This window comes from Chitinophaga sp. MM2321 (assembly GCF_964033635.1).
Taxonomy (GTDB): Bacteria; Bacteroidota; Bacteroidia; order Chitinophagales; family Chitinophagaceae; genus Chitinophaga.
Genome location: NZ_OZ035533.1, coordinates 2,306,852 through 2,364,522, shown reverse-complemented (window position 1 = coordinate 2,364,522; position 57,671 = coordinate 2,306,852). Strand labels below are relative to the sequence as shown.

At 44.8% G+C, this 57,671-nt stretch carries 41 protein-coding genes (2 of these 41 running past the window's edge); 17 read left to right on the top strand and 24 right to left on the bottom strand.

All coding sequences use genetic code 11. The annotated features are described in order from the left end of the window. Window positions 1–511: the start of a phosphoglycerate dehydrogenase gene (gene serA / locus ABQ275_RS09120; protein ID WP_349317980.1), read on the bottom strand. 725 nt of this gene lie to the left of the window's left edge; only the first 511 of its 1,236 coding nucleotides appear in the window; it begins with the start codon at window positions 509–511; its stop codon lies beyond the left edge, outside the window. 312 nt (window positions 512–823) lie between these two features. On the opposite strand from serA, the gene ABQ275_RS09115 reads away from it, so the two are divergent. After that, window positions 824–2,035 carry a serine hydrolase domain-containing protein gene (locus tag ABQ275_RS09115; RefSeq protein WP_349317979.1) on the top strand — a complete coding sequence of 404 codons (1,212 nt, stop codon included), beginning with the start codon at window positions 824–826 and terminating at the stop codon, window positions 2,033–2,035. 123 nt (window positions 2,036–2,158) lie between these two features. Here ABQ275_RS09115 and ABQ275_RS09110 read toward each other — a convergent pair whose 3' ends face one another. Continuing rightward, the gene (locus ABQ275_RS09110; protein ID WP_349317978.1) at window positions 2,159–3,136 is read right to left on the bottom strand and encodes a cation diffusion facilitator family transporter; all 978 of its coding nucleotides are present in this window, start codon (window positions 3,134–3,136) and stop codon (window positions 2,159–2,161) included. Window positions 3,137–3,294: 158 nt separating this feature from the next. On the opposite strand from ABQ275_RS09110, the gene ABQ275_RS09105 reads away from it, so the two are divergent. Further along, window positions 3,295–3,810, top strand: a complete 516-nt coding sequence (locus tag ABQ275_RS09105; RefSeq protein ID WP_349317977.1) for a hypothetical protein — start codon at window positions 3,295–3,297, stop codon at window positions 3,808–3,810. Window positions 3,811–3,910: 100 nt separating this feature from the next. Here the strand turns inward: ABQ275_RS09105 and infC are convergent, their stop codons facing one another. Both infC and thrS read right to left on the bottom strand, forming a co-directional pair. Next, complete coding sequence (infC, locus tag ABQ275_RS09100) at window positions 3,911–4,609, bottom strand: translation initiation factor IF-3 (RefSeq protein ID WP_349317976.1); 699 nt, start codon at window positions 4,607–4,609, stop codon at window positions 3,911–3,913. A gap of 145 nt (window positions 4,610–4,754) precedes the next feature. Next, entirely contained in the window at window positions 4,755–6,719 is a 1,965-nt protein-coding gene (gene thrS / locus ABQ275_RS09095) for a threonine--tRNA ligase (RefSeq protein ID WP_349317975.1), read from the bottom strand. Window positions 6,720–7,078: 359 nt separating this feature from the next. Here thrS and ABQ275_RS09090 point away from each other — a divergent pair, with 359 nt between their 5' ends. Next, window positions 7,079–7,408: a hypothetical protein gene (locus ABQ275_RS09090; protein WP_349317974.1), complete on the top strand. Its 330-nt coding sequence runs from the start codon at window positions 7,079–7,081 to the stop codon at window positions 7,406–7,408. A gap of 71 nt (window positions 7,409–7,479) precedes the next feature. Here the strand turns inward: ABQ275_RS09090 and ABQ275_RS09085 are convergent, their stop codons facing one another. Both ABQ275_RS09085 and ABQ275_RS09080 read right to left on the bottom strand, forming a co-directional pair. Further along, a complete protein-coding gene (locus ABQ275_RS09085; RefSeq protein WP_349317973.1) occupies window positions 7,480–9,846 on the bottom strand; it encodes a TonB-dependent receptor domain-containing protein in 2,367 nt (788 codons plus the stop codon). Between the two features lie 66 nt (window positions 9,847–9,912). After that, on the bottom strand, window positions 9,913–10,500 hold the full coding sequence (locus ABQ275_RS09080; RefSeq protein ID WP_349317972.1) for a DUF3347 domain-containing protein: 588 nt from the start codon (window positions 10,498–10,500) through the stop codon (window positions 9,913–9,915). A 271-nt stretch (window positions 10,501–10,771) separates the two neighbouring features. Between ABQ275_RS09080 and ABQ275_RS09075 the strand changes: the two genes are divergently transcribed. From ABQ275_RS09075 to ABQ275_RS09045, 7 genes are all read left to right on the top strand, one after another. Continuing rightward, the gene (locus ABQ275_RS09075) at window positions 10,772–12,727 is read left to right on the top strand and encodes an ABC-F family ATP-binding cassette domain-containing protein (protein WP_349317971.1); all 1,956 of its coding nucleotides are present in this window, start codon (window positions 10,772–10,774) and stop codon (window positions 12,725–12,727) included. Between the two features lie 79 nt (window positions 12,728–12,806). Continuing rightward, complete coding sequence (locus ABQ275_RS09070) at window positions 12,807–13,493, top strand: response regulator transcription factor (protein ID WP_349317970.1); 687 nt, start codon at window positions 12,807–12,809, stop codon at window positions 13,491–13,493. Between the two features lie 37 nt (window positions 13,494–13,530). After that, window positions 13,531–14,901, top strand: coding sequence for a HAMP domain-containing sensor histidine kinase (locus tag ABQ275_RS09065; RefSeq protein ID WP_349317969.1), 1,371 nt, complete (start codon window positions 13,531–13,533; stop codon window positions 14,899–14,901). A gap of 94 nt (window positions 14,902–14,995) precedes the next feature. After that, the gene (locus ABQ275_RS09060) at window positions 14,996–16,273 is read left to right on the top strand and encodes a TolC family protein (protein WP_349317968.1); all 1,278 of its coding nucleotides are present in this window, start codon (window positions 14,996–14,998) and stop codon (window positions 16,271–16,273) included. Window positions 16,274–16,277: 4 nt separating this feature from the next. Beyond that, window positions 16,278–17,369, top strand: coding sequence for an efflux RND transporter periplasmic adaptor subunit (locus tag ABQ275_RS09055; RefSeq protein WP_349317967.1), 1,092 nt, complete (start codon window positions 16,278–16,280; stop codon window positions 17,367–17,369). Window positions 17,370–17,377: 8 nt separating this feature from the next. Beyond that, window positions 17,378–18,691, top strand: coding sequence for a carbohydrate porin (locus tag ABQ275_RS09050; protein ID WP_349317966.1), 1,314 nt, complete (start codon window positions 17,378–17,380; stop codon window positions 18,689–18,691). Window positions 18,692–18,703: 12 nt separating this feature from the next. Further along, on the top strand, window positions 18,704–21,802 hold the full coding sequence (locus ABQ275_RS09045; RefSeq protein ID WP_349317965.1) for a CusA/CzcA family heavy metal efflux RND transporter: 3,099 nt from the start codon (window positions 18,704–18,706) through the stop codon (window positions 21,800–21,802). 161 nt (window positions 21,803–21,963) lie between these two features. On the opposite strand, the gene ABQ275_RS09040 is transcribed toward ABQ275_RS09045, so the two are convergent. From ABQ275_RS09040 to ABQ275_RS09015, 6 genes are all read right to left on the bottom strand, one after another. After that, window positions 21,964–22,983, bottom strand: coding sequence for a rhodanese-related sulfurtransferase (locus ABQ275_RS09040; RefSeq protein WP_349317964.1), 1,020 nt, complete (start codon window positions 22,981–22,983; stop codon window positions 21,964–21,966). 199 nt (window positions 22,984–23,182) lie between these two features. Next, the gene (locus ABQ275_RS09035) at window positions 23,183–23,389 is read right to left on the bottom strand and encodes a hypothetical protein (RefSeq protein WP_349317963.1); all 207 of its coding nucleotides are present in this window, start codon (window positions 23,387–23,389) and stop codon (window positions 23,183–23,185) included. Between the two features lie 487 nt (window positions 23,390–23,876). Next, window positions 23,877–26,396, bottom strand: coding sequence for a DUF5686 and carboxypeptidase regulatory-like domain-containing protein (locus ABQ275_RS09030; RefSeq protein WP_349317962.1), 2,520 nt, complete (start codon window positions 26,394–26,396; stop codon window positions 23,877–23,879). Between the two features lie 81 nt (window positions 26,397–26,477). Beyond that, window positions 26,478–26,825: a hypothetical protein gene (locus ABQ275_RS09025; protein ID WP_349317961.1), complete on the bottom strand. Its 348-nt coding sequence runs from the start codon at window positions 26,823–26,825 to the stop codon at window positions 26,478–26,480. 102 nt (window positions 26,826–26,927) lie between these two features. Then, window positions 26,928–28,112: an O-succinylhomoserine sulfhydrylase gene (locus tag ABQ275_RS09020; RefSeq protein ID WP_349317960.1), complete on the bottom strand. Its 1,185-nt coding sequence runs from the start codon at window positions 28,110–28,112 to the stop codon at window positions 26,928–26,930. Between the two features lie 21 nt (window positions 28,113–28,133). Next, window positions 28,134–28,553: an OsmC family protein gene (locus tag ABQ275_RS09015; protein ID WP_349317959.1), complete on the bottom strand. Its 420-nt coding sequence runs from the start codon at window positions 28,551–28,553 to the stop codon at window positions 28,134–28,136. A 174-nt stretch (window positions 28,554–28,727) separates the two neighbouring features. On the opposite strand from ABQ275_RS09015, the gene metX reads away from it, so the two are divergent. After that, window positions 28,728–29,744, top strand: coding sequence for a homoserine O-acetyltransferase (gene metX, locus ABQ275_RS09010; RefSeq protein ID WP_349317958.1), 1,017 nt, complete (start codon window positions 28,728–28,730; stop codon window positions 29,742–29,744). A 117-nt stretch (window positions 29,745–29,861) separates the two neighbouring features. Beyond that, entirely contained in the window at window positions 29,862–32,747 is a 2,886-nt protein-coding gene (locus ABQ275_RS09005) for a TonB-dependent receptor (RefSeq protein WP_349317957.1), read from the top strand. A gap of 209 nt (window positions 32,748–32,956) precedes the next feature. On the opposite strand, the gene ychF is transcribed toward ABQ275_RS09005, so the two are convergent. Then, complete coding sequence (ychF, locus tag ABQ275_RS09000) at window positions 32,957–34,060, bottom strand: redox-regulated ATPase YchF (protein ID WP_349317956.1); 1,104 nt, start codon at window positions 34,058–34,060, stop codon at window positions 32,957–32,959. 67 nt (window positions 34,061–34,127) lie between these two features. Here ychF and ABQ275_RS08995 point away from each other — a divergent pair, with 67 nt between their 5' ends. Both ABQ275_RS08995 and ABQ275_RS08990 read left to right on the top strand, forming a co-directional pair. After that, entirely contained in the window at window positions 34,128–35,360 is a 1,233-nt protein-coding gene (locus tag ABQ275_RS08995) for a nucleoside recognition domain-containing protein (protein WP_349317955.1), read from the top strand. Window positions 35,361–35,399: 39 nt separating this feature from the next. Next, window positions 35,400–36,647: a putative sulfate exporter family transporter gene (locus ABQ275_RS08990; protein WP_349317954.1), complete on the top strand. Its 1,248-nt coding sequence runs from the start codon at window positions 35,400–35,402 to the stop codon at window positions 36,645–36,647. A gap of 91 nt (window positions 36,648–36,738) precedes the next feature. Here ABQ275_RS08990 and ABQ275_RS08985 read toward each other — a convergent pair whose 3' ends face one another. From ABQ275_RS08985 to ABQ275_RS08965, 5 genes are all read right to left on the bottom strand, one after another. Beyond that, complete coding sequence (locus ABQ275_RS08985) at window positions 36,739–38,184, bottom strand: SusD/RagB family nutrient-binding outer membrane lipoprotein (RefSeq protein WP_349317953.1); 1,446 nt, start codon at window positions 38,182–38,184, stop codon at window positions 36,739–36,741. A gap of 11 nt (window positions 38,185–38,195) precedes the next feature. Continuing rightward, the gene (locus ABQ275_RS08980; RefSeq protein ID WP_349317952.1) at window positions 38,196–41,336 is read right to left on the bottom strand and encodes a SusC/RagA family TonB-linked outer membrane protein; all 3,141 of its coding nucleotides are present in this window, start codon (window positions 41,334–41,336) and stop codon (window positions 38,196–38,198) included. Between the two features lie 172 nt (window positions 41,337–41,508). Beyond that, window positions 41,509–42,006, bottom strand: coding sequence for a PH domain-containing protein (locus ABQ275_RS08975; RefSeq protein ID WP_349317951.1), 498 nt, complete (start codon window positions 42,004–42,006; stop codon window positions 41,509–41,511). A 44-nt stretch (window positions 42,007–42,050) separates the two neighbouring features. Next, window positions 42,051–42,350: a thiamine-binding protein gene (locus ABQ275_RS08970; protein WP_349317950.1), complete on the bottom strand. Its 300-nt coding sequence runs from the start codon at window positions 42,348–42,350 to the stop codon at window positions 42,051–42,053. Between the two features lie 201 nt (window positions 42,351–42,551). Then, window positions 42,552–44,084, bottom strand: coding sequence for a bifunctional GNAT family N-acetyltransferase/carbon-nitrogen hydrolase family protein (locus ABQ275_RS08965; RefSeq protein WP_349317949.1), 1,533 nt, complete (start codon window positions 44,082–44,084; stop codon window positions 42,552–42,554). 158 nt (window positions 44,085–44,242) lie between these two features. On the opposite strand from ABQ275_RS08965, the gene ABQ275_RS08960 reads away from it, so the two are divergent. Beyond that, on the top strand, window positions 44,243–45,481 hold the full coding sequence (locus ABQ275_RS08960) for a glycosyltransferase (RefSeq protein ID WP_349317948.1): 1,239 nt from the start codon (window positions 44,243–44,245) through the stop codon (window positions 45,479–45,481). Here ABQ275_RS08960 and ABQ275_RS08955 read toward each other — a convergent pair. Beyond that, complete coding sequence (locus ABQ275_RS08955; RefSeq protein WP_349317947.1) at window positions 45,478–49,956, bottom strand: PKD domain-containing protein; 4,479 nt, start codon at window positions 49,954–49,956, stop codon at window positions 45,478–45,480. The genes ABQ275_RS08960 and ABQ275_RS08955 overlap by 4 nt on opposite strands. A gap of 378 nt (window positions 49,957–50,334) precedes the next feature. On the opposite strand from ABQ275_RS08955, the gene ABQ275_RS08950 reads away from it, so the two are divergent. Then, window positions 50,335–51,672, top strand: coding sequence for an oligosaccharide flippase family protein (locus ABQ275_RS08950; protein ID WP_349317946.1), 1,338 nt, complete (start codon window positions 50,335–50,337; stop codon window positions 51,670–51,672). 10 nt (window positions 51,673–51,682) lie between these two features. Continuing rightward, on the top strand, window positions 51,683–52,528 hold the full coding sequence (locus ABQ275_RS08945) for a beta-1,6-N-acetylglucosaminyltransferase (protein WP_349317945.1): 846 nt from the start codon (window positions 51,683–51,685) through the stop codon (window positions 52,526–52,528). Between the two features lie 41 nt (window positions 52,529–52,569). Here ABQ275_RS08945 and ABQ275_RS08940 read toward each other — a convergent pair whose 3' ends face one another. The 5 genes in view from ABQ275_RS08940 to ABQ275_RS08920 are tightly spaced (at most 21 nt apart) and all read right to left on the bottom strand, a layout consistent with a single transcriptional unit that may run on beyond the window. Then, entirely contained in the window at window positions 52,570–53,340 is a 771-nt protein-coding gene (locus ABQ275_RS08940; protein WP_349317944.1) for a class I SAM-dependent methyltransferase, read from the bottom strand. A gap of 16 nt (window positions 53,341–53,356) precedes the next feature. Next, window positions 53,357–54,484, bottom strand: coding sequence for a glycosyltransferase family 4 protein (locus ABQ275_RS08935; RefSeq protein WP_349317943.1), 1,128 nt, complete (start codon window positions 54,482–54,484; stop codon window positions 53,357–53,359). 21 nt (window positions 54,485–54,505) lie between these two features. Continuing rightward, on the bottom strand, window positions 54,506–56,404 hold the full coding sequence (gene asnB / locus ABQ275_RS08930; RefSeq protein WP_349317942.1) for an asparagine synthase (glutamine-hydrolyzing): 1,899 nt from the start codon (window positions 56,402–56,404) through the stop codon (window positions 54,506–54,508). Further along, entirely contained in the window at window positions 56,392–57,318 is a 927-nt protein-coding gene (locus tag ABQ275_RS08925) for a glycosyltransferase family 2 protein (protein WP_349317941.1), read from the bottom strand. Before ABQ275_RS08925 ends, asnB begins: the two co-directional genes overlap by 13 nt. Continuing rightward, window positions 57,302–57,671 carry the final stretch of a glycosyltransferase family 2 protein gene (locus ABQ275_RS08920; RefSeq protein ID WP_349317940.1) on the bottom strand. 842 nt of this gene lie beyond the right edge of the window, so only the last 370 of its 1,212 coding nucleotides appear in the window; the start codon falls outside the window, past its right edge; it ends in the stop codon at window positions 57,302–57,304. The genes ABQ275_RS08925 and ABQ275_RS08920 overlap by 17 nt, the downstream gene beginning before the upstream one ends.

The window sequence follows — 57,671 nt, the reverse complement described above, 5'->3', positions numbered from 1 at the left end:
GCACACTTACCTGGCTACCGATATTACCATAACCGATAATACCCAGCGTTTTACCTCTCAATTCATAACTGCCGGTGGATTCTTTCATCCATGTACCGTTGTGCGCGGCTATGTTCTTATCAATAATACGGCGGATGAGGATGATAGACAACCCGATTACCAGTTCCGCTACCGAGCGGGTGTTGGAATAGGGAGCGTTGAAAACGGCCACCCCATGCTGCGTAGCAGCTTTCAGGTCGACCTGATTGGTGCCTATACAAAAACAACCAATACCCTGGAGCTTCTTCGCGGCGTCCAGTACTTTTCGCGTGACATGTGTTTTAGATCGGATACCCAACAGATGTACATCCTTGATTTCATTTATCAGCTCCGCTTCGCTCAATGCACCGGTTAATTTACGTACATGATAACCCGCCGAGGTAAATTCTGCGACGGCAGCGTCACTGATGTTTTCCAACAATAAAATGCTGATCTTGTCTTTCGGATAACTTGTCGTCTTTAGCTGCTCCATAATATTATAAAGTATTATATATCTATATCAATCAATTGGCTTAATAATTGCAGTTACGCGGGGAAAACAAGGCACAAACCTACTCCATGTTGAGGAATAATCAAATACTGTTGTAATCAAATTCGATTTCATCAAAAAAACATGCTTCTCAACACCTTTTTTTAAAGTTTTTTTATCATTCGGGCTTAAAAATGCATTAAAAGCTTCCCGGACTATTAATTTTATTTGGAAGGAAAGCGCATTGATTATAAATTGAGCGATTTGTATCTTTTGAAAGAAAACAAGCATTAAGTCAGTAGTGAAACACCTCTAATGAAGCGATTGAAAGCAGTAAGTATCATCTTAACTATAACAGGAATTGCCATTATCTCCAGCTGTCAGAGTAATGCTGCACGCAAGGAAGCCAGCAAAAAAAAGGTCACATCAGATAGTACCTTATATACGCTCGGGTTATCAGATGCACAAAAAAACGCCCTGTTAAAATCACCGCGCACCCAACAACTGCAACGTGAGCTGGATGCATTCTATAATAGCAAATTAATACGTAGTGGCTTCAATGGCGCTATACTGGTAGCAAAAAAAGGCGTGATCATCTTCGAGCAATATCATGGCTATGAAAATTCGAAGACCAAAACACCATTAATAGACAGCTCCTCTTTTCAATTGGCATCTATCTCCAAAACCTTTACAGGCTCCGCTGTGATGTGGTTAGTGCAAAAAGAACAACTCAGTCTGGAAGATTCCATACAAAAATTCTTTCCTGAATTTCCCTATAAAGGAATTAATGTACGCATGTTGCTGAGCCACCGTAGCGGCTTACCCAACTACCTGTATTTTTGCGACAGCTTATGGAAAGACCAGTCAAACTTTATCACCAACGATGAAGTTATTAAGTTGATGGTAGCACATAAGCCACCCATCCAGCACCTCCCCGACACGCACTTTCAATATTGCAATACCAATTATTTATTACTGGCATCGATCATAGAAAAGGTAAGCGGACAAAAGTATGCTGACTTCATGCAGCAAACATTTTTCAAGCCGTTGCAAATGGTGAATACGTTTGTGTATGACCCGGCATCTACCGTCAGGCCGCACCAGACACAGAGCCACAAGTACAATGGCCAGGCCGAACCCGATACCTATTTTGATGGTGTAATGGGCGACAAAGGCATTTACAGCTCCGCACGTGATATGCTCAAATGGGACCAGGCCCTGTATTCCGGTCAGCTGCTGAATGAAGAAACACTGAAAGCTGCTTTCACGCCTTACAGCCACGAAAAGCCCGGTATCCGCAACTATGGCCTGGGATGGCGCCTCATGGTGTATTCGGACAGCACTAAAAATATCATTTACCACAACGGATGGTGGCATGGCAATAATACCGTGTTCTATCGCTTTATACAGGATTCTACCACCCTCATTATTTTAGGAAACAAATATAACCGTGGCATTTACCAGGCCGTGAAACCCGTGCGTGAAATACTCGGACATGGTGATGGTGAAGAAGCAGGGGAAGAATAATGAATATTTTGGGATTTATTGATTTACGTATTTAGGTATTTAAAAATGCAGCGAAGATATATGCGAAAATCTCCGCTGCATTTTTAAATACCTAAATACGTAAATCAATAAATTCGTAAATTTTTATCCATGTTTTCTGTTTGGTAATACGTTGTCTCTTGTCCAGGTGATCTCTCCCGTAAAAGGGTGACTGCGCACCTGGCATTCCTCTTTTAAACAATAGTGGCAACAGGAAGGAATGCAGGGATCCATATGAATAAAAAATTCTACTTCACTTCCCTCAAACCCTTTATTTACAAGCACCTCCACCCTTTTCATTTCATCGTGCGCTTCATTTAACAACAGGTAATATGGCAGGGTGATATGGCAATCGATATGATAATTATTTCCATACTGCTGTACCCGCATATTATGTATATCTATCCAGTTAGGACAACGATGGGCAGATAAAATAGTGATCACCTTATCCACTATTTTCATGTCGGTTTCGTCCATCAAACCGGAAATAGAACGGCGCATCAACTGGTAGCCTTTTGTCAGAATCAGGATACCCATCAGCACAGAAACAGCCGGATCGAGCCAGTTCCAGCCCGTGAAGTGGATCACGCCCAACGCTATCATCAGTCCCAGGCTACTGTATACATCCGTCATGATATGCTGCCCGTTACCGCTGATAGTAATGGAGCCCAGCTGTTTACCCGAGCGCAGCAGATATGATCCCAGCAGTAGATTGGCGATAGTAGTAGCGCCCAGCAACCACAAACCTTTTTCCATACCAAGCAGTTCACGCGGACTGATAAAATACTGTACCGCTTTAAACATGATCAGCATGCCTGCAAAAAAGATCATAGCACCTTCAAATCCAATAGAGAAAAATTCTACCTTCCCATGTCCGTAAGGGTGGTTGGCGTCTTTGGGTCTGCCAGCCAGGTAGATGCTGTAGCAAGCAAAACCACCGGCCACTACATTGATAATGGATTCCATAGCATCAGACAGGATAGCTACTGAATGGGTCATGTAGTAGGCCACAAACTTGACTATGGTTAGTATAAAACTAACAATGAGCGACAACAGGATGACGCGTAATTCTTTTTTCAGCAATAGTAAAGATTGAATGAATGGTAAAGCACAAAGGTAAAGGATTATTGTTTGAAGCGGCTACTTTTGCCATACCCATAGCATCACACTAACGTTAATAAATAAACGAAAATGAACGGCCATAGCCCGGTTTGCAAACCTTCCCTTAAATTGCCCGCTGTATGGATATAAGAAGTGAAATACTGGCAGAACACAGCCGCGCACAATCCCTTCGTATTGCCGCCTGGATAGGCAATCGCAAGGATCGGTTTGACCAGTTGATAAAACTATTCTTACAGGACGAATACCGGGTAGTACAACGAAGCGCCTGGATCATCAGTTTTGTAGCTGCCAGTCATCCGGCACTGATGACACCGCACTTATCTGCCATGGTAGCCAGGATAGAGGTACCGGATCTGCCCACTGCCGTAAAACGGAATGTACTAAGGATCCTACAGCATATAAGCATCCCGCCGGACCTGCATGGCCCGGTAATGAACACCTGTTTCAGCTTCCTGGAAGATCCGCAGGAAATGATAGCGGTAAAGGCTTTTTCCATGACCATACTGGCTAACCTGGCCAAAGAATATCCTGAGATAAAAAATGAGATCAGACTGTTGATAACAGATCTGCTGGAACATACGCCCTCAGCGGGAATCAGGTCAAGAGCAAAGAAAGTACTGACAGCTATCAAATAGATAGCTGCGGACCCATCGCCGGGATAATCAAATAGAAAATGCAGCACGACAAGTTATAACACTTGTCTGTGCTGCATTTTTAATGAGATATAGCAACCAATCAGGCCTGATCTTCCGGTTTGCTTTCAGCAGCAACACGCGGTTCTCTTGGTTCCCTGGGTTCTTTTGGTTCCCGGGGTTCCTTAGGTTCTCTTGGTTCTTTAGGTTCTTTCTCTTTCTTTTTCGCAGCTTTAGGCGCAAAGATGGCGATCATACGCTTACCTTCCATGGTAGGCATACTTTCCAGACCACCTACTTCTGCTAACCTTTCTGCAAACTTCAACAGGATTAATTCACCACGCTCCTTGAACATGATAGCACGACCTTTAAACTGTACATAGGTTTTCACCTTGTTACCGTCTTTCAGGAAGTTTTCAGCATGTTTGGCTTTGAAGTCGAAGTCATGATCGTCGGTATTCGGCGTAAAGCGGATTTCTTTCACCTCGCTTTTATGCGCCTTTGCCTTCATTTCCTTTTCCTTCTTCTTCTTTTCGTAGAGGAATTTGTTGTAGTCGATGATACGGCAAACGGGTGGTACTGCATTTGGAGAAATTTCAACGAGGTCTAAACCTTGTTCTTCAGCCATGCGCAGCGCATCCTCAGTTTTGTAGACACCTACCTCAATGTTTTCACCTACAAGTCTAACCTCAGGAACGCGTATCATCCTGTTGGTGCGATGTTCTTGTTGTTGTTCCCTGCGGAAATTCGGGTTTCTGCCCCGATTATTACCGCCAAAATTTGGTCTGGGTCTTTGTTGCATTAAAAAAAATAAAATTTATTGATTAATTGTCCATAGTCCATGGTCCACATTCCTCTCATGGACCAAAAACAATTTATACAAATGTAAGTGGAAAATCTTAAGCAATTAACATACCTGAATTAAGTAATGTTCATTGTTTTATATACTACTTTTCCACATTTAAGTTGATTTCTTCAATTGGCTTCCGGTTGGTCACTTCTTCATTTACCATTGTGGTAAACTGTTCCAATGACATAGTACCCAGGTCACCTTTGGCCTGACGACGTACAGCCACGAGATTATCGGCGGCCTCCTTTTCACCCAGTACCAGCATGTACGGAACTTTTGCCAGCTCGGTGTCACGGATCTTCTTGCCTATTTTCTCACTCCTGTCATCGATCTCTGCGCGAATTTCAGCTTTTTTCAGCAATTCTGCCACTTTTTCTGCATATTCCTGGCTCTTGTCACTTATTGGCAGAATTTTCACCTGCGTAGGTGCCAGCCAAAGCGGGAACTTACCGGCGCAATGCTCTATCAGCACGGCTATAAATCTTTCCAGTGAACCGAAGGGTGCACGGTGGATCATAACCGGACGATGCTTCATATTATCGGCGCCAATATATTCCAGCTCAAAACGCTCCGGCAGATTGTAATCCACCTGGATAGTTCCCAGCTGCCATTTACGGCCTAATGCATCCTTCACCATAAAGTCGAGCTTAGGACCATAGAAAGCTGCTTCGCCATATTCTATCACGGTACTCAAACCTTTCTCTGCTGCGGATTCAATGATAGCCCGCTCTGCCAGTTCCCAGTTCTCATCAGTACCGATATACTTGGAACGGTCTTCTTTATCACGCAGGGAAATCTGTGCGGTGAAATCATTAAAGCTCAGGCTATGGAATACATACATCACCAGGTCTATTACCTTCTGAAACTCTTCTTTCACCTGATCCGGCCGACAAAACAAATGTGCATCATCCTGGGTAAATCCACGTACACGGGTAAGACCATGCAATTCACCATGCTGCTCATAACGATACACTGTACCAAATTCCGCGAAACGTACCGGGAGGTCTTTGTACGACTTGGGCGATACTTTATACAGTTCGCAGTGATGCGGACAGTTCATCGGTTTCAGCATAAACTCCTCACCTTCTTCCGGTGTATGAATAGGCTGAAAACTATCTTTACCATATTTCTCATAGTGACCGGAAGTCACATACAGGTTTTTATTCCCGATATGTGGTGTTATTACCGGCAGATAACCACTGGCCATCTGAGCTTCCTGTAAAAAACGTTGCAATCTTTCGCGCAGCATAGCACCTTTAGGAAGCCACATGGGCAATCCAAGTCCTACTTTTTCAGAGAAGGCAAACAGTTCCAGTTCCTTTCCCAGCTTACGGTGATCGCGTTTTTTAGCTTCTTCTATCAGTGTCAGGTATTCATCCAGTTCCTTCTGGTTCGGGAAAGTAATACCGTAGATGCGGGTAAGCATCTTATTTTTTTCGTTACCGCGCCAATATGCGCCGGCAATGTTTGTCAGCTTGATGGCTTTGATAAAACCGGTGTGCGGAATATGTGGTCCGCGGCAAAGATCCGTGAAACCACCCTGGTTGTAGAAGGTAATGGTACCGTCCTGCAGATCATTGATCAGCTCCAGTTTGTACTCATCTCCCTTTTCCGTGAAATACTGCAAAGCATCTGCCTTGCTCACTTCCGTACGATTGTAAGTATTGTTTTGTTTAGACAGTTCCACCATTTTGGCTTCCACCTTTTTCAGGTCTTCTTCCGCAATAGTACGTCCGCCTAAATCTATATCGTAATAGAATCCGTTCTCAATAGAAGGGCCAATACCCAGTTTAACACCCGGATACAATGCTTCCAGGGCCTCTGCCATCAAATGCGCGGAAGAGTGCCACATCGTTGCTTTGCCATCTGTATCTACCCACGTAAGCAGTTGCAGGGTACTATCCGTTATAATCGGGCGTGTAGCATCTACTACCTGCCCATTAACTTTTGCTGCCAATACTTTACGTGCCAATCCTTCGCTGATGGATTTGGCAATGTCCAATGCAGTTACTCCTGGTTCATACTGACGAACTGCGCCATCCGGAAAAGTGATATTTATCATACGTTTTGCTGTTAGCGCCATACTTTTTCATATGGGCTATAATTCCTTTATAAAATGTTTGCGAAGTTAAGAAATAGTTTGTTAGCTTTTTGATAAGTACGTCAGTGAACTAAAGATTTTAAAAATAAGTATTTATACAGCGACGGCGGCTCAGTTTTAAAATTACCGGAGATCACAATTATAATATTAATAAGTTACAACATCTTATGCCCGATATAGCCTCTCCCGACAGCTAGTAAAGCAAGCATACCCTTATTCTATGGGACACTATCGCGACATGAAAATATTTATACAAAATATTTTTTTTGCGAATTAGTAAAATACATTAATTTCAATTTTGTAACTAAAATATATTCATTATGTTCTCATCAAATTTAAAGATCTACGACATTTTCAGGAAGGACCTGCACTTGTCGGATGACAAAGCCAAAGAGCTTGTCTTGTGTTTTGACCAGTCGCTCTGCAATTATCACATGGAAAAGCAGCGTGAACTGGCTACTAAACTTGAGCTTTATGAAGTCAAAGCAGAACTCAAGCAAGACATTCATGATCTCAAAACAGAGCTCAAAAATGATATTCATGAAACCAGGTCTGAGCTCAGGACTATGATTTTTGCGGTTGGTCTGTTTCAGTTCATCGCCATTGTAGGCACTGTACTGGCTATTGTGAGGTTCATGATACAAAAATAGCCCGTTATCAGTTCGTCACGATTACATGATTATCAGTTCGCCATGATTTTTCCGGTACTTCCCATTTTTACTCAGAATTTGAAATTATACGTCACTGACGGTATAATTGGAAAAAGTGACACCTGTCTTGCTCTTACATTCAACGAGCCATCCAATGGACTCCCCTGTTGATCAAAATAAATGAAATAAGGATTCTTCCTGCTGTATACATTATAGATCGAAAACGCCCAGCTGCTTTTAAAACGCCTGTTTGGTCTCTTTGGCGTTGGGGTGTAAATAGCCGATAGATCCAACCGGTTATAAGAAGCCATACGATACGAATTAATATTGCCATAACCCTGTATCAGCGTGCCTTCTATGAAATAGAAATTTTCCGGAAACGTAGTCGCATTCCCCGTTCCGAAAATAAAGACACCTGAAAAACTCCAGTGTTTATTCGCATCAAAAGTACTCACCACTACGAGGTCATGCCGCCGGTCATACTTAGCCGGATATTGCTTCCCGCTGTTTAGCAATGGAAACTGCCGCCAGGTCCAGGCCAGTGTATAACCGATCCAGCCCGTAAACTTCCCCCTCTTTTTATTGATAAATAATTCAAGCCCATAAGCCTGTCCTTTACCGAATACAAAATCTTTTTCCAGGTCATCCAGTGACGGTGTGTAACCTTCCCGGTATTCGATCTGGTTTTGCATATCCTTGTAATAGACTTCAGCAGATGCCTCATAGGCGTTATCCTTGAAATTGCGGAAGTAACCAAAGGAGTATTGCCAGGAGAGCTGCGGTTTTACCAGGTAAGTACTGGGTACCCATACATCGGTAGGTAATGAGGTACCGGCATTTGTAACCAGGTGAACAAACTGATAGTTACGGGTTACGGATGCTTTCAGTGAGTTTTTATCATTCCAGGCGTACCGCAGAATAACCCTCGGCTCAAAGCCTCCATAGCCGACAACCCGCTTCCAGCGCCCGTATACGGTGCTATCCGTTTTATGACCATTTTCATCCAGGGTATAACGCGTGTATGGTCCTATCTGCATAAAGCCACTGTAGCGGATACCGGCATTCAACTGGAAGCTGGGTGAAATCTCCCAGTCGTCCATCAGATACAGCCCTACTTCATGTGCATATTTTTTAAAGGCATTATCCGGAGAAAATTTGGTGGTATCCTGCCCACCACTTACTGTTGATGGCGTAAACGCGTGGTAGATATAGTTGCCGCCAAACTTGATATGATGTTTGGGACTGGCATAATAGTCGAAATCCAGTTTGGCATTTGCATCGCTGATACCGGAAGAAAGCCGGATCGTAAAATTATTCTGCAAAGCATTAAACTGAAATTTATAATCATTATAAATGAGAGAAGTATTGGCAAATAATTTTGTACTGAACACGTGGTTCCATCGTAAAGTGGCGGTGGTATTGCCCCAGGGTATCTTCACATTAAAACGTTTGTCCTGGCTGCTGAAGGTAAAAACATCCTGCCCCAGGTATCCGCTCAAAAAAATCCGGTCCTTATCTGAAAAGGTGTAATTCATTTTCATGTTCAGGTCGTAGAAGTAATAACCTGAACCACTATACGAAGTGCCGTTGATAAATGGTTTGGTAAGCAGATCTATATAGGTTCTTCTTCCTGAAATGATAAACGATGCTTTATCTTTCTTCAGCGGTCCTTGCAGTGATAAACGGGAAGAAATAAGGCCCAGTCCCCCTTCTCCCTGGAAAGTTTTGTTATTCCCTTCTTTCATGGAAATATCCACCACAGAAGAAAGCCGTCCGCCGTAATTGGCCGGCATTCCACCTTTTATCAATGTCGTGTTTTTAATAGCATCAGCATTAAATACAGAAAAGAAACCGAAAAGGTGCCCGGTGTTGTATACAGGGGCTTCATCCAGCAGGATCAGGTTCTGGTCGGGACCGCCGCCACGTACATAGAAGCCCGCATTCCCTTCCCCGGCAGCCTGTACTCCTGGCATGAGCTGTAGTGCCTTGAGCACATCCACTTCTCCCATCAGCGACGGCAGCTTTTTCACCTGTAGGGACGTCATTTCTATCCGCCCCATATCCGTGCTTTTAACATTTTCATCTTTCCGCTTGCCGGTGATCACCACTTCTTTGGCCTGGTACAGATGGGGCAGCAGGTCCATGTTGTAGGAAACATTTCCTTTCAGCGGAAGTGTAAGGGCTTTCCCTTCGTAGCCCAGAAAAGAATAAATGAAGGTATAATCCCCGGCGGGAAGTGTAATGGAATAAAAGCCGTAATTGTTTGTCTGTGTGCCCGTAGTTGTACCCAGGATCTGTACATTAGCGCCTGGCAAGGACTCGCCGCTGCTGCTGTCCTTTACGTAGCCACTGAGTGTATAACGTTGTCCCTGCGCTATGCCGCAAAGACATAGCAATACCAGGACAATCAGTGAAGATGATAAGCGACGGATCTGCATACAACTGAATCGATAATAAATTGTCACTAGTAATTTACGACTTACCATGCACGATTCAGCAATTAGTTATTTATAAGTTAACGAGTCTTTCGTTTCGCCACAATGTAGCATCTTATTGCCAAAATAGGGATTCTCAATATCCGGCTTATCACTCAGCCAGTAGGCACCTTTGTCATTAAATGCCATGGGGCAGTATTGGTGATAAATGGTTTGTCCTTTCAGCCCGGTATTTCTCACCAGGTCAAAAAGCATATCGGATACCATTTGAAAAGAAGCCCGCTTTCCCTCCAGGCCCGGCTCACCGGTTAAGCCGGTTAGCTCTGCACTGATACTACCGGCAGTACCCGCAACAATGCCCAGGTGTGTACTATCCATCTGCAAAAGATGAACAGGCAAACTATCAATATGTTGTTTTAATGTCAACGCTGCGCTAGTCGCCGCAATGCTGTCCGCCTTTACCAGGGCGCCCGACAGCTTATAATAAGATTGCAGGGTTAGTTGCAACGAATCATAAAACACCTGGCTATAAGGTGCTTGTAATCCTGTTGTGGAAACTCCTGCCTCCGCTTCTTCTTTGGGAGCAGGCTGCTGACAGGCAAACAAAACAGTAGCCAGCAAAATGGTTCCTATGGGTACGCATATTTTAAAATTCATAAACAGTGATTAACCAGATTAAATTGATTCAGGTAAGCGAAGATCGCCCCGCAAAACTAAGTAATAAATGCCGGGAGAGAATCATCGGCTGCATGAATAAAATATTCGTTATCATCTTCTTTATATATTCATTACAATAATAATCATTATATCTAACTATATAAATATCAAATAATTACAAATTTAACATCTCGCAAAACAATTGAATTAACAAAATCACACAAATCCTGGTTACCTTTGCACGTTTTTATCCAACTTTTTTTTATTTATTATGTTGATCGCATTACAGGACATCACGTTTGAGTTTGGCTCCAGGGTTATCCTGGAGAATTCTTCCTGGCATATTGAGCCAGGTGACCGCGTAGGCCTTATCGGCCTGAATGGAACCGGTAAGTCTACCCTGCTGCGCATTATCAATGGTGAATATTCTATTTCAAAAGGGAGCATAAATAAGAGTAAAAGTCTGACTATAGGTTTCTTTAACCAGGACCTCCTCAGCTTTGAAACAGAAGATTCCATCCTTACAGTGGGGATGATGGCCTTTGGTAAAGCACTGGAGCTGGAAAAAGATATTGACCGGATCACCAAAGAACTGGAACATAGCCAGACCGATGAACTGCTACATGAATTCAGCGACAAGCTTCATGAATTTGAAGCATTGGACGGCTATAACATGAAGCACAAAACCGCACAGGTACTGGAAGGACTTGGCTTCACCACCTCCGACCTGGAACGCCCCTACAGCCAATTTTCCGGTGGATGGCGCATGCGTGTACTACTGGCCAGGCTGATACTTCAGCAACCGGATGTACTCATGCTCGATGAACCGACGAACCACCTGGATCTTCCCTCCATTGAATGGCTGGAGAAATACCTCGTAGGCTACAACGGCGCAGTAATCATTGTTTCGCATGACCGTTACTTCCTGGACCGTATGGTAAACCAGATCGTTGAAGTATATCAGCAGCAACTACATCACTATACCGGCTCTTATGCCGACTATGAAGTGGAAAAAGAACTGCGTCGTGAAATGCAGCAACGTGCCTACGAAAACCAGCAGGATTACATTCGTCAGCAGGAACGCTTCATCGAACGCTTTAAAGCGAAAGCCTCCAAAGCCGCACAGGCGCAGAGTATCGCCAAAAGACTCGATAAGCTGGATCGTGTGGAACAAACAGATGGTGGTCCGTCTAAAATAAAGATCAACTTCACCGTTGATAAAACACCGGGTAAGATTTTATGTACGCTCAACAATATCAGTAAAAGCTACGGCAACATTTCTATCCTGGAAAATACCAGCGCAGAAATCAACCGTGGCGATAAGATCGCGTTGATAGGTGCCAACGGTAAAGGTAAATCCACCCTGCTCCGCATCATCTTTGGTATGGAGCCTATGGAAGGTGAACGTGTACCTGGCCATAACGTGGTGACCAGCTTCTACGCGCAACACCAGCTGGAATCACTGGACATGAACAGCGAGATCCTCGATGAGCTGAAAAACTTCGGCAGTGGCCGCACAGAACTGGAATTACGTCAACTCCTTGGCTGCTTCCTCTTCTCCGGCGATGATGTATTCAAAAAGATCAAGATACTCTCCGGTGGTGAGAAAGCCCGCGTGGCACTGGCCAAAACCATTATCAGCCAGGCCAACTTCCTCATGCTCGATGAGCCTACGAATCACCTGGACATGAACTCTGTACAGATGTTGATCGACTCACTGAACAAATATGACGGTAGTCTCGTTCTTGTATCGCACGACCGTTATTTTGTGAGCCAGACAGCCAACAAAATATGGGAGATCGTTGATGGGCAAATCAAAGAATTTAAAGGCACCTACAACGAATACGAAGAGTGGAAAAAGAGAATGGCTGCCAATGCGCCACAGGTAACGAAATCCAGCAACGAAAATAAAAAGGAAAAAGATACCCGTCAGCAAAACACTACTATAGATACTCCCAAAGGTGCTATCAATAAAGATGTACAACGCGAGTTGCAGAAACAGCAAAAACAGTTTTCACAGGTAGAAGGCCAGGTAGCCAGTTTGAAAGAACGTAAAGCCAACCTGGAAGCCAGTTTAGGTACACCCGATATCTACAACAACAAAACAAAATTTGCGCAGGTAGAGAACGAATACCAGGACGTAATGAAATATCTCGAAAGGGCGAATCAACAATACGAGCAGTTGTTTGAGAAAATAATGCAGCTGGAAGCGAATCTTATTAGCTAATTTAGGGTTCTTCCATAAAAACTATGAATCAGACTGCTATCGGTCTGATTCGTAGTTTCAGCTTAAACTTTGTTCCTTTATGCAGAAAATACTGGTTGTTGAAGATGAAGTAAAAGTAGCCAACGCCGTTAAAAAAGGATTGGAAGAAAATGGCTTTGATGTGGAAGTTGCCTATGATGGGCGCATGGGAAAAAGTCTTGCAGCCAGCAACAGTTACGACCTCGTTATTCTTGACCTGAACCTCCCCCACAGCAATGGGTACGAGCTATGCGAGATTATCCGCCGCAAAAATATCCGGGTGCCGGTTATCATGCTTACCGCCCTGGGTGGTGTGGAAGATAAAATGCAGGCTTTCGAACTGGGCGCAGATGATTACCTCGTAAAGCCTTTCGACTTCCGCGAACTGCTGGCAAGGATCCGCGTATTCCTGAAACGCGCCGGTGCCGACTCCCCACATAGTACCCAGTACAAAATTGTTATTGCAGACCTGGAAATCGACAGAGAGCGAAAAGAAGTAACCAGGGGTGGTAAAAAAATAGCTCTTACTGCAAAAGAATACCACCTACTCGAATTCCTGGCACTGCACAAAGGCAAAGTGATCTCCAAACTCACTATCGCTGAAAAGGTATGGGACATTGACTTTGACACCGGGACCAACGTAATTGAGGTATACATGAACTTCCTCCGTAAAAAGATTGATAAAGATTTTGAACAGAAATTATTGCATACCAAAACAGGGATGGGATATTATCTTTCAGAAGAGTGACCTGTAAACCCACCCTTAAAATCTATTCTTTATTCAGGTGAAGATCAAGTACAAAATAGCGTTATATTACACGGTGTCAGCAGCTCTCATGCTGATCGCCTTCGCCGTACTTGCCTATTATTTCTCTGCCAAATCACGTAAAGCCGAATACCTCGAAAGACTGGAATATCGCGCCCGGTCAATAGCCAGTGTGATTATAGAAGATGGACACGTAAAAGTAGACCTGCTCCGGAAGCTGGACAGAACTACCTTCCAGGATCTTTACAAGGAAAGTATCCTCGTATACAATCCCGACTATGACCTATTGTATAGTAACCTGAAAGATACCACCATCCGCACCCACCGCAGTTTACTGGACTACATCAAAGAAAATAAACTGTATAGCTATGATAAAGGTAGCAGCGAAGTAGTAGGCGTTTATTATACAGAAGAAGATATCTCTGTGATTGTCATTGTTTCTTCCTTTGATAAATACGGCTTTCAGAACCTCCGTAGCTTGCAACAAATCCTGCTGCTGGAGCTGATCACAGCTGTATTGATCCTCATCGGCGTTGGCTATTTCTTTGCGCGTAAGATGGTGCAACCTATTGATCGCCTCGTGGAACAGGTAGACAGCATCAACGCCAATAACATGCAGGATGCCAAGGTAGCCGTAAAAGGGAAAGACGAAATTGCGAAGCTGGGCGCCAATTTCAACACCATGTTGCAACGTCTCAGCGATTCTTTCAATCTGCAAAAGAGCTTTGTAAGCAATGCTTCGCATGAGCTGCGTACACCACTGGCAGCCATTATCAGCCAGCTACAGGTAATGCTGTCAAAAGAGCGCAGCAAGGAAGAGTACCACGCCCTCCTCGTGTCTGTACTTGAAGATGCAGAAAACCTCTCAGATCTCTCCAATGGCCTGTTGCAGTTGGCACAATCAGAACTCCGGCAGCAACAGTTTGTATTCAGTAATGTACGCATTGATGAACTGCTGATGGATATGGCCAACCTGATACGCCTCAAACAAAAGAACAACAGTAAGGTAGACATCCAGTTCCTAAAAGTTCCAGACAACGAAATCCTCGTTACCTGCTTCGGTAATGAAAGCCTGTTGAAAGTACTTTTCCTCAACCTGGTAGATAATGCCTGTAAATTTTCTGAAGATAATACCGCACACGTATCAATTGATTTCTTCACGAAATACATCACGGTACAGATAAAAAACAATGGTATCAGTATACCAGAGGAAGCAATCTTTAAAGTTTTTGAACCTTTCTACCGCGGAGAAAATGCCCAGCAGATCCGCGGCCATGGCCTTGGTTTGTCCATCTGCAAAAAGATTGTGCAAATTCACAACGGCCATATAACAGTAACCTCCAACCCCCAGGATGGTACTACATTCACAGTAATGCTGCCGCATTTATAAATAAAAGTTACCAGATATTTTAAGTGCTTTTTAATCATTCTTAAAGCCCTCTTTAATCTGACTTACAGAGCTTTGTGTCATGAAATTTGGCACTATGCGAACAATGACGACACTGATCTTATCAGTATGCGTTGGAAGCCTGGGTTTTATTCAACATTCACAAGCCCAATCCCCTGCAAAACAAGTCTCCATGCAGGCTGTGGAAGATTCCTTCCTGGTTAAGAATTATTCATTGCTGGCGCAACGTTACCAGGTAGATGCGGCGAAAGCCCTTGTACGGCAGGCTAAAATGTGGAGTAATCCATCCTTTAGTACGGTGCTGGGTTTTGGCAGCACCAATAACATCAAACCGTTTGATGTAGGCGCCGGCGGTGAAACGCAATACAATATTGAACAACTGATCCAGCTGGCTGGCAAAAGGAATAAAACAATTCAGCTGGCAGCAGCGGCAACAAAAATGAACGAGGCTACCTTCGATGAGTTGGTACGTACGTTACGCCTGCAACTGCGGGAGAGTTTCTACAATATCTACTACCATCAGCAAACAGAGAAAGTGCTGATGGAACAGCTGGATAATCTGCAGAAAATTGTGGATGCATATGTGACCGCAGATAAGAAAGGAAGCGTAGCACATGCTGATCTGGTGCGGTTGCAGGCTTTGCAGGTAGGCATCGAAAACGATTATGCCGACCTTAAACAGGAAGAACTTACCTCACAGAAAAACCTACAACAGCTGTTACATAGCCAGGATTATTATGAAGCCGCATTGTCGGCTTCAGACCTGGCTTCCTACAAACTGGATCAGATCCGGTTACCCGAACTGCTGGACAGTGTAGCAAAAAACCGTCCGGATGTAAGGATAGCAACTGTACAATACCAAACCGCTACATTGAATTACCACCTGCAAAAATCGCTGGCTGTACCCGACCTGCATGTAGGTGCTACTTACGATAAACAAGGTAGTTACATCCCCAATTTCATGGGCCTGACCCTGGGCATCGATCTACCCGTATGGAACCGCAATCAGGGCAATATACGTGCTGCCCAGCTTCAAATAGGTGCAGACCAACTGCAACTCCTCCAGCAACAATCTATTGCACAAACAGAAGTATTAAACGCCTATCAGCGTATAGTTGTATTGGAAAAGCGTTACAAAGGATTTGACCTGCATCAGTTCCAGCATGAATTTGATACGCTGATTGAAGAAGTCGCCAAAAACTTCAGCAAAGGAAATATCTCCCTGCTACAGTTTATCGACTATTTCAACAGCTACAGCGACAACGCAAAAAACATCAACAAATTTTTATCCAACAGGGTAAATGCTTACGAAGAACTCAATTACGCAACGGGACAAGAACTATTTAAACTTTAAGCATATGAAACAGCCTGTTTTATTTCTTGGCTTTTCGCTGCTGGCAGCAGTTATATGGAGTGGATGCAAACATAGCCAGGCGGAGGATTCAGAGAAGAGCACATTTGTACTCAGCGATACCATGCTGAAAAATATACGGATCGATACCGCACATATACAACCGGTGTTGAACGAAGTACGGCTTTCCGGTAAGGTGGCCCCCAATGGTGGTAAAGTATTAAAGGTATATCCGCTGGTAAGTGGTTATGTGGAAGATATAAAAGTACAATTGGGCGATTACGTACAAAAGGGACAGGTACTCGCTGTGATCCACAGTGCAGAAATAGCTGACTATGAGAAGCAGCTGGCACAGGCGCGTTCCGATCGCGGCGTAGCCGAAAAAAACCTGAAAGTGGCCCAGGACCTGTTCGACAGCCGCCTGAGTACAGAAAAAGATGTGGTAAATGCCAATGGTGAACTGGAAAAATCAAATGCCGAAATCACCCGGCTGAATGACCTGTTTAAAATATACCGCAAAGGTAAAGGTGCTACCTATCTCGTTACGGCACCTATTTCCGGCTATATCATTGAAAAGAATATCAACAACAGTATGGAAATCCGTACGGATAACAGCACCAATATATTCACCATCTCCGAACTGGATGATGTATGGGTAATGGCCAATGTTTTTGAAACAGATATCGCCAAAATAAAAGAAGGATATGAAGCGGATGTAGTAACCGTGAGTTACCCTGATGAACCCTTCCATGGCAAGATTGACAAGATCTACAACTTCCTGGACCCTGCTACTAAAACCATGCAGGTAAGGATTAGTATCGATAATAAAAATATGTTGCTGAAACCGGAGATGTTTGCTACTGTGTATGTAAAATATACAGATAAAGAAGAAAAAATCGCCGTGCCTTCTGCCGCTGTAATTTTTGATAACAGTAAGAACTATGTGCTGGTGTTTAAAGACAAGTTCAACATTGCAGTAAGAGAGGTAGAAGTAGCTAAAACAGCTGGCGACATCACTTATCTGCAATCCGGACTGCAACCCGAAGAGAAAGTGATCTCTACCAACCAGTTGCTGATCTACGACGCACTTAAAGACTAATTACTGCAATGAAGCAATTATTTTCCATAGGACTGTTAACACTCTGCAGTACCAAATTACTGGGACAGGGTAAGAAAACGGATAGTATTATCCCGTACTCTTTCCATTTCCAGCAAACCCTGGTAACACAGTGGCATCCTGACTTTCCGGCGAAGTATTCAGGGCCCAACAGCTTTCATACACATGAAGCAAGTGCAACCTCCATCACCAGCACACTGTACGTAGGAATGCGCCCGTTAAAAAATCTGGAACTATATTTAAACCCCGAACTCGCCGGTGGCACAGGTCTCAGCAAAGCCACCGGCATCGCGGGTTTCCCCAATGGGGAAACATTCCGGGTGGGCAGTCCCAAACCAAAAATTTACCTCGCGCGTGCTTATGCCGTTTATACGTTACCGTTAACCATGCGAACAGAAGTCCATAAGGATGATCTGAATAATATAGCCGGCACCACGCCCACTCATTATTTACGCTTTATTGGTGGGAAATATTGTCTGGCGGACTTCTTTGATTTAAACGCCTATAGCCATGACCCACGCACCCAGTTCCTTAACTGGTCGCTCATGGGCAATGGCGCCTGGGATTATCCCGCGGATGTACGGGGGTATACCCTGGCCTTAACATTACAATACCGGAAAGATAACTGGATACTGCAGGCAGCTACCTCCCTGGAGCCAACAGAAGCCAACGGCCCCAAACTTAATTATCACTATCATACGTCTAACGGAGAAGTGGTAGAGATAACGCATACGTATACCCTGAATAGACACGAAGGCAATATGCGTGTGATGACGTTCATCAACCAGGCCCCCATGGGCGACTACCAGGAGGCTATAAACACATCCACCCACCCTCCTGACATCACTTCCGTACGTCGCAATGGTCATACCAAATACGGTATTGGCGTGAACCTCGATCAGGAGTTCACCACAGACGGTGGCGCTTTTCTAAAAGCATCCTGGAATGATGGCCATCATGAAACCTGGGCCTATACAGAAATAGATCGTTCTGTAAGCGCCGGATGGTTACAGGCTGGTACATCATGGCGCCGTGCACAGGACAATGCAGGCCTCGCGCTGGTAGTAAACGGACTATCTCCCGACCACCGCCATTATCTGGAAGCCGGCGGATCCGGCTTTATGCTTGGTGACGGTCAGCTCAACTATGGCCCTGAAATGCTTTCCGAAATTTTCTATCAATATAACATCACCAGGCTACATATTGCTTTAAGTCCGGACTACCAGTTTGTGATGCATCCCGGCTACAACAAGGACCGCGGACCGGTAAATATCCTAGGATTAAGGACCAGAGTGGCTTTCTAAAGAACAGGAGTTATGAACAAATTCATCAGAAATATAGTAGCCTTTTCGCTCAAGAATAAACTGTTTGTTTTCTTCAGCGTTGCTACGTTGATTGTTGCAGGCGTGTTTTCATTTTTGCATACACCTATTGAAGCATTTCCCGATGTTACCAATACACAGATAGTGATCGTGACCAAATGGAACGGCCGCAGTGCACAGGAAGTAGAACGTTTTGTAACACTGCCCGTGGAAGTAGCCATGAACGCAGTACAACGTAAAACCAGTGTTCGTTCTGTGACTATGTTTGGTCTTTCTGTTGTAAAGATCATGTTTGAAGATGATGTGGAAGATTTCTTTGCACGGCAACAAGTCAATAATATGCTGGCCAGCATCCAACTGCCGGAAGGGGCCGAACCGGAAGTACAGCCTCCCTACGGCCCTACGGGTGAAATATTCCGTTATTATTTAAAGAGCAACAAACGCGACTCCCGCGATCTGCTTACCTGGCAGAATTGGGTGATAGACCGCCAGATTCGCAGTGTGCCCGGTGTAGCCGATGTAGTTGCCTTTGGCGGACAGGAAAAAATTTATGAGATCTCCGCAGATCCCGTACGTCTCGCTAAATATGATATTACCCCGCTGGAATTGTACCAGGCCGTTGCCAAAAGTAATGTGAATGTAGGCGGCGACATCATTGAAAAAAACGGGCAGGCATATGTGGTACGTGGTATCGGCTTGCTCAACAGCATCCCTGATATTCAGAATATCATCATACAGAATATCAACGGCGTACCGCTACTGGTAAAGGACCTGGCCAATGTGCACGAAGCTTCCGCCCCGCGCGTGGGACAAGTAGGCCTGGATAAAAATGATGACCTCGTAGAAGGAATTGTGGTCATGCGCAAAGGAGAAAATCCCAGTGAAGTACTGGTGCGCCTGAAAGAAAAGCTGAAAGAACTGAATGAAACCATCCTGCCGGATGACATAAAAATGGAAACCTTCTATGACCGTGATAACCTCATGGATTTTTGCACACACACCGTGATGCACAACCTTCTGGAAGGTATCATTTTCGTAACAGTGATCGTATTCATTTTTATGGCCGACTGGCGCACCACCGTGATCGTATCCATTATTATACCGCTGGCATTATTATTTGCCTTTATGTGCTTGCGCATAAAAGGTATGAGTGCAAACCTGCTGTCTATGGGCGCTATCGACTTTGGTATTATCATAGATGGTGCAGTGGTAATGGTGGAAGGCATTTTTGTAATGCTCGATCACAAAGCCCACCGGTATGGGATGGAGCGGTTTAATAAGATGGCTAAACTGGGATGGATCAAACAGACAGGTGGAGAACTGGCAAAGGCCATCTTCTTCTCAAAACTCATTATCATCATTTCCCTGATCCCTATCTTTTCTTTCCAGAAGGTAGAGGGTAAAATGTTTTCCCCACTGGCCTGGACACTGGGCTTTGCGTTAATGGGCGCCTTGTTGTTTACCCTTACACTGGTGCCTGTATTGTGTTCTATCCTGCTAAATAAAAATGTAAAAGAGAAGAACAACTTTGTGGTGAAATTCTTTGACCGCATTGTTACCAATGGTTTCAACTGGACATATAGAAATAAAAGACTGAGCCTAACCTTGTCGCTCACCTTTATGGTGCTGACATTCCTCTCTGCAAAATTCCTGGGAACGGAATTCCTGCCACAGCTGAATGAAGGCTCCCTGTGGGTTACCACCGAACTACCCATGAGCATGTCGCTCACGGAAAGCACCAAAATGGCGCATAAAATCCGGCAGGACCTGGGCGCATTCCCGGAAGTAAAGAGGGTCTTGTCGCAGGTGGGCCGCTCTAATGATGGTACAGATCCTAACGGATTTTATTTCATACAATACCAGGTGGATCTGGCGCCTAAAGATGAATGGAAACGCAAGCTCACGCAAGACGAGCTGATCTCACAGATGGAACAACGTCTGAAAAAATATCCTGGTATTATTCTCAACTTCTCCCAACCTATCAGTGATAACGTATCGGAAGCGGTGGCCGGTTTTAAAGCCGCTAACGGCGTCAAGATCTACGGGGATGATCTGGTGCAGCTGGAGGCGCTGTCGCAACAGGTAGTGGCACAATTGAAGACAGTACCGGGTATCAAAGACCTTGGCGTGATCCGGAATATTGGTCAGCCTGAAATGAGTATTAACCTGGACGATAACAAGATGGCACAATACGGTGTGTCTACCGGCGATGCACAGGCTGTCATAGAAATGGCGATTGGTGGTAAAACAGCTACGCAGTTATATGAAGGTGAGAAGAAATTTGATATCCGTATCCGTTATGATGAGAATTACCGGAAGACGGAAGAAGACCTGGCTAACCTGATGGTACCTACTATCAACAACAACAAGGTGCCGCTGAAAGAAATAGCTGAAATAAAAACAATCACCGGTCCGGCATTTATTTACCGTGATATGAACAAGCGTTTTATTGGCGTGAAGTTCTCTGTACGTGACCGTGACCTCGGTTCTACCATTGCAGAAGCACAGCATAAAATCAATGAGGTCATTAAACTACCTAAAGCCTACAGCATAGGCTGGACGGGCGAATTCGAGAACCAGGTACGTGCCACACAGCGTTTGGGACAGGTAGTGCCGGTTAGCATCATCGCCATTTTTGTGGTGCTATTTATTATGCTGGGTAATGTGAAAGATGCAGGACTGGTGTTGATGAACGTACCTTTTGCATTGATCGGCGGCATCCTCGCATTGCATGTTACCGGTATGAATTTCGGTATCTCCGCAGGTGTTGGATTCATCGCGTTGTTCGGAATCTGTATTCAAAACGGGGTAATACTCATATCTGTATTCCACAAAAACTTACTGGCGAAGGTCCATTTAAATGAAGCGATCAGGATGGGTGTACAAAGCCGTATCCGTCCGGTAGTGATGACAGCCCTCATGGCGGCCATCGGCCTGGTGCCGGCAGCATTGTCACATGGCATTGGTTCCGAAACACAGAAGCCATTGGCCATTGTGGTGATCGGTGGTTTGATTACTGCAACCGTACTTACCCTACTCGTGTTTCCGATCATTTTTTATGGCGCCTATAAAAATAAGAAAGCATCCATGTAAAAAATTCAGCACGCAGCAAAAGGCTGACTGCTTTAACGCTTAGTTCGCATATAGGTTGATAGAATGGTTATGAAAAAAGGAAAGGCCCGACAACGTCCGGCCTCACTGATTTTATGATCTCTACTCCGCCCTGCCGAGAAGAAACAACGCGGGGCGGATTTTTATTTAGGAATTTTTCTTCGTCTGGATTTATTGAACATCAGCCCTTTCTCTACACCTTTCCGCATAGCGGCTTTCTCTTCTTCGGGTAGTGCATTCACAGTCTGACAAGCTTCACTGCAACAGCCATGGTACTTTTTTGCACAGGCATCACATTGAATGAACAAGAGATGACAACCTTCATTCAAACAGTTGGTATGTGTATCACAAGGTTCACCACACTGATGACAATGGCTGATAACATCTTCACTGATGCGCTCACCCAGGCGGTCATCGAATACAAAGTTTTTACCTTTGAATTTAATGGGCAGCCCTTGTTGTTTTGCTTTGTTGGTATATTCAATGATGCCCCCTTCCAGGTGAAATACATTTTTGAACCCGTTATGTAGCATATAGGCAGAAGCTTTCTCACAGCGGATCCCACCGGTACAGTACATGATGATGTTTTTGTCTTTCTGATCCCGGAGCATATCAACCGCCATGGGTAGCTGATCGCGGAAAGTATCGGAGGGCACTTCAATGGCGCCTTCAAAATGTCCTACTTCATATTCATAGTGATTGCGCATATCCACCACCACGGTATCAGGATCATTGGTGAGTTCATTAAAGCCTTTTGCATCTACATATTTACCGCGGTTGGCCATATCAAAAGCAGGATCTTCGATACCATCCGCTACAATCTTCTCCCGTACTTTAATTTTTAATACGAAGAATGATTTACCATCATCATCTACTGCAATATTCAACCGTACACCATGGAGGAAGGAGATGGCGTACAACGCTTCCTTCAGCGCCTCAAAATGATGTTGCGGCACACTGAGTTGGGCATTGATGCCTTCATGTGCTACATAAATACGTCCGAATACATCCAGTTTGAAAAGGGTTCCGTACAGTTGGTCGCGGAAAGCCTGCGGGTCTTCGATTTTCGCGTACTGGTAGAAAGAAATAGTAACGCGTTTAATTGTTTCCATCGCCAGCCGTTGCTTGAGTTCGGCGGCGGATACTCTGTTGTGTAAGGCCATTTTTTGTTTGAAATTTTAAGGACACTTGCTCTAGTGAACAAAACTTCTATCAATTCCCCCCGTTTAAAGGGTACAGATCGATAAATTATAAACTGTTCTTCCGGTTTTTCCCCGGAAAGGATGCAAAGATAAGCATAATCAGCATATTCTCTGTTTGAGGCCACAAAATGAGTGAATAATTTCCCGGTATGTCCCAGGGTCAGGAACGGTACGTTTCCGCCTTCTTACTCCATTCAAATAAGAAATGGAGGGAAAAGTATGCTGCGGAGCTGATAATCAGGATGTAACCTATAAAACCGGGGGTTCTCAGTTCTACTGCACCCGGCAGGTCATTTAATTCGGTAATACGGGCAGCGGCAGCCATGACGACACCGGCTATGAGAGCGATGAGGGCTATTCGTTTCATGGTAGATATGGTTTCATAAGTGACCGTAAAAGTAACACTTCCGTGTTATTAAACCAAGCCAAAATACACGCTTAAACACTTTATTATCTAACATCACCTGACAATCAAATGTTCACAAAGTGTGCAGAAAATATTGGCTGTTTTATAACTATCTGATAATTATTGTATATAACTTCGTCCTTAAGTTATTACCCCTGTTGGCACCCTTTTTGAAATTACTACTGAGAAAAATATTGTTTAACCCTAAATGTTATGTTATGAGTATTTACTTTACCTACTTTATTTATGCAGTGGTTGGTATCTGGGTCTACAGGTTGCTGGCTTACTTTTTCGATGAGAAGAAAGAAATGAAAAGCAAGAAGAGATAGCATTTACGGATTTTTTGATTTACGATTTTTTGATTTTGGGGATGTAGAAATTTCATTTCTAAAATCGGATAACGTTTAACAAAACAAAATTCCAAAATCACTAAATCCCAAAATATTGATTATTTATTGAAGCTGACAAGCCCCCCGAACAAGCCACCAAACCCAACTCTCACGCCTATACGTGTTTTATCCTGGCTCTGGTAGCCGGACACTACATCGACCCTGAACATTTTCAAGATGTTTTCCAGGCCGGCAAAAGCTTCTACATAGTTATTATCGCCATTTACATAAAAGGCATTGGCGCCTATGACCAGGTTCCATTTCAGCCGGTTAAACAACGGAATTTTATTTGTGAGCAAACCATTGAAATGATGTTCCAGGTTGGCAGTCGTATAAAATGGCGCGGTAGTGCTGTATTTGTAATAGGGAGCCAACTGGAAACTGTTCAGGTATTTCATGTTGTAAAAAGTCTGGTTACCATTGAAATGCTGGTAATCCGGCAGCTGCACATTGCCGGCAGTAATAAATCCACCTGCACTTACCCGGTAACGGAATTCACCAAACAATTTAAAGTTCATTCTGTCAAACATGGAAACATTCCATTTGTCAAAATCCACAATGCTGTTCACCACATTGGGAATCCCTTTGCTATAGCCTATTTCAAAGGTCGGATACTTTGATCCGAATGGAAGTTTGCGATCCGGGAGCTCCACAAATTGTTGCCCTGGTTGAAAGCGAAAGCTCAAGTCCAGCACCAGGGCGGTATGTTTATTAAACGGCACACCGGCCAGTTCATAAGGATGATTGGGCGTGAATTGCTTATTATCATTTTTGAAGATGACAAAATCTGTTGTGTTCACTACCGGATTCCTGTTTTCATAGGTAATACCCGCTGTAAACCTGTCATTCGTCTGAAACGTACGGCTGTACTGCAAATGGCCGAACCAGTTTTCATACAGCTTCATATAATTTTCTTTCAGCAACAGGGTATAAAATTCATTCGTGATATTATCAATAGGATTGTCCTGGTTGAATTGAGAGATCCGCTTCCCTCCTGCCAGGCTCCAGTTATTATGGCCGTACTTTTTTTTGATCTGGCTGGCACTGCTATAGTCAATTTGCGTATAGGCGTTTAAGTGAGTATTGCTCAATCCGTAACGCACAAACGGTGTTACACGCAGGTTTCTTTCCTCTCCCAGGTTAAAGTACGCAGTAGGTTCTATTGCCAGCACCAGCCCCTCTACGGTGTTATATTTCAGCGATTTCACCAAAGATTTTACCCGCAACTCATGATGTTCAATAGCACTATCCCGGCGGAAATAATAATTGTGCTTAACGCCTCCCCATAACACATCCATCACCTTTACCTTCTTCTGTTTTTGTTGCAAAGAATCCAGCGTATAACGCGAGAAAGCGGAATCACGGTTAGCTTTGGCAGTACTGTCTTTTTCGTGATAATCTTTTATCTCCGCCTCTTCCAGCGGCACAGGCCGGATACTATCCCAGTAAGGAATATTTTTCTTGTCAAATGCGGTATCATACTTCAGGAAGACGTTATCAAAATATTTAGGTGGAAAGGCAGGCTTTACATTATAGTCTGAATATACATTCACAAAATTTCCTTCCATGGCAAAGCCGAATTTCCTGAAAGACATATACATCACCTGGTCCTTTACCCGCCATACATCGTGGGCTACAGGCACATGCGTTTGCCGGATACGGAGTGTATCCATAATTTCCAGCTGGTATTCCGATGTCAGGATAAGGTCTGTACTATGAATGCGCCAGTCCTTGTCTGTAATGAAAATATAGCCGGAAAATAAGGGTTCCTGTTTACGCCGCGGTATCACCAAAATCTTATTAACCGTAATTCCATCTTCCACAAATTCTCCTTCCAGTTTGTATTTATAATAAGAAAGTGCATTTTGTGCAATGGGTGAAATATAGCCCCGTGGCCCCATCTGCGTGATAACGGCAGCCACATTATTATCATAAAAGCTGATGAAAGCGGGGAAACTCAATCCAAATCCGCCGCCACTTTTACGGGAAGAAATCACTTCCAGTTTCATCTTATCCGGCAGCCGGTAAGATATTTTTGTAACAGATTCTGACAGGAAGATCATGCCCTTACCGGTACTGTCTACCCCTATATCTTTCTTATCGATTTTTTGTCCCATGAAGCGGGTGGGCGTTCCTTTCATACCAATGGTGCCTTTGATATAGGACATGCAGGTATACTCCTTTACCTGTTGCTGATAAAAAGCACGTTTCCTGATCGCCTGCCGGATAATGGCATAAGCGGGATCTTCGCCCCCCGATTTCACCACTACTTCCCTGATCTGCATGTTGATAGGTTCCAGGTGAAAATCCAGTGTTTGCACGGTGTTGTTTACGGTGATAACGGTTTCTGTTTTACGGTAACCCATATACTGACAAACAATCGTATACTGACCCGGCGCCAGCTCCAGCTGGTATTGGCCTGCTGCGTTGGTAGTTGTACCTGTGGAAGTGCCTTTAATTAATATGGTTGCAAAAGGAAGGGGTTGATGCTTGTTGTCGGTAACGCTGCCTCTGACCGCATTAGCCTGACAGTAAGAAGTGAGGAAAAAACAAAACAGGGTAGGTAAGTATTTTATCATAGCTCAAAAATAACCACCTGGTGTTTACAGGATAAACACTAAAACTGTTTTATCAGAATTTTAACAGCACAAGATGAGTCATCAGGATGCTGCGGCGCGGAAATAAGCAGCACTTGATGCCGCAAAGCCTGCTACCAGTGCCCCTACAACGGAACTTATCACGCCCATGAGCGGTGCATTCTTCACCTGCAGGAACATTTCACTCATCCGGTTTGCCAGGAGGTGATCGTTGCGGACATCCTGAAAGAATGCCAGCACCATCCACAGCACAAAGATGGACAGAAAAGCACTGATGAATGATTTTCCCGGAGACAAAGGAAACGCCAGGGTTACAATAAAAGCTACCAGCGTTACACTCCACCAGGGTAATACCAAACCAGCAATGTAGGCGAGCACCAGGATGATCAGAAAGTGTGCAAAGGATTTCATAATACCAATATAGGAAAGAAATACGAATTACGAAATTGTAGGCAGATTTATGTCGGCTGATTTTCGCGTAAACCTTCCTGCAACTCCGTAATCCCTGATTTTTTATTTACTCTTGTCCAGTGCCATTTCAATATCTTCCAGGATATCTTTGATATTTTCAAGACCTACTGAAATACGTATAAGCCCTGCCGTTATACCTACGTTTGCTTTTTCCTCATCGCTGAGTTTTGCGTGTGTAGTACTGGCGGGATGAGATGCAATGCTGCGGCTATCTCCCAGGTTGGCAGTCAGCGACAGCAACTTCAGGGCATTGAGGAAACCGGCGCCTCTTTCAAGCCCGCCTTTCAGTTCAAAACAAACGATGCCACCACCGCCGCTCATTTGTTTCCGGGCAATATCATATTGCGGATGACTGGGCAGGAAAGGATACTTCACGGAGTCAAGGTGTACATTGCCTTCGAGTGCTTTCGCCAGTTTGAACGCGCTTTCTGAATGCCGTTCCATGCGGATGAATAATGTTTCCAGGCTTTTACTCAGCACCCATGCATTGAAGGGTGACATGGCCGGTCCTGTACTTCTGCAGAAGGTATGGATCTCTTTGATCAGCTCTTTCTTACCCACTACAGCGCCGCCGAGTACACGTCCCTGCCCGTCGATCCACTTGGTGGCCGAATGGGTAACGATATGCGCACCTGCCGCGATGGGCCTTTGCAGTACCGGGGTAGCAAAGCAGTTATCTACATTGAGGATGATGTTATGTTTGTTGGCAATCTTTGCCAGGAGCTCAATATCGATGATCTCCAGGCCCGGATTAGAGGGTGTTTCCACGAAGATCATGCGGGTATTGGGCTGAATCATCGCCTCAACACCGGCCGGATCATTGATATCGAAATAGGATGATTCGATCCCCCACTTTGGTAAGAATTTGGTCACCACCGTATGGGTGGAACCGAAGATGGAACGGGCACTCAGCAAATGATCACCTGCTTTCAGCAGCGCCATAAAGCTGGCAAAGATAGCACTCATCCCGGAAGCGGTGGCGTAGCCCGCCTCCGCACCTTCCAGCACACACATTTTTTGTACAAACTCGTCTACATTGGGATTACTGAAACGGCTGTAGATATTGAAGTCCGTTTCATCGGCGAAAGTAGCACGCATTTCCTCCGCATTATCAAAACAGAAACTGGAAGTGAGGAACATCGGTGTTGAGTGTTCCATCTGGTCTGTTCTGGCGGTTTGAACCCTCACGGCATTAGTATCCGGTTGGTATTGATTTTCTTTGCTCATTGATATGGTAGTTTCAGCAGGTTAAGCGTTCAGTTTCACTTCCCAGGTCAGCTTTGTATTGGCCTGCCTCAGTGTCTCCGCCACTGAACAATATTTATTCATGGATAGTTCCACGGCGCGCGCCGCTTTATCAGCATCGATATTACCGGTGAGATGAAAAATGATGTGGGCTGTTTCCCAAAGGGAAGGCTCTTTACCTTTTTCCCGCTCCCCGTCTATCTCGATACGAAGGTCTTTTACGTCCTGGCGTTGTTTCTTCAGGATCATCAGTACATCAATGGCAGAACAGCCACCAAGGCCCATAATAACCATCTGCATAGGTCTTACCCCATTGTTTTTACCGCCATTTTCCACAGACGAATCCATCAGCACTTTATGACCGCCTTCATCTACCGCCTCCATATTAAATCCGTCGTCTACTCTTTGTAATGCTATTTTCATGATAAGTGAGTTTCTACAACAAAGATAAAATAAATCAATTACGAATGATGAATTGCAAATTGCACACTTGTAAAGCGCCACAGGCGAACATCTCCGGGCATTTATCTTCATAAATCCGCATTCGTTATTCGTAATTCGTAATTGTTAATGTAGATTTGCAAAAATTTTGTCTTATTGTCTGTAAGGATTTTTCACAGTAAAGCATCATTCCGGTTAGAGTCCGGCCAGGTATTACCAGAACTGCATATTGCGTATCATACATACGGCACCATGAAAGAAGATGGCAGCAATGTGGTATGGGTATGTCATGCATTGACGGCCAACAGCGACGTAGCTGACTGGTGGACGGGTCTTATTGGTACCGGACGGGTGATTGATCCTGCCACACATTTCATTGTTTGCGCCAACATTATTGGCTCCTGCTATGGCAGTTCAGGCCCGCATACCATGAACCCGGAAACAGGCGCCCCCTGGTTCCATTCTTTCCCCGCTATCACCATCCGGGATATAGTACAGGCGCACCAGTTATTACGCAAACATCTGGAGATCCCCCGTATCGGGTTGCTCATAGGCGGTTCTATGGGAGGCTATCAGGTACTGGAATGGGCGCTTACAGAACCGGCGCTGATCAACCGCCTGTTCCTGCTGTGTACCGGCGCTGCTGAAAGCGCATGGGGCATTGCCATCCATACCACCCAACGATTGGCCATAGAGGCAGACAGCACCTGGCAGGATGATACTCACAACGCCGGACATAAAGGACTGAAAGCCGCCCGGGCAATAGGCATGATCACCTACCGCAATTATAAAACTTTCGTGCGGACCCAATCTGATCCTGATAAAGAAAAAACAGACGATTTCCGCGCATCTTCCTATATCTGCTATCAGGGTGATAAACTGGTAAAACGATTCAATGCACAGTCCTACTGGTTACTGACCAAAGCCATGGATAGTCATAACATTGCCCGCGGACGGCATGAAGATATTACCACTTCCCTCTCACATATCAAACAACCCGTACTGCTCATTGGTATCACCAGCGATATCCTGTGCCCGCCGGAAGAGCAACAGTTAATGGCAGCACATCTTCCCAATGCCACCTATCACGAAATTGATTCCTCTTACGGACATGATGGCTTCCTGATAGAATTTGAAAAAATCGGGAAAATACTACAGGATTGGAAGGGGTAAAAACGCCCGTTACCTGCAATCTGTAATTTTCTTCATTTATTCTCAACATATTTTTTGTACGCTATTTTTCGTTATATTTAGTATAACCGAATCTAAATTTCTAAACATCCACTGCGTATGAAAAACATTCTATTCAAAGCGTGTTTGGGATACCTGTTGCTATTGTTTTCCCTTACCCCGGGGATTTCAGCACAAACACCATCCATCATTAATGGTACAGTAACCAATAACACTACAGGTAACGGCATGTCAGGGGTAACCGTCAGCATTAAAGGCGCCACTGCAGGCACTATTTCCGGCAATGGCGGCACATTCCAGCTGAGAACCACGCATGCGTTCCCGTTAACCCTCATTTTTTCCTACGTAGGTTTCAAGTCGGAAGAAAGGCTGGTGACCAGCGCCGACGAAAAAATCAGCATTCAACTCAGCTCCACTGAAATCCTGGGCCTGGAAGTAGTGGTAGCTGCCAGCCGTGTACAGGAAAGCATCCTGCAATCACCCGTATCTATTGAAAAGCTGGATGCCCGCGCACTCAGGGCATCCCCCGCTCCTTCTTTTTACGATGCACTCGCCAACCTGAAAGGCGTGGAAATGAGCACACAGAGTTTAACCTTTAAATCTGTAAATACACGCGGTTTCAACAGCAATGGTAATACCCGCGTACTGCAACTGAATGATGGGATGGACAACCAGGCGCCGGGCCTCAACTTTGCCGTAGGCAACATGGTGGGTATCCCCGAACTGGACCTCGACAACGTGGAACTGATACCCGGTGCAGCTTCTGCACTGTATGGCCCCAATGCCCTCAATGGTATTGTACTCATGACCAGCAAAAACCCTTTCGACTACCAGGGACTCAGTGCCCAGGTAAAAACAGGCATCCTCAATGATAATGGCCGTACCAACGCCACTACCGGCTTTTACGATGTTTCTGTACGTTATGCCCATGCCTTCAATAACAAATGGGCTTTTAAACTGAACATAGGCTATATCAAAGCGGACGACTGGCAGGCCTATGACAAGCGTGATCAGAGCCTCGCCAACGGGCACACTCTCCAGGATGGTACCCGCGCAAATAATGAAGGCTACAACGGCGTGAATGTGTACGGAGATGAGAACACAGTTAATATGTACAACAGCCTGGCAGCGCAACTCGCTAATCCCGCTTCGGGGCTTTCCCAACAACTGGCAGGCGTATCTGCCGCACTGGGAGGAACGGTAACCCCGCAACAAATCTTTGATGCCGCTATTCCCGGCGCTGGTGTCTCTAGTATTACCCGTACCGGTTATAATGAATCAGATGTGGTAGACTATAATACCAAAAACCTGAAACTCAATGGCGCGCTTCATTACAAAATAAAGGAAAACCTGGAAGCCCTGATCCAGGGAAGTTATGGCTCCGGCACCACTGTATATACCGGGGCTGACCGCTACTCGCTGAAAGATTTCAATATGGCGCAGTACAAAGTGGAATTAAAAGGGTCTGATTTTTATGTAAGGTTATATACCACCCAGGAAAGATCCGGCGACAGCTATGCCGGTGGTACCCTGGCTTCGGGTATCAACGAAGCATGGAAGCCCAGCACCCAGTGGTATCCTGAATATTTCGGCAAATACGCGGAACAGTCCATCGGAACTTTTGCTGCCGCATACGGTGCAGCCAAACAGGGAGGCGCCTCCGATGCAGCTGCACTGGCTGCTGCACAGGCAACGGTTAACGCAGGACGTAGCAATTTCAATGAAAGCGCCAGAACCACGGCAGATATGGGCCGCTTCCTGCCCGGCACGGCTGAATTTAACACCGCAGCAGATAAAATAAAGAATAAAGCTATTCCCGGGGACAACACCGGCGTAGGTGCAAAATTCACCGATAAAACAAATCTTTACCAGGCTGAATTCATGTATAATTTTCATAACCTCGTAAAGTTTGCCGAAATCCTGGTGGGCGGTAACTATCGCCGTTATGCCCTCAATTCTGAAAAGACATTATTTGCCGTGGATGATAACGGGAAAGAATTCCGGATCAATGAATATGGTGGGTATGTACAGGTCATGAAAAAACTGGCCGACGACCATCTCAAACTCACCGGGTCTGTACGATACGATAAGAACATGAACTTCAAAGGTCAGTTCAGTCCACGTTTATCTGCCGTATATACTTTCCTCGAAACACAGAACATCCGTGTATCCTATCAAACCGGGTTCCGTATTCCGCATAACCAGGATCAATATATAGACCTTGTTACGCCGCAGGCGCACCTTATCGGAGGGCTCCCCTTCCTGCGGGAGCGTTACGGGCTGGATAAAGGCCCCTTGTTCTCTTTGCAGTCTGTACAGGCCGGCGCTCCGGAACAATATACCTTCCGCGAATTTCTGCCGGAAAGAATACAGGCATACGAACTCGGCTACAAGGCACTCATCGCTAGAAAGTTGCTGATTGACGCGTACATCTACAAAAATGATTTTAAAAATATGAATGGTATTCAGATCCTGATCCAGCCTACTGCAGGTGGTACCAATAATGTATTTTCTGTTCCGGTAAGCGCCGAACAAACTGTTAAGTCGTGGGGATGGGCACTGGGATTAGATTACAGCCTGCCATTAAACTTTACTGCGGGCGGTAACGTTTCTTATAATGAGCTGAATAATCAAAAAGACCTGGGCAGTTTTCTGGCCATGTACAACACACCAAAAGTTCGTTATAGCCTGAACCTCGGTAACAGAAACGTCGCCAATTCCCTGATAGCTTTCAATTTCATCTGGAAATGGCAGGATGCTTTTGTATGGCAATCGTCTTTTGTAGGACCAAATGTGAATACAGCAGGGCTGAGTGAAATGCCTTCCTTTGGCACGCTCGACGCCATGGTGAGCAAGCTGTTTCCGAAAGCAAAAACCACGGTTAAGATTGGTGGGGTAAATATCCTGAACAAAAAATATATTCAGTCATGGGGTAACCCAACCATCGGATCACAGTGGTATGTTTCACTGGGATACAACCTCTGACCAGGATCTGACCAGGATTACCGGGATTATGAAGGATTGCAGGATTGAACGGGGAGATATAAGAGAAGATAAAGATTTTTTTCTGCTTAAACGATCAGTGGACTATATAAAATAGCGACGGGCCGGAATAAATCCGACCCGTCTTTCGTTGTAACCCTCATGGATGACTTCATGAAGTATCTTAAACTATCTTGTACTCACTGTAACGATTATACGTTGAAACGGAAGTGCATCACATCACCATCGGCCACTACGTATTCTTTTCCTTCGATACGCAGACGGCCATTATCGCGGCAGGCTGCTTCGGAACCGTACTTTACGTAATCTTCGTAGGCAATTACTTCTGCCTTAATAAATCCTTTCTCGAAATCGGTATGGATCACACTTGCTGCCTGTGGCGCTTTCCAGCCTTTGTGGATGGTCCAGGCACGTACTTCCTGCACACCGGCGGTGAAGTAAGTGATGAGTTCCAGCAGATCGTAGGCAGAGCGGATCAGGCGGTTTAGTCCGGGTTCTGTGAGGCCGTATTCACCAAGGAACAGTTCTTTGTCGGCCGCATCTTCCATTTCGGAGATCTGCGCTTCAATACTGTTGTTCATGACCACTACCTGTGCATTTTCTGCATTAACGGATTCCTGCAAGGCCTTTGAGTATTTATTGCCGGTATGAAGAGATGCTTCATCCACGTTAGCCACGTACAGTACGGGCTTTTCGGAGAGCAGGAACAGGTCGGCAATAGCTACGCGTTCTTCCTTGCTGAGTCCCAGCTCACGGACGTTGCGGCCTTTCTGCAGATGTTCCTGGCATCTTTTCAGTATTTCGAATTCAATTTTTGCTTTAGGATCGCCGCCGGTTTTAGCCATTTTCTCAGTGCGGGCAACTTTGCGCTCCACACTGTCCAGGTCCTTCAACTGTAATTCCGTGTCGATAATTTCCTTATCTGACACCGGGTTGATATCGCCTTCTTCGCGGAGGATGTTTTCATCTTCGAAGCAACGGATCACGTGTACGATCGCGTCTACCTCGCGGATGTTGGCCAGGAATTTATTCCCCAGGCCCTCTCCTTTGCTGGCGCCTTTTACCAGGCCGGCAATATCCACAAATTCGATGGTTGTGGGTACTACGCGTTCAGGCTTTACCAGCTCTTCCAGTTTGAACATACGGGCGTCTGGAACGTCCACCTGTCCTACGTTTGGTTCTATAGTACAAAAGCGGTAGTTGCTAGCCTGCGCCTTAGCACTGTTGCTCACCGCATTAAACAAAGTCGATTTCCCTACATTCGGCAATCCTACAATTCCAACTTGCAAAGCCATTTTTTAAAATTTGCGCAAAGATAGGTTTATTTTAGTTTATTTGTTGATTGAATAAACCAAGAATCTAATGGCATTAAACTATGTTTGGCTGGGCTTTTTCCTGATAGCGTTTGTGGTAGCAGTCTTTAAGTCGGTATTTTTACAGGATACGGCCATATTCGGTCAGATTATGAATGGTATGTTTACCAGTGCCAAAAGCGGTGCGGAGATCTCGCTGGGACTGATTGGCATCATGACGCTTTGGCTTGGGATTATGAAAGTAGGCGAAGTAGCGGGGATGATCAACCGTTTCTCCAGGCTGGTAAATCCATTCTTCTCCAAATTGTTTCCACAGGTGCCCAAAGGCCATCCTGCCATGGGTTCTATGATGATGAATTTTTCGGCTACTTTATTGGGACTGGATAATGCCGCCACTCCCATGGGGCTTAAAGCCATGAAGGAATTGCAGGAGCTCAATCCTGAACCGGAAGTGGCCAGCAATCCGCAGATCATGTTCCTGGTGCTGAATACCGCCGGGGTGGTCCTGATCCCCACTTCTGTGATAGCCCTGAGAATGGCTGCGGGCGCCGCCAATCCGGCGGATATCTTCATCCCTACCCTTATATCTACTTTTATTGCATTTATAATTGGCATGTTTACCGTGTCCATTTATCAGAAGATCAACCTGTTTAAACTACCTGTGCTGGTGTTTCTGGGTGGCTTTGCGGCGATTGTAACCGGACTTTATTTCTGGATGAGCCAAATGCCGGCAGAAAAGATCGGCCCCACTATGGCGAACGTTGGTGGCGCGATCATTTTTGCGATTGTCATCGTCTTCCTGGGGGCAGGAATGATTAAAAAGATAAATGTATATGATGCTTTTATTGAAGGCGCCAAAGAAGGGTTCCAGGTATCTGTGCGTATCATCCCATACCTTGTAGGCATCCTGGTGGCCATTGGTGTGTTCCGAACCACAGGTTGTATGGATTATATTATCAATGCCATTGCCGCGTTATTTTCCTGGATGGGACTGAATACAGATTTCGTACCGGCGTTACCGGTAGCCCTGATGAAACCTTTGAGTGGCGGCGGCGCGCGCGGGCTGATGATAGAAGTGATGACCCAGTATGGAGCAGACTCCTTCCAGGGCAAACTGGCCAGCGTTATCCAGGGCACTACAGAAACAACGTTCTATGTACTGGCGGTATACTTCGGTTCCGTAAACATCAAGCTGACGCGATATGCAGTAGCTGCGGGATTGATTGCCGATTTCTTTGGCCTGCTGTCAGCCATTCTGTTAGGATATCTCTTTTTCCATTAATATTCTTCAGACTGATCATCTTTAGTACAAGACAAACCTATGTTACAATCAAAAAAATTACATGAAGACTGGATTGCGGTGATCATCGCATTCCTTACCATTGGGCTGGTACTTGCCGGGTTAAAGCCGGCCCTGCCCAAATTCGGCTGGACAGATGCCGGCAGCTTATGGAGCCAGGTAACAGATACAACCAATCTCCTCCGCGTGGGAACCTTATTTTTATGGGTGCTCGGCAGCCTGCTGCTGGCGCGTTTCCTGGCGGGTGACTATAAACCGATGGCACTCTTCACCGGTCTGCTGACCATAGTGCTGATTTCTTTGATCGCGCAGATCATCACTACCAATAAAGGGATAAAAGACCTGGGTATCGAAGTGGTATTATTCAGCCTGATCCTGGGCTTGTTTATCAGTAACGTAATAGGGCTGCCGGAATGGATTAAACCGGCGTTGCAAACGGAGTTATACATAAAAATAGGGCTGGTATTACTTGGCACCAACATCATCTTTGGTGATATTATGGAAGCGGGTATGCTGGGTATTATCCAATCTGTAGTGGTGGTATTTACGGTATGGTATTTTTCCTTCTGGCTTTGTAAAATGCTGGGACTGGACGATGAGTTCCGGATGATGATTTCCAGTGCAGTATCCATCTGCGGAGTATCAGCGGCTATTGCCACTTCCGGCGCCATTGAGGGCGATAATAAAAAGCTGTCGCACGTTATTTCGCTGGTGATGATCGTAGCGATCCCCATGATGTTGTTCATGCCCTACATTGCCATATGGGCGGGCATGTCGCCGGCTGTAGCGGGCGCCTGGCTGGGCGGTACCATCGATACCTCCGGCGCAGTAGTAGCCGCTGGTACCCTGTTGGGCAAAGAAGCCCTGAAGTATGCCACTATCGTGAAGTTTTCGCAAAACGTGTTGCTGGGCCTGGCCGCATTCGCCATCTCCCTGTACTGGTCTTACAACAATAAGAAAGCAGGCTACGAAAAACCAACCCTCCGCACCATATGGGACCGCTTCCCTAAATTTGTATTGGGTTTCGTTGTTGCCTCTCTCCTGTTCTCTTTCGTACTACCATCTCCGTTAGTAGAAGCCTCCAAAGGATCATTAAAGGAACTGCAAACGTATTGGTTTGCACTCGCCTTCACCTGTATCGGGCTGGAAACGAAATTTACCGACATCTTTAAAGTAGAAAATGGTAAACCCGCACTGGCATTCATTATCGCGCAGCTGTTTAATATATTCTTTACACTGATAGTAGCATACCTGGTGTTCAGACCATGATTAAAAGATTATAGGGATTAGCAAGATGGGCGTTTTGTTGTTTAAAAACTAAAAACAACAAAACGCCCATCTTGCTAATCCCTATAATCTTTTAATCATGGTCCCACCATATATTGTCCGTCAGGGTTACACTCGGTACATTGCCGTTGTTGCGGCTTTTTTCTGTATCGGGAAAAGCAACTCTTCTGATAAAAGTAGTTAGCTGTGCATTTACCGGCAGGTGGAAATCCTTGTATTGGTAGTCATAGCGGCGTGCATCGTTCCAGGTATCAGGATGCAGGAATTGTGCAGCATACTTTTCTTTCAGGATCAGTGCCAGGGTAATATTTCCGGCTCCTACACCCACCACCGGGTTGTTGATGTAGGCATTTCGCAGCACAGTATCTACACCGATCTTGTCCATATTGGCGGAGATACCGCGGAGGTAAGCCTGGTAAGCAAGTGGTTTGTTACCATTGCGGAAAGCAGCTTCCGCCTCGATGAAGCGGCATTCGGCGTTAGTAGCCACCAACAAGGGGGCACCTCCCTTTGAGTAGAAGCCCACTTGCGAGAGATAGCATTCCTCCGCATCCGTACCTGATCCTATCCGGCCCGCGCCATTGAGGGTACCCCGATAATCTCCGAACCTGGTAGTATCTGTAATCATCGGCAAACGCGGATCAAATACGCCATACGTATTTCCATTCATAGCATCTACAAAATTGGTACTGAGCCAGCCGTCCAGGGAGTTATTGGCATTATTAACCGCAGCCTGGTTCCAGGGACTGAGCGACTGAAAACGTTGCAACTGCGCGTCATCACTATTGCTCGTATATGCGTTGGCGATAGCTGCCAGTACAGCCGTCGCATCGTAGGTCGTTTTTTTGGTAAGATGGTTTAATATCCGGGCTTTTACGGTATACCCTGTTTTTATCCAGGCACTTACCTTGCCGCCATGCAGCAGGTCTTTCACGGGGTCCAGTTCATATAAGGAACCCGCCTTTTCCAGTTGGGCAATCCCATCATCCAGCAGCGCCAGGCACTGAAGATAAACGCTGTCATCAGGTGTATAGCCAGGTTGCAGGATACTGATGTTGAATGCCTGGGTATAGGGCACCGTGCCCCACAGGTCGTTCAGCATTTCCAGGTTGATGGCCATCATCACTTCCGCGGCGCCTACATGTTGCGTAGCACCTGCTTCAGTGGCCTGTTCTATGAGGTCGTGGATATCGGTCATGTTGTCATAGAGCGACTGCCAGGTGGTGCTGTAGTCGGTAGCTTCATAAGTATCTGAAGCCCCGTTTGCGTTAGGGGAAGCCAGGTACTGCACAAAGTAGGAAGTGATATTACTCACCTTGTATACATTGTACGAGGTATTATAAGTAGCTGACGCCAGCAGACCATTGAGTGGTGGCACCTCTGCCTGATTGGGATTGTTATTGATGTCCAGTTCTTTTTTACAACCGGCGAAGCATAATGCCAGTATCAGCAGACAACATAATTTTAAATAACTGCTTTCCTGTTTTACTATATATAATATGGTGTGCGTACTTTTCATGATCAGCTGATTTAGAAGGTTACGTTAAGGGAAGCCAGGAAACTACGTGTAGCCGGATACGTGAATCCGGCGAAGGCGTCCACATTACTACCGGCATAATTAGAGCTGGACTCCGGATCAAAGCCGGTGTAATCAGTATGCAGCAGCAGATTATTACCGGTAAGTGTAATCGATGCAGCGGTAATCAGGTGCGTACGGGACAACAAATCCGGTGGCAACTGGTAGGAAAAGCTGACGTTGCGTAACCGGACCCAGGAAGCATTTTCAACAAAGTTTTCTGTCACGCCCCTGTACACATTACGGTAGTAGCCTGCGCCATAATTACGGCCATCAGGCCCCTCTGCCTGTTGCAGGTATACTTTCTGCGTATTGGGAGTGCCATCCGCATACACGCCGGGGAAGGTAACCTGATCAAAGCGGTTGGCAGTAAACGCGGATTCTCCGAAGGCCGCCATAAAGTTGGCCAGTTGATTATATTTCTTCACGCCCTGCCGGGTATCTATCAAAAAAGAAAAACTCAGGGGACCATAACTGAAGCTATTACTGATACTGCCCATCCATCTGGGCTGAGAATTGCCCAGATACTTCTGGGCAGAATTGATCATCGGAAAACCTGCCTGACTTCCGCTCTGCGCAATCTGAATGGGGCGGCTGTAATCTATATCTACGCCATTATCACTTTGTCCTGCGGGATAATAACGCAGGTAGCTGGTGCCGAAGATAGCCCCCACCGGATAACCTGGAAGATACTTCATGGTAGCGGTAGAACCGGCGTATCCAAACTGGTCGCCTACCACCACTTCCTGTAAACCTTTACCAATACTCAGCACTTCATTCTTGTTTGTCGAATAATTAATGCGCATATCCCATTGGAACTGTTTGCTTTTTATCAGCGTTCCATTCAACGATAACTCAATACCCCTGTTACGGATAGAACCGGCATTGGTATAATAATCTTCATAACCGGTGGCGCTGGAAAGTTTTACGGGTATCAGCAGGTCGGTACTTTTGGAAGTATACCAGGCAAAGTCAACGCCTATACGATTATTCCAGAAACGCAATTCCGTGCCCACTTCAAGCGTGTTGGTAAACTCCGGTTTCAGGGAGACATCCCCCAGCCGGTCGGCACGGGTCCAGCCTATCACCGTGTTATCTATGGGGCCATCAGCCAGCGGAATGTAGCCTGATCCAGTATTATAGGGCGTAGCATCTTTACCGACCCTTGCCCAGGAGGCTCTTAATTTGCCATATGATAAAATGTGTTCAGGAATTTTGAGATGTTCGGTAAATACATAGGCAAGACTGACAGAAGGATAAAAGAAAGCACGGTTGTTTTCCGGTAAAGTGGAACTGATATCTGTTCTGCCGGAAAGGGTGAGATACAACCAGCGATCCCATGACAGGGTCCAGTCGCCGAAAAGACCCACGAGGTAATAGTTTTCCAGGTACTGGCTGGCCACCACTTTCTTGGCATTCTGCATGATCAGCAGGTCGGGTACATCCAGTGTATCTCCTTCTGTTGAAACACGTTTTATTTTCTTGTCATACAGATCATGTCCCAGTTTGAGATCAGAAGTGAGCCTGGAGTTAATATTATTTTTGAAGTTGAGGATCAGGGTGGAGCTGAGCGACCGCTGATTGAGGGAATACTCATCTACAAAACCATATCCGTTGTCCGTACTCACCACTTCTCCGGCTATCCCTTTGAAACCCGGTGCAGCATGGGTGCGGGCATCCGTGTAGAAATCGGTACCGGCCCGGTAGAGTATATCCAGCCATTTAAAGGGGGAATAAGTGATGTTGACATTTCCTATGAGGCGGTTCACATTATCTTCAAAGCGGTTGCTGTACAAGGTGTACATGGGGTTATCGGTGGCGCCGTATGTTTGCTGGGTACCATCCGGTTTGATATAGTCACGCAGGTTCCAGCGGGGTGACCAGTAAATGATTTGTTCGCCGTAGCGGTCAAAATTGGCGTGGTTACCACCGGAGTTGATATAATTCAGGGAAACACCCATTCTGATTTTTTCGCTGAACCTGAGATCTCCGTTTACGCGGGCGGAATAGTTTTTATAGTTGCTGAAAGGAATGATCCCATTCTGATTGAATTGGGATAACGAGGCCGCATATACGGCTTTTTCTGTTCCACCGCTCATACTCAGTGAATTACGGAACTGGCTACCGGTGTTATAGGCTTGTTTGTAATTATCGTACAGTTCCGCCGGATGAGTGGGGTCCAGTTTGCGGGCATCTTCTACGGTGGGTCCCCATGAGGGCCAGAAGCTCTGGTTATCATATTCACCGTTGTTGCCCTGGCTGTATTTGTTTTGTACATCGGGTGTTTTGCCTACCCTGTCGAAGCCTGCGCTGGTGGTAAAGTTTACCCGCAGCCGGCCGGCTTTGCCTGATTTAGTGGTGATGATAACGGCGCCACTGGCAGCACGCAAGCCATACAGTGCGGTGGCCGCGCCGCCTTTCAGTACAGAAACGCTTTCGATATCATCGGGGTTAATATCGGCCGCACGGTTGCTCATACCCCTGGTTTCAGCGCCGCCGGTAGTATAGGAATCATTGTCGATGGTGATACCATCTACCACAAACAGGGGCTGGTTATTCCGGGTGGGGTCGAGTGAGTTGATGCCCCGGATGATGATACGGGAGCCCTGACCGGGAGCGCCGCCGGTGCTGGAAATTTGCACACCGGCTACTTTGCCCTGGAGAGCATTGACCACATTGGGTTGCCTGGACTCGGTAATATCCGCGCCGGAAACATCCTGCACGGCGTATCCCAGGGCGCGTTTTTCTTTTCGGATACCCATGGCCGTTACAACAACCTGATCAAGGTTACGGGAATCTGCCTGGAGCAGTACGTCGATAGCGGTACGGTTGTTTACCGGTACTTCCTGCGATAAATAGCCTACAAAGCTAAATACCAGGATGGTATTACCGGAGGGTACCTGTATCCGGTAGGCGCCGTCGGTGCCGGTAATGGTGCCTTGTGCGCCCCCCTTTATCTGCACGGTTACACCGGGCAGCATATCGTTATTGCCTGCAGCATTGACGCGGCCGGTGACGATGTGGGATTGTGCGGAAATCGTGTGGGAAAGAAACAGGAACAGACACACCAGGGTCATAATGAAAACAGACTTCATGGCAGCAGATTTTGGTTAGAAAAGATTCTGGTTAAAAATACTTCAATTCATCAAGGGTCCTTGTGTCCAAGCCTATTTACGAGCATATTCTGACATATAAACAACAAGGGATTGTATAATGTTGATTAAAAAATCTAACGCTACACAATCCCTTACTTAACTATTAAAAAATTCAGGCAACTACATTAATGATCCTGTTTACTGATTTTACAAAATCGTCTGCATCTGAGGGGCTGATCACCCACTTGCGGGACTGGGATTCAATCAGTACGAGGCTTTCCCGGTTTGTACACCAACGCTGGTATTTACCTATTTCGCCGGATCTGTAAGTGCCCAGGTAGCCAAATATTCCTCCCATCCACATCAGGCGGCTGCTGCTGCCCAGGTCTTCTTCGGTAATGCTCCGCAGCCTGACAACATCTGCCAGGGGAATCCGGAGAGACAGGAAAGGTCTTTTGATTATGACTGCATCGGCTGTTATGGTATAGTATCGTGGACTCAGCAACCAGGCTATGATAATAGCGGGAATCAGGATGAAGAGCAGGATACTTGTTGCGGTAGCATCATGGGTAACGTCTGTGATCTGTCTGCATAAAATAACCAATGTCAGAATAATGATCAGATTTGTGACAACTTTAGAGTTATCATCCAAAGTGGCGGCATATCGCATAAAACAGGGTCCTTTTATTCGTAAAGAAAGATAGTATAAAATCGTTATATGGCATCATACTTTCCGGTTTTTTCTTCGATGGTTACATCCTCGTCTTTTCTTATCTGCATTTTTATATACACCAATAACTGGGATGCACCTGCTTTAAAACATACTTCCTGTGTTTGCCGTACTACTTCCATCAGCTCTTCGTAGGTTCCTTCCATGACAGTTTCAAAAGGACAAACCCTGTATTTCACACCGGAAGCTTTGATAACGGCGATGGCTTCATCAACGACCGCATATACCTGCTCAGATGGCACTGAAGGGATGATTTGAAGGGCTAAATTGATCTTTTTGCTCATCTTTAATTCTTTAATTAATTTACTGATGATTAATCTATTATGATGATTAGCTTAATAAAACAGTTTAAGTAAAACGAGTCTTTCGTTTCGCTATAACCGGTTGACCGGGTTGTACCAGTGCTCTTTTGCTTAAAGCAAGCAGGTAAATGTCGGTCATATCTACCTGAAAACCAATAAAATAAAATACACTAACTATAAAGGCTATACGCTTTTCGGTACATCCTTTCTGATTACTTCGTACAGGTCATTTCGTATATCCTTCATCGTTTGTACACTGCCAAAAGCATGCAGTTCTTTCAGCAAAACAAGGTCCACATCTGCGATCACCACCATCTCCGTATTAGGAGTAGATTCTGCTTTTATACCCGTTACCGGGAAGGCAAAATCGGATGGTGTAAATACACAGGATTGTGCATACTGCAGATCCATATTATTTACCTTGGGGAGGTTGCCAACAGATCCGGCGATGGCTACATAACATTCATTTTCAACGGCACGCGCCTGCGCACAAAAACGTACCCTGTTGTAAGCATGTTGCGTATCTGTCATGAATGGTACAAACAGGATCTTCATCCCCTGCTGCGCCAAAAGGCGGGTAGGCTCCGGAAATTCCACATCATAACAGATCTGAATACCCACCTTACCACAGTCGGTATCAAATACCTGGATATCCGACCCACCTTTAATACCCCAGGCAGATACTTCCCCCGGCGTTGGATGAATTTTGATATACTGCTCGTAGGTACCATCCCGCCGGCACAGGTAGGATATATTATATAGCCCCTCATCGATGACAATGGGCATACTGCCGGAGATAATATTTACATTATAGGCTACCGCGTGTTCCTGGAATTTTTCCCGGATGCGTTCTGTATATTTTGCCACGCCCCGGATAGCACCTGCGGGATCAAGCTGGTTAAACTCCGCCATCAACGGTGCATTAAAGAGCTCCGGAAAGACCACAAAGTCTGACCCGTAATCGCTCACGGCATCGATGAAAAATTCTACCTGCTGCAGAAAAACATCCAGGGTACGGTAATCCCGCATCTGCCACTGCACCAATCCGATACGCACGGTTGACTTGTTGTAACGGATGGTATCACTATCTTTTTCATAATAGATATTGAACCACTGCAACAAGGTAGCAAAGCCCATAGAAGCGCCATCGTTTGGCAGATAATTTTTCAGGATCTTCTTGACGGTGAAGTCGTTGGAAAACTGGAAAGTCAACGTAGGATCATAGATTTCCTTGTCCTGCACCTTCTCGATATACTCCCTGGGAGTCATCTTGTCGGCAAATTTCTCATAGTTGGGAATCCGTCCTCCGGCCACAATGCCCTGAAGGTTGAGTTGCTCGCAGAGATTTTTGCGGGCATCATACAGGCGGCGGGCCAGTCGTTTGCCCCGGAAGTCGGGATGTACAAATACTTCTATCCCATATAAAATATCTCCTTTGGGATTATGCGTGTTAAAAGTATAATAACCGGTGATCTGTTCATAAGTATGACTATCTCCGAATTTTTCATAGTCCACTATAATAGCCAATGCACATCCTACCACTTTGTCATTAACGGTAACGGCTATCTGTCCTTCCGGAAATAATTTGATCAGCCGTTGGATAGTAGGCTCCCGCCAATAGCTTCCAGCCATATCTGCATAAGCAGATACCATTGATTCCTTGAGGTCAAAATAATCCTCTGCTGTGAGCATTCTGATTTCTACTGTTTCTGACATAAGAATCTGATTATTCAGCAATTAAGTTACCTTTTTTCAGCGGAAATAAAGTTTATTTGCTCTACCTAGCCTATTTTAGTTACTTTTACACCCGCAATTGAATTTTACTCATCCTTCCTCTGAACAACCGCCATTTTTCATTCAACTTTGTGATCATTATGCGCATTCATAACCGGGATATCGTAATCGTTGGTTTACAGCCATGGTATACTAAAATTGGGAGCAACTGCAAAAATATTGCCCAGGAGTTTGCCAAAAACAACCGTGTGCTGTATGTGAATGTTCCACTGGACCGGCGGACGGTCATGACGGAAAAGAACAATCCCGATGTGCAACACCATCAACAGGTGATGAATGGTAAAGAACCGGCACTTGTAAAGATCGCTGAAAATCTCTGGAATTTTTACCCATTAACGATAATGGAGTCTATCAACTGGCTCCCATCCACTTCCCTGTTTGCTGTTTTCAACAAGATTAATAATCGGCGCTTTGCCAAAAGTATCCAGGACGCTACCCGGGAGCTGGGGTTCAAAAACATTATTCTGTTTAACGACAATGACATTTTCCGGGGTTTTCATTTAAAAGAATTACTTCAGCCTTCGGTATATGTGTATTATAGCCGGGACTACCTACTGGCGGTGGATTACTGGAAAAAGCACGGAGAAAAGATTGAGCCACAACATATTGCCAAAGCAGATGTAGGTGTAGCTAACTCATTATACCTTACCGAACGCATGAAATCGTATAACCCTAACAGTTATTACGTGGGACAGGGATGTGATCTTAATCTTTTCAACCCGGATAAATTATACGAAAGACCTGCTGACATTAACAGCATCTCCGGCACTATTATAGGATATGTGGGGGCGCTCACCAGCTTAAGACTGGATATTTCCCTGCTGGTAAAAATGGCGGAAACAAAACCGGAATGGCAATTTGTACTGGTTGGTAATGAAGATGAGGATTTCCGGAGATCTCAGCTACATCATTTACCCAATGTACATTTTACAGGTGGTAAACCGATGAACATGCTACCGGCCTATGTCCATTATTTTGATATCTGCATGAACCCACAGTTGGTAAATGATCTTACAGTGGGCAACTATCCACTGAAAGTAGATGAATACCTGGCGATGGGCAAGCCAGTACTGGCCACACGTACACCAACTATGGAGCTTTTTCGTGATTATGTGTACCTGGCTGACAATGTTGCTTCCTATATATCGATGGCAGAGAAGGCCTTGGCGGAAAACAATACAGCACTCGCAGGATCACGCAGGGAATTTGCCCTATCACACACCTGGGAAAATTCGACCGCTGCTATCTATAAAGCTATCTCGGAGTATGAAGAAAAAACAAAGGGTGCGACGGAAACGTTGACACCCCATAACTCTTAATATTTCACCACTTTTCCTGCCCATTTATATCCATTATCACCTTTCACATTTATGATGTGAATACCAGTCTCTAAAGACCCCAGATCGAGGTTGGTAGAGAAGGTTCCGTTGAGTGGATAAGATGCTGTCATCTCCAGCATGCCTTTTATATTATAAATGCTGATCCATACTGTATTCACCGTTGGATTGCTGACAACAAGCTTTGCGGGCTGGCTACCAGTTACGCGGCTAGGATATAGCTCTACATGTATAACAGAATCCTGGGGGGGATGTACATCAGAATCATTTACGATAATAGAAGTATTGGTACTACTTGCAAGACCGTCATTATCCTTTACCAGTAATTTAAAAATATATACTCCTTTTTTCAACTCAGATACCTGCGCTATGGCATTATCGGCGCCGGTAATGAGGCTGTTTGACGGTCCGTTCACCTGGCTCCAGAAATAAGAGGCGATGGTACCATCGGGATCATAAGACGCTGTGCCGTCCAGCGTAACAAAACTGAAGGGTAAGGTAACGGTTCTAGTTGGTCCCGCCAATGCTACCGGGGGTTGCTTTGCTGGCGCATCGTTAACGGTGACAGTTGTACGTGCTGCGTTAGTAGCACCTTTATTATCTGTTACGGTAAGTTCAAATATATAGACACCTGTTACCAGTCCGGTGACAATAGTTGTGTTAGTAGCAGGACTGCTGATTGTACCAGCACCGGGGCCGCTTATTTTTTTCCATGCATAGGTGGCTATTGTTCCATCAGGATCGGAAGAACTGCTTCCATCCAGTGTTACAGAAGATATGGGTAAGGTGACCGTTTGATTTGTACCGGCATTCGCTACCGGTGGTTTATTCTGCGCCGGTGCATCGTTAACGGTGACGGTTGTACGTGCTGCGTTAGTAGCACCATTATTATCTGTTACGGTAAGTTCAAATATATAGACACCTGTTATCAGTCCGGTGACAATAGTTGTGTTAGTAGCAGAACTGTTGATTGTACCAGCACCGGGGCCACTTATTTTCCTCCATGCATAGGTGGCTATTGTTCCATCGGGATCGGAAGAACTGCTTCCATCCAGTGTTACAGAAGATATGGGTAAGGTGACCGTTTGATTTGTACCGGCATTCGCTACCGGTGGTTTATTCTGCACCGGTGCATCGTTAACGATGACAGTTGTACGTGCTGCGTTAGTAGCACCATTATTATCTGTTACGGTAAGTTCAAATATATAGACACCTGTTACCAGTCCGGTGGCAATAGTTGTGTTAGTAGCAGGACTGCTGATGGTACCAGCACCTGGGCCACTTATTTTTTTCCACGCATAGGTAGCTATTGTTCCATCAGGATCGGAAGAAGTGCTTCCATCCAGTGTTACAGAAGATATGGGCAAGGTGACCGTTTGATTTGCACCGGCATTTGCTACCGGTGGTTTATTCTGCGCCGGTGCGTCGTTAACGGTGACGGTTACACGCGCTGAAGCGGTAGCACCGTCATTATCTGTTACCGTGAGCTGGAATACGTAGATGCCTGCTGCCAGGCCCGTTACTTCTGTTTTGCTTGCAGCAGGGCTGCTGATTGTACCGGCACCCGGGCCGCTGATCTTTTGCCATAACCACGTGGAGATTGTGCCATCGGAATCCTTGGAGGTACTGCCATCCAATGTTACTTTACTCGCAGGTAGTGTAATAATGATATTACTACCCGCATTGGCAACAGGTACTATATTGTTATCACCTACTCCTTTTACGGTAACCGTCATATTGGCTGTAGCTGTAGTACCTGCGTTATTTGTAATAGTAAGTTGAAAAACATAAGTACCTGCCTGCATACCAGTAGCATCTGTGTTACTCAGGGTATTATCCGTGATGGTACCACCGGCAGGACCGCTTATTTTACTCCAATTGTATTTAACAATCATGCCATCAGGGTCGTAGGAGCTGCTTCCATCCAGCTGTATGGAGCTGGTGGGTAACTGAATGGTAACATCCTGACCGACACTGATTACAGGAGGTCTGGCAGGTGAAGAAAGCACTGTAACCGTTACCAGATCAGTGGCACTAACACCCTTATCATCAGCAACGTTCAATTCAAAAACATAAGTACCAGCAATTAAGCCGGTTATTTCGGTAGTCACAGCACCGGGGCTGCTGATATTTCCGGCAGCGGGGCCGCTTATTTTCTTCCAGGCATAGGTAATTATATTTCCATCTGCATCAGTGGAAGCTGAGGCATCAAGTTTGACAGTAGTAACCGGCAAAGAAATAACGAGGTCCTTTCCGGCATTCGCAGTGGGTGTAATATTGTTTTGTCCATCTTTTGATTCAAAAGCCCCCACGTCATACTTGCCTCCTTGTGGCCGGGGTGTATTCTCCCAGTCATTCATCAGACCCAGGTCCTGCATATCCCTACCTGTATTAATTGCTTTGGAGCTGCTCGTCAACCGGAAATTACCATTTGCTGCATCTGCGATACCTGCCTCGGCTGCTGTTTTAAAACTCAAATTATTATCTAATGCAAAGTCAACTTTAATTGGATTGGACCCCTTAATATAATAACCCATTTTAGGGGTATCCCATTGGGTACCGGTGACAATCACCAGGTTATTGTATAGTTTATGTCCTACTGTTGTCAGGTCTGCAAATATCTTAATCCCATCTACACCGGTATTATAAATCGTGTTATTATATATGTAGGCTGTTGCGGGGTCAAATACCAGCTTATCAGTTACATTAATCCCTTCATAGGTAATATTGGAAATTACATTGTTGTATACGTAGTTGATACCTGTACCAAAAATCTCAATCCCGGGATTATATCCTTTATCAACCCTATTATTATAGATTTTCAGTTTACTACCACCGCCACTCATAATTCCATAACCGTGCGCACTATTTTTCGCAATGGCGTAGTTAACCACACGGTTGTTATATACTTTATTATCTCCCAGGTCTGTCATGGCGATCTGAATACCATCGCTCCCCATGTTCTCCAGGTCATTATTATACACCTCAAGATTTTCGATATGATGGGATTTTAAATCTACACAGCTACCATTATTAAAAAGGTAATGGGTATTACCTATATAGAAGCCCTCCCAGGTAGAGTTCCGGCAGAGGAGATCATGTATCTTAACATTGCGCATAACGAAAGACCCTTCCAGCCATTCCGGATGGGCGCATGTTTGCAGTGTTTTAGCCTGTACAAACATACTGGCATCATGAACAAAAATGTGGTGCGCATCAAAATCGGTGGTACCATCACCAAAAAACAGTCCGAACATTTTCTCCCCTTGTTTATTGGTACCGTTTACATCAAAACCGTATTTGGTACCAGCATCACCTGTGCCTTCCAGTTTAAAATAACTACAGGTAGAAAAAACAAAGGCCGCAGCAGTAGCAGAGCTATTTACTCCTACCCTTACCTGGCCTCCACAGTTGGTGATTACAATCGGTTTCTCAGCGGTGCCCGCTAATTTGCCAAACTGAATAAACTCATAATCTCCTGCCGGAATACAAAGGGTATCACCTGGGCTGATATTGAGGTTTTTCATGGCATCATTGTAATAAATCTGCCTTCCGCTGGAGGGCTGTACTACGATGCGCTTTCCTGTGCCGGTGGCTGGTGGCGGAGGCGTTACGGGAGGAGGTACAGTGGCGCCTTTTGAGTATTGCAGCATCCATTCGTACACGTTCATTCCATAATCCTTTTTCATTTTAACAGGGTCGTAAGCCATAGACCAGGCATCATGGCCACTTACCGGAAATATCGTCAGTTTTGCCAACGGGTTGGGTGCAGGAACAGTTGAATTTATTCTACTCACCCAGCTTTTGGAAAATTGTGAACTTACTGTGGGATCGCTCTCATTATGTAATGCCCATACGGGTGTATTATTTTTCGCAACAACACCTGGTAGATCCGGCGTATCATCTGAATTCCAGTTACCACATACAATTAGCGCCGCAGCAAATTGTTTGGCTTTTTCTGCATCTTTCGAAATTGCTCCCCATACAGCACCACCGCCCATACTTAAGCCGGTCAAATAAATACGTGATTCATCGATCCGGTATTGTGTCTTGAGATAGTTTAAAAACTGGTAAATATTATTAGGTTCTGGTGCATTGATAAACTGTGGCGTGATAACTATAAATGAAAACTGTTGATTATTGGAAGTAAATGAAGCAGGAAAGGTGCCATTTTGTATCAGATTGGGAATACCATTTTTCAAAACAGCCGATAACGGTACTGTTGGTCCCGCCAATTCACCACTGCCATGCAAGAAGATGATAATAGGATATTTTGCAGTAGGATTATTTGTATATGCAGCAGGAAGATATTCATAAAAGCCTGTAATGTTGTTATTATCAATAGTTCCTATGGGGATACTCCTGGCAACCTGCTGTGCGGCAACAGGGAAATATAGAAAAAAAACAAATAGGGGTATAAAGTAGCTTGCTAACTTTATAGAGTAAAATTGTTTCACAATAACTTAGGCTTTTCGTAAAAGAAATGAGATATCGTTGCTGCTTAATATCGGAACCAGTTTCTTTTGCCCGTCTGTTTATCCTGTAAGCAATACTTTGCAAATAAAAGGTTTTTTTAACTACAAATAGTGAAAAATATTTATATGTATTATTTTTTATAATAAATTATATTTAAAACAAATTTGTAAACACCCTTCTACTAGCTAACTGTAGAATAAATTTTACTATTAATTTAGCATTAAAAACGTATATTGCACCCAAATATATTAAATACCATCTTATAGTATATAATATTATTTTACCCTTTATACACCTGCTTTTATCTATATCCTGTCAAGAACCAGTAATTTATTTAATTATTTAATTAATTATAATTCATGGCTTCTGGTCTACTGGCAACCATTCGTAACAGGCATTTTCATTCATTATTAGGTAACCTGGTAACTGCTTTTTTTAACGTACTTTCCTTTGCATTACTGGTAAGAACTTTATCGCTCCCTGATTTTGGGGAATGGGTATTATTTATCGCTTCCTATGGTATCATGGATCAGATACGTACAGGACTCTTGCAATCCGGTATCATAAAGTTTTATGCTGGCGTGGAAGAAGAAACTGGTCGTAAAGTAACAGGTGCCGCCTGGTATATTTCCCTCACAGTTACATTAGGGTACCTTCTTTTGTCATTCATCGTGTTTTTTGCCGCCTACCCCTTCCTCAATGATGCCTGGCATCTTTTTATCGGCTGGATAGGCATATTGGCAGTTTTATCGCTCCCGTGGAACTTTGCCTCCTGGATATTACAGGCACAGCACAGGTTTGATAAAATTGTACAGATCAGGCTGGTGCAAAATGGTTCCTTTCTCTTGCTGCTCGGCGCATTATACCTACTGCACCGAATCTCACTACCCTACGCATTATACGCATATTGCATTTCTATGGCGCTGACAAGTATTTATTGTCTTTTCTATAAATGGACAAAAATACATTCCCTCTATTTCCGTACACGTGAACATGCAGTAGAACTTTACCGCTATGGTAGGTTAATTGTAGGGAGTATGGTATCATCTTCCCTCATCAGTTATTCGGATAACCTGGTGATCAGGACCATGATGAACCCTGCAGCAGTAGCCATCTACAGTATTCCACAAAAGTTCATGGAGGTGATAGAAATTATCCTGCGCAGTTTTGTGGCAACAGCGCAGCCTACCATATCTGCCGCGGCCAATAAAAATGACTTCAAAGCTGTGGCCAGTGCTTTTTGTAGATACACGGGTACAGTCAGCATCCTTATTATTCCTTTTATTGCAGGACTCTTGCTCCTGACACAACCTTTGATCCTTATACTTGCCGACAAAGCTTATCTCGGTGCTACAGATGTAGTCCGGATATTTTTATTCTCTGCTATTTTATTTCCATTAGACAGGTTTATTGGCGTCACCCTGGATATGATTAACCTTCCCGGTATCAATTTTTATAAAAATTTTCTGAAACTATTATTAAATATCGTATGCGACGTGCTGTTTGTTTATTTCTTTGCAGACATAAGATCGGTGGCACTATCTTCCTTCGTGAACATTATTTTTGCAGTAGCTTTCGGATATTACTATTTGAAAAAACACCTGGATGTGCGTATTAAGGATATCTGGATATATGGCTGGCAGGAGTGCATAATTCTGCTGAACAAAGTAATAAACAGACGACCTATCGTTAAATAACAGTTATAATATGAGTATTGCATTTATCATCCAGGCGCATAAAAATCCGGCACAACTGGAACGGTTACTACACCGGCTTGCACATCCCGATATTGACTGTTACATACATATTGATGCGAAGTGTGACCTGGCAGACTGGCAGCAGGTAATGACTTTACCACAGGTGTATCTTGTAAAGAAAAGGGTTAATGTTACCTGGGCCGGATGGGGCCTTATACAGGCTACTTTAAATAGCATGGCCTCCGTGATTGCTTCCGGCCGGCAATATGCATATATTACACAACTCAGCGGACAAGACTATCCTTTAAAATCAGCCGTCGCCATCCATAACTATCTTTATTCACAACATAATATCCAATTCATGGATATTATAAATGAAGACGAGCTACGACGTACTATTTCCAAAGTAGAACAGTACCATTTCGTAGACTACAACTTTCCTGGCAAATACCGGTTGGCTGAATATCTAAACAAAATTCTACCAAAACGCAAAGCACCTTTAGGACATACATTTTATAGCGGCTCCGTATGGTGGACACTTACACAGGATTGTGTGAAATATTGCATAGAGTATGAGCAACAACATCCTGAGCTAAGGCGCTTCTATAAACTATCCTGGGGAGCGGACGAATTTATTTTCCAGACGATATTAATGAACAGCGAGTACCAGCATCAGATTGCTGGTCACAATCTGCATTACATTGACTGGTCCGAAGGCAAAGCAAATCCGAAATTATTGGGGATGGAAGATATGGATGCCATGATGCTGTCAGATAAACTATTTGCCCGTAAGTTTGACCAGGATCATAGCCCCGGCCTACTAGACAAAATAGACACCCTTATCATAAGTGATTGAAAGTGTACAGGTGGTTCACATCTGTACACTTTCAATCATTGTTAGCGCGTTGTTTTTTTCCACAACGTGTTAAAACCACCGGTAAAACTGTAAGGCAACAGCTCCGCCACCTTGCAATCCAGTGTCTGTAACGCTTTCACCCTTTTAGTAAAAAGAGAAAACGGAAATACATCTTCTACAAAATTTGTTTTGGCAAAACGGATAATCTCAAAGTCATTCGCGTTGGCAAGCTGCTCAAGGTCTTTACGGGAAAAGAACTGCACATGATCCAGATTATCAGCCTGTGACTGTACAGTGGTTCCTTTAAAACCCAGTGCTTTTTTAACATTGTTAATAAATGACCATAGCCCAGGGTTATTGCGGGCTTTCAGCATTGGCTTTGTTACACACACTTCGCGGGGACCGTTGCCATTAGGCACTGTAACAACCAGGGTACCACCATCTTTCAGTGAGGCATAAATTGTTCGCAGCAGTACTTCAGGATGATGCAGATGTTCCAGTACTTCGCTACATATAACGGCATCATATGTCTGTCCACTTGCCGTCAGTTGCTCCGCGCTGATCGCCTCAAATTTTACATTGGGCAATGTATTTTTGCTACGTGCTACATCAATGGTTTTCTGGCTGATATCAATGCCCAACACCACATATCCAAACTGGCCGAGATGCCGGCTGATCACACCATTTCCACAACCTACATCCAATACAGTTCCGTTGGCAGGAATTTCCTTCTGCAAGCTATCTGTGATAAAGTTTAAGCGTTTAATATCTGCAATACGCTCATATTCATATGTAATTGCTGACTGTGTCATAATAGAATTCAATAAACTATTGGTGAAAAAGCTGATGATAGACGGATTCTATTTGCCTGGTCATCTGAGCTACATTATATTTTGACTGAATCGTTCCTGCTGCGTGATGCTGTAACCTGCTCCGGAGCGTCGCGTCTCTTGCCAACCGGATAATAGCAGCGGTAAGTGCTTCTACATTACTGGCAGCAACCAGCAGACCGTTTTCATCATGCTGTACTGCTTCCCTGGTTCCATCCACGTCTGTTGCAATCACCGCTTTACCCATAGCCATTGCCTCCAGCACTCCTATCGGAAATCCTTCCCACAGAGAAGGTAAGCAATAAATATCAACCGACTGCAATACGGCAGGAACATCTTGCCGGAAATTATCAAATTTTATATTATCTTCTATGCCCAGCGCCTTTGCCTCTGCCATAGCAGCTTGTTTCAACTCACCCTCTCCTATCATCAGCAGTGTTATCCGCGGTATTTGCTGCAATACGGCAGCAAACGCCCGGACCATTCCCACCGGGTCCTTCTGAAGAGTCATGCGCGCAATATAGCCGACCACCAAATGATTAGCTGGTATTCCATAGGCAGTTTTCACATCCGGATAAGATGCTGCCGGATTGAATTTCTGCAGGTTTACCCCATTTTTGATCACCATTGCATGGAAACGGCCAAAAGCGGCTATCCCAGTTGTCATGTTGGCATCAGACACACAGATGTTTACCTGGGCTTTTCGTGTAATGAACTTCTCCGCAGCAATTCTGGCCCTTTTCATCAGCGGGTGTAATCCCTCGTGGAAAGACCACCCGTGAATGGTGTAAACAACCGGTAGTTTCAGACTACGGGCCGCCCAGAGAATATTCGTATTTGCCCGGGTGCCATGTACATGTACAATATCTATCTGCTGCTCTTTTATAAATTTCTTAACCTGTAACCATACTCCTATATCAAACGCCTTTTCACTAGCAATCACGTATGCTGGTACGTCCATTTCTTTAAGCGCACTGATCATAGGTCCGTCTGTAAAGGAAAGTACTACTGCCTCAAACTTCGACTTATCCAATGAAGCCACCAGGTCCAGCACATGGCTTTCTCCTCCTCCTATCTTTCCCTGACGGATAGTTTCCAGTATCCTTATTTTTCTTTCTTGTTCCATTTTTTAGCTTTGAGCCTCCTTCTATAATTTTTCTATCCAGTGGTTATACCAAAGCTGGAATACAAGGATATTCCAGAGTTTTTGATGACTGACTTTCCCACCGGACAGATAACGTTTAAGAAGTACCTGCACATGGGCCACATGGAATAATCCTGTTTTCGCCAATCTCTCCGGTGCCAGATAATACTGCATCTGTTCTTTCAGATCATCGCGGAACCATTCCTGCAATGGTGCAATGAACGGGCGTTTAGGGCGATCCATCAATGTAGCGGGAATATATTTATGTACGATCTGCTTCAGTATATATTTATTGATCCCATTCTTCACTTTGAGTGAAGCAGGTACTTTTGCCAGAAATTCCACCAACCGGTGATCCAACATCGGCTCCCTTCCTTCAATACCTACAGACATGGTAGCTCTGTCTACTTTTACCAGGTTATTATCAACCAGAAAGGTTTTGTAATCAACAGCCAGCAACTTGTTCAGCGGATCATTCACATCAGACAATTCACCGTTCAGGTCAAAATTGGTTTTATATCCTTCCTGCTGGATACCCATATAGTGTGCTACTTCGCTTTCTGTAAGATACTGCGCGATATATTTCATGGCCTTCTGTGGTTCGCCGGAAGCCCATATCAGTTTCATCTTTTCATACCTGGAAGCAAAATTGTATTTCCGGTTAAAGTAGGGTATCATTTCAGGATTTATCAGCCCCATTACCTGGCTGAGCATTCCCTGCAAACCTTTTGGGTAGCGGGTATAAGACAGTGACTGGTTAAATTTATTATACCCTGAAAATACTTCATCTCCTCCATCTGCAGAAAGCGCCACTTTAACGTGCTGACTTGCCAGCCTGCTTACCAATGTTGTTGGAACCGTGGAGTTATCTGCAAATGGCTCATCATAAATTTCAGGTAATAATTCTAATACCCCTTTGGCTTCAGCAGGGCCAATAATCCATTCGTGATGGTCGGTACCGAGGTGCTGCGCAATTTTCCTGGCCTCCCGTGATTCGTCCCACTGTGGCTCTTTATAACCGATAGTAAAAGTCTTGATCCGGCTGCCCGAACCCGCCTGAAGGATAGCAGCCACGCTTGCGCTGTCATATCCCCCACTAAGAAAAACGCCCACTGGTACATCTGATACCATTCTGTATTTATAGGCGCTTTGCATCAGGGCCTCGGTTTGTTCTATTACTGCATATTCAGACAATTCAGTCAGCGGTTTTTTATAAGCATCCAGCACGTTCCAGTATTCCTGCTCCTCGATCGTTGCACTATCCAGCTTTATGGTGAGCAGGTGTCCTGGCTTCAGCTTACTGGTATGTTTATAAATAGTGTAAGGCGCTGGTATATAACTAAACTGCAGGAATAATGATACGCTTTTCACATCAATTTCCTTACGGAAACCCGGAAACGCGCAAAGACTTTTCAGTTCCGAACCAAAAAGGAATGTCTGCTCGTGCCAGTAATAATACAATGGTTTCACGCCTGCTCGATCGCGGCCAAGAACAATAGTTCCTTCTTCCCGGTTGTAGATAACAAAGGCAAACATGCCGATGCACTTATCCAGCACTTTTTCTTTCCAGGCGTCATACCCTTTCAGTAATACTTCCGTGTCTGAACCGGATTGAAAAGTGTAATCCAGTTTTTCCAGTTCAACCCTTATCTCCTTGAAGTTATAAATCTCACCGTTGAAGATGATTGACAACTGCATAAAATGCATAGGTTGATGACCAGAACTGCTTAGGTCAAGGATAGACAACCTGCGTTGTCCGAAGCCTATATGCGCTTGGGGATGTTCAAACACTTCATATCCGGCATCGTTGGGGCCGCGGTGCTTGAGCACATCTGTCATCTGCTCTAATATATCTTTGCCAGTTTTCCTGGTAAAATCAATAAATCCTGCTATGCCACACATGGGTTTGTATTCGGTTTAAGGTGTTTAATGTTCCACATAATGCCCTTCCAGAACGCTTTCAGATGAACGGTTTCCCGCTTCAGTATGAACTGCAACGTGTTCTTAGGTACTGTCAGAAAAGTGAAGTACAGCATGAAAAATACCCTGGCGGGAAGTTTTACATTTCTACGCATGAACAGTAATCGGTTCCGGGTCAGGTAATACGTTTTAAGCGGGCTATTCTTGCCTGTGGTCATCGATTCTTTATGATAAATAAGCGATTTGTATTGGTAGTAGATCTTATATCCTTTCCGTTTAAACTGCTCACACCAGTCAAATTCTTCATAATAGAGAAAATATAGTTCCGGCATCAATCCAACTTTATCCATTGCAGCGCGGGGAATCATCATGGCGCCACCGTGTGCATAATTTGTTTCAGTGGTGGCGTCGTATTGACCGTTATCTTTCTCCTTACAACCAATCATGCTGTTACGACCTGTGAGCATGTCTACTGCGTTATAGCCAGCATATTCTATGGTACCCGGTTCAAAATAATAGTGAAATTTAGGGCTTACGATACCTGCATCCGGGTGTTTATCAAAAACTTCCAAGAGACCTTCTATCAGGCCTTCGGTAAATTCTGTATCGTTATTTACGAGGAAGAGATAACTGCCTGTAGCAGCTAATATACCCAGATTATTGCCTCCTGCAAAACCTTTGTTTACCGGACTGCTGATTACCTTTGCTGTTGGAAACACTTCTGCTATAGCAGCAACAGGGCTCTCTACAGAAGCGTTATCAACGATGATCACCTCAAAATTCGGATAGCTGATCTTCCGGAGAGAAGCCAGCAACGCACATGTTACACCAGTATTGTTGTAATTAACAGTAATAATAGAGACCAACGGATAATATGGATTATTTTCTGGTTGCATCGAGCAAAGGATTATCTATATTGGTTTTAGTATGTTTAGTATGAATAAAGGTATTGTTGGCGCCTTTCAACCGGAACATCAACGACACCATGATCAGAATGGCACGCGGCAATCCCAGCAGGGCGGTAAGCAAATAACGGGTGAAGAACAGACGGGGAATAGGCAGCAGCAGGCTGATAAAATTTAATGCAAATATCACCCCCCACCATGCCGCAGGCACCAGTAGAAAACGGTGAAAAAAGAAGGAGAGAATGGTAAAAACAGTGGTGATTACCAACAGTATCATCCGGGGCAGTAAGATATTCTGACAGATAGCCAGGTTGAAATAATTCAAGTTGCCTTTCCATAATTGC

Excerpts from the sequence above, each read along its gene's own strand:
- ABQ275_RS09115 (WP_349317979.1), top strand. The coding sequence starts at position 824 with ATGAAGCGATTGAAAGCAGTAAGTATCATCTTAACTATAACAGGAATT.
- ABQ275_RS09105 (WP_349317977.1), top strand. The coding sequence starts at position 3,295 with ATGGATATAAGAAGTGAAATACTGGCAGAACACAGCCGCGCACAATCC.
- infC (WP_349317976.1), bottom strand. The coding sequence starts at position 4,609 with ATGCAACAAAGACCCAGACCAAATTTTGGCGGTAATAATCGGGGCAGA.
- thrS (WP_349317975.1), bottom strand. The coding sequence starts at position 6,719 with ATGATAAATATCACTTTTCCGGATGGCGCAGTTCGTCAGTATGAACCA.
- ABQ275_RS09090 (WP_349317974.1), top strand. The coding sequence starts at position 7,079 with ATGTTCTCATCAAATTTAAAGATCTACGACATTTTCAGGAAGGACCTG.
- ABQ275_RS09085 (WP_349317973.1), bottom strand. The coding sequence starts at position 9,846 with ATGCAGATCCGTCGCTTATCATCTTCACTGATTGTCCTGGTATTGCTA.
- ABQ275_RS09080 (WP_349317972.1), bottom strand. The coding sequence starts at position 10,500 with ATGAATTTTAAAATATGCGTACCCATAGGAACCATTTTGCTGGCTACT.
- ABQ275_RS09075 (WP_349317971.1), top strand. The coding sequence starts at position 10,772 with ATGTTGATCGCATTACAGGACATCACGTTTGAGTTTGGCTCCAGGGTT.
- ABQ275_RS09070 (WP_349317970.1), top strand. The coding sequence starts at position 12,807 with ATGCAGAAAATACTGGTTGTTGAAGATGAAGTAAAAGTAGCCAACGCC.
- ABQ275_RS09060 (WP_349317968.1), top strand. The coding sequence starts at position 14,996 with ATGCGAACAATGACGACACTGATCTTATCAGTATGCGTTGGAAGCCTG.
- ABQ275_RS09055 (WP_349317967.1), top strand. The coding sequence starts at position 16,278 with ATGAAACAGCCTGTTTTATTTCTTGGCTTTTCGCTGCTGGCAGCAGTT.
- ABQ275_RS09050 (WP_349317966.1), top strand. The coding sequence starts at position 17,378 with ATGAAGCAATTATTTTCCATAGGACTGTTAACACTCTGCAGTACCAAA.
- ABQ275_RS09045 (WP_349317965.1), top strand. The coding sequence starts at position 18,704 with ATGAACAAATTCATCAGAAATATAGTAGCCTTTTCGCTCAAGAATAAA.
- ABQ275_RS09040 (WP_349317964.1), bottom strand. The coding sequence starts at position 22,983 with ATGGCCTTACACAACAGAGTATCCGCCGCCGAACTCAAGCAACGGCTG.
- ABQ275_RS09035 (WP_349317963.1), bottom strand. The coding sequence starts at position 23,389 with ATGAAACGAATAGCCCTCATCGCTCTCATAGCCGGTGTCGTCATGGCT.
- ABQ275_RS09030 (WP_349317962.1), bottom strand. The coding sequence starts at position 26,396 with ATGATAAAATACTTACCTACCCTGTTTTGTTTTTTCCTCACTTCTTAC.
- ABQ275_RS09025 (WP_349317961.1), bottom strand. The coding sequence starts at position 26,825 with ATGAAATCCTTTGCACACTTTCTGATCATCCTGGTGCTCGCCTACATT.
- ABQ275_RS09020 (WP_349317960.1), bottom strand. The coding sequence starts at position 28,112 with ATGAGCAAAGAAAATCAATACCAACCGGATACTAATGCCGTGAGGGTT.
- ABQ275_RS09015 (WP_349317959.1), bottom strand. The coding sequence starts at position 28,553 with ATGAAAATAGCATTACAAAGAGTAGACGACGGATTTAATATGGAGGCG.
- ABQ275_RS09005 (WP_349317957.1), top strand. The coding sequence starts at position 29,862 with ATGAAAAACATTCTATTCAAAGCGTGTTTGGGATACCTGTTGCTATTG.
- ychF (WP_349317956.1), bottom strand. The coding sequence starts at position 34,060 with ATGGCTTTGCAAGTTGGAATTGTAGGATTGCCGAATGTAGGGAAATCG.
- ABQ275_RS08995 (WP_349317955.1), top strand. The coding sequence starts at position 34,128 with ATGGCATTAAACTATGTTTGGCTGGGCTTTTTCCTGATAGCGTTTGTG.
- ABQ275_RS08990 (WP_349317954.1), top strand. The coding sequence starts at position 35,400 with ATGTTACAATCAAAAAAATTACATGAAGACTGGATTGCGGTGATCATC.
- ABQ275_RS08985 (WP_349317953.1), bottom strand. The coding sequence starts at position 38,184 with ATGAAAAGTACGCACACCATATTATATATAGTAAAACAGGAAAGCAGT.
- ABQ275_RS08980 (WP_349317952.1), bottom strand. The coding sequence starts at position 41,336 with ATGAAGTCTGTTTTCATTATGACCCTGGTGTGTCTGTTCCTGTTTCTT.
- ABQ275_RS08975 (WP_349317951.1), bottom strand. The coding sequence starts at position 42,006 with ATGCGATATGCCGCCACTTTGGATGATAACTCTAAAGTTGTCACAAAT.
- ABQ275_RS08970 (WP_349317950.1), bottom strand. The coding sequence starts at position 42,350 with ATGAGCAAAAAGATCAATTTAGCCCTTCAAATCATCCCTTCAGTGCCA.
- ABQ275_RS08965 (WP_349317949.1), bottom strand. The coding sequence starts at position 44,084 with ATGTCAGAAACAGTAGAAATCAGAATGCTCACAGCAGAGGATTATTTT.
- ABQ275_RS08960 (WP_349317948.1), top strand. The coding sequence starts at position 44,243 with ATGCGCATTCATAACCGGGATATCGTAATCGTTGGTTTACAGCCATGG.
- ABQ275_RS08950 (WP_349317946.1), top strand. The coding sequence starts at position 50,335 with ATGGCTTCTGGTCTACTGGCAACCATTCGTAACAGGCATTTTCATTCA.
- ABQ275_RS08945 (WP_349317945.1), top strand. The coding sequence starts at position 51,683 with ATGAGTATTGCATTTATCATCCAGGCGCATAAAAATCCGGCACAACTG.
- ABQ275_RS08940 (WP_349317944.1), bottom strand. The coding sequence starts at position 53,340 with ATGACACAGTCAGCAATTACATATGAATATGAGCGTATTGCAGATATT.
- ABQ275_RS08935 (WP_349317943.1), bottom strand. The coding sequence starts at position 54,484 with ATGGAACAAGAAAGAAAAATAAGGATACTGGAAACTATCCGTCAGGGA.
- asnB (WP_349317942.1), bottom strand. The coding sequence starts at position 56,404 with ATGTGTGGCATAGCAGGATTTATTGATTTTACCAGGAAAACTGGCAAA.
- ABQ275_RS08925 (WP_349317941.1), bottom strand. The coding sequence starts at position 57,318 with ATGCAACCAGAAAATAATCCATATTATCCGTTGGTCTCTATTATTACT.